Consider the following 56,763-nt stretch of genomic DNA (forward strand, 5'->3'; position numbering starts at 1 on the left):
CGACCGGCTCGACGCGGCCGGCATCGAGGCCGACGAACTGACCGTCCACACCCCCGACCTGGACGACGTCTTCTTCGCCCTGACCGCCACCACCGTGCCGAACCAGGCCGGCCAGCCCAAGGAGGATGCCCGATGAGCTCCCTCACCCTCACCGTGCGCGACTCCTCGACGATGCTGCGGCGCAACCTCCTGCACGCACGCCGCTACCCGTCCCTCACCCTGAACCTGCTGCTGACGCCGATCATGATGCTCCTGCTCTTCGTCTACATCTTCGGCGACACGATGAGCGCCGGCATCGGCGGCGGCGGGGCGGACCGGTCCGCATACATCGCCTACCTCGTCCCGGGCATCCTGCTGCTGACCATCGGCGGCACCACGATCGGCAGCGCGGTGTCCGTCTCCAACGACATGACCGAAGGCATCATCGCCCGCTTCCGCACGATGGCGATCCACCGCGGCTCGGTCCTCATCGGCCACGTCATCGGCAGTGTCCTGCAGTGCGTGATGAGCGTGGTCCTCGTCGGGGCCGTCGCCGTGGCCATCGGCTTCCGCTCCACGAACGCAACCGCCCTGGAATGGATCCTCGCGGTCGGGCTGTTGACGCTGGTCGCCCTGGCGCTGACCTGGATCGCGGTCGGCATGGGCCTGTCCAGCCCGAACGCCGAGGCGGCCAGCAACAACGCGATGCCGCTGGTGGTCCTGCCGCTCCTGTCCAGCGCGTTCGTCCCGGTCGACGCGATGCCGGGCTGGTTCCAGCCCGTCGCCGAGTACCAGCCCTTCACCCCGGCCATCGAGACCCTGCGCGGCCTCCTCCTCGGCACCGAGATCGGCCACAACGGATGGCTGGCCGTGGCCTGGTGCCTGGGGCTGGCCGTGCTGGGGTACTTCTGGTCCAAGTCGCTGTTCGACCGCGACCCGAAGTAGCCGCGTCAACCTGACGAGCGGCGGCCCCGAGCGCTTACGCCTCCCGTCTCCGTGTGTGCGCACGGGGCACCCCGTATCGTCGATCACGTGCGATCCGCCCGACCCACGGCCCTGCCGGTCAGGCAGCCGCGGGGTCGGGACTCCCCCTGTCCGCAGCGCCGGTGGTGCCCGATTGGGTGGTGGACAGGGCCGAGGTGAGGGAGCTCGTCGCCGCGGTGCGCCGTCGGCGGGCGGCGGAGCGGTAGGCACAACCACGGGCCTCCAAGGCGCGGGCGGTTTCGGGATGACCATGCCGGCCGACGTGGTGTCTGCGGATCCCAAGGTCCGCCGCCGTCTCCGCGGTCATGTCTACGTCTTCACGATCGGGTGCGACGTGCGCGGCCGATCGGCGATCGCGGCGAAGGCGGCCGAGGTGACCCGGTACCCCACCGGCGACACACGGAACCTCGGTCAGGACCCAAACCTGGCAGCTCAGCCCCGACGGCGCGTGGCGTGTTCCACCGCATCACCGGGCAGCAGCCTCGAGCCAGCGAGGCAGTGCCCGAGCTCTGGCCGTCGCACCGGACAACGCCGCCGTCATCGCAGTCAACCGGGACGGCGCAGCAGGCGTCCGATGGCCCTCGTCGGTCGATGAGATCCCCCGCCTGGGTGAGGACGGCGGCGGCGGGTTCCGTCCCGGGGTTTGCAGGAGGCTCAGTGCTCGTGGGGTTCCGCCGCGTATCGCACCGGCAGCTCCCTCAGCCCGCGGGCGCGCAGGGACGTGCGCCATTGGGGCGCGGGGCCGGCCGGTTCGAGGAGGGGGTAGCGCTCCAGGAGGGCTGCCAGGGCGATTTCGGTCTCGGCGCGGGCCAGGGGGGCGCCGAGGCAGTAGTGGATGCCGTGGCCGAGGGCGAGGTGGCCGGCGGTTTCGCGGTCGAAGTCGAGCGCGTCGGGGCGGGCGAAGCGTGCCGGGTCGCGGTTGGCCGCGGACAGGGAGAGCAGGACCGTCTCCCCCGCCGGGACGGTGACCCCTGCGATGGTCAACTCCTCGACCGCGAAACGGCGAATGGCCAGAAGAGCAGGTCCTTCGTACCGTGCGAGTTCCTCGACGGCGGCCGGGATCCGTGAGGGGTTCGCACGCAGCTTTGCCAGCTGCTCCGGGTGCTGGAGCAGCGCATGGATCGCGTTGGCGATGGCGTGCACGGTGTTCTCGTACCCGGCGAACAGGATGAGGAAGGCGAGGGACATCAACTCGTCCTCGCTGAGGCGGTCCCCGTCGCCGTCCCGTACGGCGATCAGGTCGGACAGCAGGTCGTCCGCGGGCTTGCTGCGCTTGTGTGCCAGCAGCTCGGTCAGGAAGCCCAGCATCGCCATCACGGCTTCCTTCGCGGCCCTGGGGCGGCTCGGGTCCGGGGCGACGAGCGCGTCGGTCCAGGCGCGGAAGTCGAGGCGGCGGTCTTCCGGGATGCCCAGCAGGTCACAGATGACGATGATCGGCAGCGGGCCGGCGTAGGCCGCCAGCAAGTCCGTGCTCCCGGCCGGGCCCAGGCCGTCGAGGAGGCGGTCCGCGGTTGCCCGGACGGGCGCCCGCAGCTGCTCGATCCGGCGCGCGGTGAAAGCCCGGCCCACGAGCTTGCGTATGCGGGTGTGGTCCGGGGCGTCCATGTTCAGGAGGTTGGCGTCGAGGGCGGGCGGCAACGACAGACCTCGGTAAGAGCCCTCGGTCGCGTTGGCCTTGTCGAGGGACAGCCTCGGGTCGGCCAGGGCCTCCCGTACATCGTCGTATCGCGTGACCAGCCACGCCGGCATGCCGTCCGTACCGGTGATCCGGCACACCGGCGCGGACTTGCGCAGCCGCTCGTAGGCGGCATACGGATGCTCGATCAATTCGCCCTGAAGATCCATGAGATCACCCTAAGACGTGCAGGGAAACGCCCGTGCGGCCGGGCTCCACGCGGAGGAGCCCGGGGGCGCGACGCGTCCCGCAGCCGAGGTGGGCCAGGCGTGCGAAGCACCAGGGAGGGCCCGGTTGCCGGGCAACCGGGCCCGCACCGACCCTCAGCGCTGACACGTCCCGCTCCTGGCCTCGGCCCACTGCGAGGCATCGCCCTAGACTTCAGGTCAACGTTTCGCAAAGCCATGTACGGCGCAAGGAAGTTCCGTACACGACGATGGGGTATCCAGTGCTTCTGAAAACGTTCGGCTGGTCGTTCGCGGTCACCGCGCTCGGCCTGATCGCGGCGGTGTTATACGGGGGGTGGGCCGGCTTCGGGATCGTCGCGATCCTGTCCATCCTCGAAATCTCGGTGTCCTTCGACAACGCCGTGGTCAACGCCGGGGTCCGGCGAGAAGGCCGAGGCCGCCGCCGGCGTCTGAGCCGGCGTACTCGATGCCGCGGCGGGCGGTGCGGTGGAGCCGGGCCCGGACGCGGCCCGGCTCCACCGAGAACACGGACGGCTGCTGCTGCAGGCAGGCAGGCAGGCAGCGGCCAGACAGACAGGTCCGTCATGCGCGGATCGACGAAGGGTCACGCAGTGAGCAGCGACGTCTTAGAGTGGCCGCCATGAGCGAGCATCCCGGACACCAGTCCGTCCCGCCGGTGTTGTCGGGAGCCAAGAGCGACTGGCTGCCCGTCACCGCGGGCGAGTCGGGTGCCGCCGTCTTCCGCAGCGCGGACGGCACCCGGTACGCCAAGTGCGTAGCGGCAGCGGACGCAGCCGACCTCAAGGCCGAGCGCGACCGGGCCGCATGGCTGAGCGACCAAGGTGTCCCGGGGCCGCAGGTGCTGGAGTGGCACTCCGGCGATGCAGGGGCCTGCCTGGTGACCGGGACCGTCCACGGCATACCCGCCGACCAGGTGTCCGCCGGGGACCTGCGTGCCTCCTGGGGACGCATCACGGACGCGGTCCGGGCGCTGCACGAGGTGCCCGTGCAGCAGTGCCCGTTCAGCCGGGACTTGAGCAGGATGGTCGCCGCAGCGCGCGCGGTCGTGCGCCGTGGCGCCGTGAACCCGGAGTTCCTCCCCGTCGAGCAGCAGCACACGCCGGCCTCGGAGCTGCTGTCCCGCCTCGTCCCGCAGTTCACGCTGCGACGGGACCAGGAGGCCGCCGACACGGTGGTCTGCCACGGAGACCTGTGCCTGCCCAACATCATCCTCGACCCGGACACCCTGGACGTGTCCGGTTTCATCGACCTGGGCCGCCTCGGACTGGCCGACCGCTACGCCGACCTGGCGCTGCTGCTCACCAGCGCGCGGGAGACATGGACGGACGAGGAACAGGCGCAGGCCGCGGACTCGGCATTCGCCGACGGGTACGGCATCTCCCTCGACCACGACCGCCTGCGTTTCTACCTCCATCTCGACCCGCTCACCTGGGGCCAAGACGCCGATCCCCAGGGCGTGATCCTTCACTGAGACCTGGTGTCCGGGCTCCTGCTCCTACGTGCAGTCGGGGCCTTCGGCGTACAGGCCGTTCACGCGGACGTGCTCGATGGCCGTTTCGGTGCCCCGCCGTACGGTGACGGTGATGGAGCCCCGTCGGCGCTCCGTGAACGCCACGCCGTAGAGAGTGCGCTCGCCGCCGCCGGTGGTCTGGAGGTCCCGCACCGGAAGCGGAGCCCCGTTGCAGGTGGCTGAGACGACCTTCTGACGGTCGGCCGCGAAGATCTCAAGCCAGCCCAGCCAGGGGCCCGCCTCGAAGGGAACGAGCTGCGGGACCTCGCCCGCCGCCGGTGCGACGGGCTCCGAGTGGCACGCCGTCTCAGAGGCACCGCCGAACGAGGCGCGGCAGAACCGTCCGTCCGCCGTCAGCCAGGTCAGGGCGACCGCGTCGCCGCGCACCGCAGCAACGGCCAGGCCCTGGCCGTCGGGCGCGTCCTTGCCGTTCGCATGCGCCTGCGCGAGCACGCGGGAGCGCGCTTCCTTGATCGCTGCGGCTTCTCGGTCGGTTCCGGCCGTGTGGGCGACCGGTGGCGGCGTTGGCGAGGTACCCGTTGCGGCCGACGCCGTCGGCCCGCTGCTCTGCGTACTCGCGCCGGATGTACAAGCGGCCAGTGCAGCCACTGCAAGCCCTGCGAGCCCTGCGACTGCGGCTTTCCAAGCGTGTCTTCCGACTCTTCCCCGCACGATCGCCCCTCCCCGTTTCCCCCGTCACATCGAGATGATCCTGCCTTGTGGACCCCCCGGACCATCAGCACTTTCCTGAACCGCCGCGACTCGCCGCGGGGTCACCTCTTGGTGGCCTCGGAGATCCTCCCGGCGATCCGGGGTGTGGTCGACCAGGGCGGCTACTTCGCCCGTCCGTGCGTCGCGGGGGACCATGGCACCGGTTCGGGCGGCCGCCGACCAGAATGTCACCAGGCGCCCCCTCGGGCTTCGGCGCGGGTGGCGCCGGCGGTTTCGCCTCTGCGCTCCCGGCCCCGCCGGATGCGAACGGGCCCGCCCTGTTCGCGTCGGGGTGCTCCCCTGGCGCTCGCCACACGAGGACGCCCGGCGCAGCAGGGCTGCGCTCTCAGCCGCCGTTGGGCGCGTTGAACTCTTCGACCGGGCCGAAGTCGCTGAACGTGCCGGTGTTGACGGCGGGGATACCGCGCATCTCCATGCGCTGCTCGAAGCGCACGGTGCGGCCCTGGCTGTCGACCCACTGGTCGATGTCGAAGCCGGTCACGCCCTTGGCCTTCATCGAGCGGTACGTCCGCGGGTCGACGGAGGCCACCTGGTCGACGTCGAGGCGTCCGGCGAGGTGGTAGGTGGGGATGCCGCCCTGCTCCTCCATGCCCTTGAGTGCCGAGGGGCCGAGGGTGAGCAGCAGCTTGGCGTACCCCGCGTAGTTCGCCACGTTGTCCTCGGCGCGCGGCGTCTTCCTCCAGCCGCTTCCCTCCTGGAGGCGGTTGCGGACGTAGTTGGCGTCGGGCGTGGTCACCGTCTCCATCCACATGGCCTGGGAGGCCGGGACGTCGTCCGGCGTACGGATCTCGCTCCGCCCGGTGAACGGGACGTTGTGGTTGATCCTTCCGGTCATGGTCGATATGTGCCGGCCGGCGGCCGAACTGTTGAACGTGATCGTCGACGCATAGGGGGTCTTCTCCGCCTCGGCGACGGCCTGCTCGGGAGAAAATGCCCCTGCTGTGGTGGGGACGGCGGACGGCGGTGCGGATTCCGGGGCCGGGGACGCAGACGTGGCTGCGGGGGCGGCCGTACCGCCCGGGGCGTCTTCGCAGCCCGACAGCGTGGCGAGGGCGACCGCGATCGCGGCAGCAGTGAGAACCGTCTTGCGGCCTGTGGTGAAGGTGATCATCGTCCGGGGATTTTCCCACACAGGCAGCCTCACCCTCGAACGGTTTCGCCCACACCGGAAAGCGGGGCCAGCCGCTCGAACCGCCGGGGCAGGGGTTCAGGAGCCGATGAAGCGGGTGGCGCCCACGAACGGGCGGTTCGACAGGGGCTCCTCCCTCACCCTCTCCCCCGTCCTCGGCGAGTTGATCATCATCGGCTCGCCCTGGTCGTTCCTGCCGACGTAGATGCCCACGTGCGTGACGTTCGAGGTGCTGCTGCCGAAGCCCACGACGTCACCGGGCCGGAGGTCGGCGGGCGACGTGATCCGCTCGCCCTCGGCCGAACCGGCGGGCGCCGCACCGCCACCCGCGTCGAACTGCGGCTGGCTGTCGCGCGGGATGGTGATGCCGAGAGCGGAGTACACCTGGCCCGTCAGGCCGGAGCAGTCGTAGCCGAACCCGGCCGTGCCGGACCACAGGTACTCCAGACCCAGGAACTTGCGGGCTTCGGCGACCACGTCCTCGCCGGTCGCCCCGGACGTCGGGACCTTCGCGAGGTCGTCGCGCTCGAAGTAGATCCGGGTGCCGTCGTTGGCCCGGGCCTCCACGACGGACGGGGCGCCGGCTACGGGCTTCACGGCGAATTCCGTGTTGAACGAGTACTCGGTGCCTCCCTTGGCGGGCGCGCCCGCCGCCAGTGCCTGACGCGAGCCGTAGCCCCAGGCCGTCGGGCTCGTGACGCGTTCCGCGGTCGTGCCGGACGGGGCCTTCTTCCGGAGCTTCGTCAGCTGCCGGTCGGGCACCCAGCCGGGGTAGCCGCCCGCGTCCCTGGGCGTGGGCTGGCCGTGGACCACCACCTTGTCCCAGAGCACGCCGTCCTTGGTCATCGTGTCCACCACGGTGACCTTGCCCCCGTACAGGGCCTGCGTCTCACCCGGAACGTCTCGGCGCAGGTCGATGTCGTGGGCCATCGCGGCGAACCAGCCCCTGATGTCGACCGGGTTGGCGAGCGCCTTCGCGTCCACCGTCCGCACTTTGTCGGGGCTCTCCCAGATCTGGGCGACGGACACGTCCACGTAGCAGGTCCTGGCACCCTTGCAGGCGGCCGAGGCCGCCGATGCGGAGGCGTCTGCGGCGGAGACGCCCTGCGTCAGGGGAACCAGGGCCATGACGGCACTGACGGCAACGGGAAGCGCGATGTGCGAGAGGGGCATACGACGATTGTCCTGCGCGGGTCGCGACGGACCAGGGACCGATCGGCCGACCATACGGCTGATATCGGACACCCCGCTCGACCTGCCACGCCCACAACGGCCGCCGACGAAACCACGCTTCACCTTCACCACTGGAGTCACAGGGTGTCGCAGGTGACAATCGGCCAGTCCGCCGCACCCGTCCCCGGAAGCCGCTGTGGGCACTCAGCTTCTTCGGTGCAGCCGCGCTGAGTGACCCCGGACCAGCTCGCGGGGAGACCGACCCAAGTGGCGGGAGCGAACAGCTGGGGTTCAGGCCCCCGCCTCGGCTGTCGGCCCCTGGCCGAGGAACCGCTTTGCCGCCTCAACCGCTTCCCGGTTGAGTTCCTCGATGGAGACTCCCAGCTCTCCTCCCAGCCGTCCAAGTCGTATGCGCAGTGGACGAGGGGTTGCAGTTCTACGGGGTCGCCGAGGTCATGGGCGATGTCGGCCCGGATGAGGTGGGTGCCGACCGCGGGATCGAGGGATCCGTCGGCGATCTGACCGGCGACCCAGGAGGCCATGTCCCACTTCGCGGCCCGAGGGTCAGCGGGCGGGTGGAAGAGCAGTCCCAACTCCTCCAGCACCTGGTCGAAGAGAGGCGGAGCCTCGGGCTCTTCGCTCCGGAGGAGACCGGCCAGCATCTGGGAGAAGGAGACTCGCACATTTTCAGACGATGCTGGCCATGGAGTTCCTCCTGCGTGTTCGGTGATCAGGACAGCTCGCGTCCTTCCCGGCACGGGGCTGACCGGCCGTGCTCTGTCGGCCCGAGTCCGGCTCCGGCAGGGTGGAGTGTCCGTGAAGTGGTCAACGGGAGGGACGAGGCAGTCATGGGGGAACTGGACGGCAGGACCGCACTGGTGACGGGTGGCTCGCGTGGCATCGGGCGGGCGGTAGCCCTGCGGCTCGCCGCCGAGGGAGCGCTGGTCGCGGTCCACTACGGCGGCAACGAAGCGGCCGCCGCGGAGACCGTGGCGCAGATCGCCGAGGCCGGCGGCCGGGCGTTCGCGGTGCAGGCCCGGTTCGGTGAGCGCGGAGCGGTGGACCGGCTGTTCAAGGCGCTCATCGCCGGGCTGGCCGACCACGGCGCGGACGGCCTGGACATCCTGGTCAACAACGCGGGCATCCACTCGGTCAGTTCGCTCGGGCAGCTCACCGAGGAGGAGTTCGAGCGGCTGCTGGCGGTCAACGTGAGCACGCCGGTCTTCGTGGTCCAGCGGGCGCTGCCGCTGCTGCGGGACGGCGGACGGATCGTCAACATGGGCTCGGCGGCCACCCGGATCGCAGACCCGGGCCAGATCGGCTACACCGTCACCAAGGCGGCGCTGGCGGCTCTCGGCCCGTCGCTCGCCAACCAGCTGGGCCGGCGAAGGATCACCGTGAACACGGTCGAACCCGGGGTGGTGCTGACCGACATGATCGCCGCCTACGCTGCGGTTCCCGAGGCGGTGGCCGGACTCGAGTCGATCACCGCGCTCGGACGGATCGGCGAGCCGGAGGACGTCGCCGACGTGGTGGGCTTCCTGGCGGGCCCGCAGGGGCGCTGGGTGACCGGCCAGACCATCGATGTCTCCGGCGGCACCTTTCTCGGACCGATCCCGGCCGGGTGACCAGCCTGGGACGGAAGACTTCGGTGAAGCGAAGAGATCACGTCGCGCCGGTGCCGCTGTGAGGCAGCGGTGAGGACCCCGGGCCCGCTCGGCCGGGGTCCTCACCGCCCGACTACTTCGCCACCCGGTACGCGGGAGTCGGCGGGAGCCCAGTGGGCGTGGGCGACGGGACCGGCGCACGGGTCGGGGCCTGCGTGGACGGGGGGCCCAACGTCGGGACCGGCGTGGATGACGGAACCGGCGTGCATGTGGGGCCCGGCGTCGGGTCAGGCGCGGACGTCGGAACCACGGCCGGAACCGGCGTGGACGTGGGACCCACCGTCGGAACCGGCGTAGACGTGGGACCCACAGTCGGAACCGGCGTAGACGTGGGACCCACCGTCGGGGCCGGCGTAGGCGTCGGAACGACCGTCGGGGCCGGCGTAGGCGTCGGAACGACCGTCGGGGCCGGCGTAGGCGTCGGAACGACCGTCGGGGCCGGCGTAGACGTGGGACCCACGGTCGGAACCGGCGTGGGCGTCGGAGCCACCGTCGGAACCGGCCCAGACGTCGGACCCACAGTCGGAACCGGCGTGGGCGACGCAACCGGCCCAGACGACGGAGCCACCGTCGGAACCGGCGTGGGCGACGGAACCGGCGTGGGCGACGCAACCGGCCCAGACGTCGGACCCAGCGTCGGAACCGACGTGGACGACGGAACCGGCGTGGGCGACGCAACCGGCCCCGACGACGGAGCCACCGTCGGAACCGGCGCGCGGGTCGGGGCCGGCGTGCATGTGGGGCTGGGTGTCGGAGTCGGCTTCGGCGTCGTGGAGTTGTCGGCCTGGGCTATGCCGGTCGCGAGAGCGATGCCGGCAACTAAGCCTGATATTGCAACCGCAGCCGCGAGTCCACGAACTCTGTGAGTACGCATGTGGTCCCCCCTGGTCAGTCTGCCCAACCTGCCGCCGGGCATGATCCAAAGAGAGCCAACACCCTCCGTCGCCGACCCGCAACAGGCATACGAATGTGCGGCACTCCCTGTGCGGGCGGGCCAGTAGCTCGACTCCGTCCACCGGAAACACATCGGCGCCGGAAGCCAACGGGGCAGCGGAATCTGCTGCGGCTCGTCCGCCCGGCATCCGGTCAGCCGTGACGTCGTCTTCGGCCTCGAACACCTCGCCCCGCCCCGCGGACCGGCTGACCACCGGCGGGCTGTACGCGGGCCCAGGTCCGCGCCTGCGGCCTGTCAGGGCCGGCAGAGGCGTTCCACGAGGTCCTGCCAGGCGTGTGCCATGCGGTCGATGTGATCGGTGGGTTCCTCCTGGGGCGAGGCCGTCAGGTAGAGGAGGAAGGGCCCTTCCAGCGCGGCGGTGAGCTGTACGGCCATCATGTCGAGGTCGGCGCCGCGGAGTTCCGCCTGGCCGAGCAGCATCCGGATGTGGATCCGCGAGATGGTGCCCTCCCCCGCCGGTACCGGCTGGGAGCCGTCCAGGGCGGCCCGGGCGATGGCCCACGGAAGGAGGGGCCGGGCCGCACCATCGGCTGCCGCCGCCCCGGCTGACCCCGCGGTGCCAAAGGCGGCCCGGTTCCGTGGCGCCCGGCACCGCCCACCGCACCCGTGGCACACGGCAACGGCAACGGCACACGGCACACGGCAACCCCTCGCCGCACGCCTGCGGTGTCCGCAGACGCAGCCTCCCCCTTCCCCGTTCCGAGGACCCCCCATGCCGTTCTCCCTGCCCGCGGGCGGGCGCCTTGCCGTGCTCGCCTGCTCCCTCGCCGTGGCCCTCAGCGCCGCCGGCCTCACCGGAGCCCCTGCCTCCGCCGCCGACCCGGCATCCCCGTACGGCCCGCAGCCGCCGCAGAACCCGGTCACCGCGGCCAACGGCGCCGCGACCATGCACGGCGACAGCGCCTCCAGTGGCACCACGCCCTACCCCGGGCCCGGAACGGCCGCCGTCAACTACTCCCGCACGGCGCTGGCTTCGGCCTGCCCCACCGTGGTCGTGGGGAGCGACGGCTACGTGGTCAGCCTCTGCACGACGATCTTCGGCCAGACTCCGACCGTCCACCTGCTCGACCCCGCCACCGGAGCCGATCTCGCCTCGCTCGCCCTGCCCAAGGGCAGCCTCTTCGGCGGCGTCTACGCCTACCTCGACAACGCCGACCGCCTGGTGGTCGTCGACGGCAACAACACCCTCGTCCGCATCGGCCACCACCGCACCGGCTCCGGATCCGGCGCCGGCTGGGCCCTGCGGATCGACCAGTCCACCCCCCCTCGGCAACGCCGTGCCGGCCGGGGACAACATCGTCGGCCTGACCCCGGCCTGGGACGGCAAGGTCTGGTTCGCCACCAGCGGCGGCGTGATCGGGACCGCCGACACCGGCACCGGTGCGGTACGCAGCATCAGTACCGGCGAAGGCGTCCAGAACAGCATCTCCACGGTCCCCGGCCGCACCGCGGTCGCCACCGACCGCGCCCTCTACCTGCTGTCCGCCGCCCCCGACGGCACTCCCGTCGTGGACTGGCGGGCGCCCTACGACCGCGGCCCGGCCCGCAAGCCCGGACAGCTCAGCTGGGGCACCGGCACCACCCCGAGCTTCTTCGGACCGGGCAACGGCACGGAGTACGTCACCATCGTCGACAACGCCGCCCCCCACGGGAACCTGCTCGTCTACCGGGCGGCCGGCGGACCCGACCCGATCTGCCGGATCCCCGTCCTCACCCAGCACGCGCGCAGCGGCACCGAGGACGCCGTCATCGCCTCCGGCCGCAGCGTCTTCGTCACCAATACCTACGGCTACCCCTACCCGGCGCTGCCCGAGGGCGCTCCGGCCAGCCAGCCCGCCTCCGCGAGCTTCGACGGCGGCCTCAGCAGGATCGACGTCAATGCCCAGGGAACGGGCTGCGACGTGGTGTGGAACAGCCCGGTGAAGTCCGCGGCGCTGCCCCGCCTCTCCCTGGCCGACGGGAAGATCTACACCGTCTCCGTGACCGGGCCGACCGGCAGCGCCGGCCTGAACACCTTCGCCCAGTACCACCATGCCGTCATCGATCCGGCCACCGGCGCCCAGCTCAGCAGCTCCTACCTCGGCATCGGACTGGTCTACAACCCGCTCCAGATGCGGGGGACGGCCGCCCCGGACGGCACGCTCTACCAGGGCACCGAAACCGGAGTGGTCCGCATCTCCAAGCGCTGACCGGCCGGCCCCCGGCCCTCGCGGCGGCCGCCTTCCGTGGGCCGCCGCCGGGCCGGGTCAGACCCGGTCGAGGCTTGGAGCGCCGTCGAGGACGGCCAGTTCGGCGGCGCCGGCCTGGAGCTTCCACTCCGGTGCGACGGCCGCGTACGTGATGACGTCGTGCCAGAAGCCCTGGGTACGGAAGAGCTGGCGGAGGGTGGCTTCGGGGCGCAGGCCGGCGGCGCGCATCACCTTGGGCATGTGGTGGTGGTCGCTGCGGTGGCCGGCCCAGATGCGGTGCAGGCCCAGGTGCCCGTAGCCGTACGCCATGAGCAGGCGGCCCGCCTCGTGCCCGTGCCCGCGTACGGGGGCGCCGGGCAGCAGCACGAGGCTGGTGAGCATGGCGTTGCTGCCGTAGTCCTCGACGAGGAGTCCCATGGTGCCGACGAGGGTGTCGTCGTCCGGGGCGCAGACGGCGAGGGTGTACTTGCGGCGCGGGTGCGTGTGGGGCTGGGCCAGGCACTGGGTGAAGGTGTCGTGGGCCTGGTCCGGGTCCATGCGGTCGATGCCGAGGTAGCGGGTGAGGACCCGGTGGGTGAGGATGCGCGCGAAGGCCTCGTGGTCGCCCGCGTGCAATTCCCGCAGCCGCAGGTGGTCGCCGCGGAGTTCAGGAACTCGGGTCACAGGACGGCTCCGTGCGGTGCGGCCGGGGTTGCCCGGGCGGGGACGAGGGCGTCGAGGTCGACGGAGTGGCGGCCCGACGGCAGCGGTTCGCCGAGCAGGATGCGACGGGCGGTGTCGGTGACGAGCGCCGCGCCGAGCATGACGCCGCTGGCGAGCTGAGGCCAGCTGGAGAGCGTACGTCCGACGCGGGTGAGGGCGTCGCTCATGGCGGGGCTCAGGCGCTGCTCGTCGACGACGGCGAGGAGGAAGCGGATCGTCGCCTCACGGTCCAGGTCCAGTACGTCGGCGGCGGTCGTCGTTCCGGTGCGGCCGTGGAAGAGCGGACGGTCCGGTTCGATGTCGAAGCGCTCGATGTCGAGCAGGCCCCGGTCGTTGGTGTCCATGAGGACCGGGACCCGCCGGCTGCGCGCGTACTCGCGGGCCGCGACCTTCACCCAGGGGGTGTCGCACTCCTCGATGAGCAGGTCCAGGCCGTGGGCCGGGTCGCCGAAGAACTCCTCGATGTTCTCCTCGTTCACGCCGCTGCGGTGGACCTCGACATCGAGGTAGGGGTCGAGCTCGTACATGCGCCGGGCGCACAGCACGCTCTTCTCCAGGCCGAGTTCGTGGACTCCGGAGCGCAGCCGGTTGAGGTTCGACAGCCCGAGCCGGTCGAAGTCCGCCAGTCTGAAGGCCCCTCCGACGCCTTCCATGGCGCAGGTCAGCGCGGCACTGCTGCCGACCGAGAGCCCGATGACGCCGATGCGGCGCCTCAGCAGGCTCTGCTGCTCCTCGCGGGTGATCTTGTCCCTGTTCCGGTCGGTCCGGACCAGGCGGAATTCGGCCTCGGGCAGGACGTGGACCAGGCGACCGGACCACGGGTACCAGACCCACCTGCCGTACGCGTCGGGGTGTGGGCCCAGGGTGTCGGCGACGGCGCGGGACGGGGAGCGGGTGCCGAAGGCGTCCTGGGGTGCCAGGCAGCGCAGGAGTTCTTCGACCTGGTCCTCGATGCGGTCGTGGACCTCGCGCAGGAGGGGCGAAGCGCGCAGAGCGGCCAGGGCGGCTGCGTCGGCCGGCTGCGACGGGTCCAGCAGCACAGGACGAAACGATTCGCTCGCCTGGCGGGGTGAGGGCAGCACGAAGTGGTCCGGCTCCGGGCCGGAAGGCAGGGGGTGCGTCACGGGAGGGACGCTAGCAATCCGCGATCTTGGAATACGGCCCGTCAACCCACTGGGGCGCATTCGAATTGATCTTCTAACCGAATGCGCCCCCACTGCTTTCGCGCGCCCCCATGGCCGGGCCGGACGCCCCGCCCCGGGGCCCCCGGAATGGGCCGTGCGGGTGGACCCTGCCAAGCCCCCCGACCGGTCGGTCCTCGCCCGTCGGACCCGGCCGTGACCCGCATTCGGGCGTGCGGACCGCGGCGGGCGGCACGGCAGGGGGGTTCAGGGGAACTTGCCGGGGCAATCGCTCCTTCTGCAGGCTGTCCCCAGCCGACCCCACCCGCCTGCAGCTGTCCCCAGCCGTTCCGCGCTGACGCCAGCGGGCACAGGGGCAGCAACAGCAAGGCCGAGGAAAGGAAATCGCTCCGTGACCGCCGCGCTCTCCGACAGCTTGAAGACGCTCATCGACGACAGCCCGGTCTTCGCGACCGTGGCCACCATCCAGCCGGACGGCAGCCCGCAGCTGTCGGTCACGTGGATCGCCCGGGACGGGGACGACCTGCTGATCTCCACGACGGTCGGGCGCCGCAAGGAGAAGAACCTGCGCCGGGACCCGCGCATCACCGTCATGATCAACCCGGACACTGCGCCGTACACCTACGCGGAGGTGCGGGGCACGGCCACCGTGACGACCGAGGGCGGGCAGCAGCTGATCGACGACCTGTCCGTCAAGTACACCGGCAGGGACTACGCGGAATTCAACCCGGCCTCGAAGGACGACGCCGAGCGTGTCGTCGTCCGCGTCGTCCCGCGCAAGGTCGTCGGCTCACTCTGAGGCCCACCGCAGGAGAGAGGCCAAAACGGTTGCGGTACGGGTCCATTGACGATTCCCTGATGATTTCAGGCCACACTCCAGCCGGTCCGCGCCACAGGGGTACCCGTCATGCGCATCCGCTTACGCCGCCCTGCTCGTCCCGCCTCGTCTCCGGACACCCGGATCCGGTCACGCTCCGCGCACCCGCGGACCCGCCGGCTCCCGGTCCGTGCCCTCCTCGTCACGCTCGCCCTCCTCGGCGGCACCGCGCTGACCGGCTGCGACTCGCAGCCCGACAGCCGCGCTCCCGGCCCCCGGATCCCGGCCGCGCCCGGCGATCCGGCGCCCGTCAAGGTCGTGGCCGCCACGACCACCACCGTGGACCTCGGCGGGGGCGCGCACCTGATCGTCCCGCCCGGCGCCATGACGGACGGCGCGACGATCCGGGCCACGTACCGCCACCGGCCGGACGGCGACTGGAACGGACTGACGCCGACCTCCGCGCCGGTGGAACTGACCGCCGAACCTGCCGACGCCATCCACGGGCTGCTGACCCTGGAATTCCCGGTGCCCGAACCGCCCGCCGGCGCCGGCCCGGAGGGGCCGCCGTCGTACGGGGTGTCCACCTTCGAGGAGGAGAGCGGCGCATGGACGCCGTACGCCTCCACCTACGACGCCGCCCGGCACATGATCGTCGCCCAGATCCCGCACTTCTCCTGGTGGAACCCCTTCTCCTGGAACTGGGTCGACATCGGGGCCCGGGTCAACCAGAACGTGGGTCAGACCCTGGGGCGCCGAGCCGGGCAACCGGCCTGTTCCGGGGGCGCGCCCGACTGGGTGGCCTCGCTCAACGGGGTCACGTCGGAAGCTGCGGTCGCCGTACGGGGCTGCGCGCAGGCGGAGGGCGATGTCCTGGACGTGCAACTGGTCAACAACAGGCCGTACGGCATGGTGCTGGAGTACGGGGCTCCGGTGACATGGGGGTGGCACGAGAAGGGCGGGAGCGCCCAGCAGATCGGGGCCAACGAGCTCGGCGACGCGCTGGCCGGACCCGGACGGCTCTACCTTCCGCCGCTCGGGCGGGCCTCGCTCGGCATCCCGCGGACCTCGGCCACGCAGGTGTCCCGCTTCAGGATCGGTCCGACCGCGGGCAGCCTCTTCGTGGACTTCGCCACCCAGGGCGCCGACTTCCTGGTGGGGAAGAAGCTGCCTGAGGTGGGCAACTGTGCTGTTCTGATGGCCACTTACACGCCCGACCTGTCGGCGGCATCGCTGCGCGACACCATCGTCTCGGCCGGCAGCTGCCTCAAGGACTCCTACCTGCGGGAGGTCGCGGCCGGAAAGCTGGACCGCTCGACGGTGGACCAGCTGTCGGCCCGTCTGGACGGCCTCAAGAAGGCCTCCGTGGTGGGGAGGTGGTGGACCGTCTACGGCATCGAGTGGCAGTTCGCCGATCTCTTCGTGGACCAGGTGATCGTGTCGGACGCGGGCGGACTGGGCGCGGGATTCTCCCTGCTGGCCCGCCGCCCGGCCGAAACGCCCAGGCCCACCACACCCGTCGGCCCCGCCACCCCCACCGCCGGCGCGCCGCCCCCGCGGCCGTCGCCCGGCGCGGACGGCCCGAACCCGCCGCCCGCCTCGCCTAACCCTCCGCCCCCCGCTCCCGCGGGCCGGATGGAAACCGTCGGGGGGCTCACCCACACGTGGACGGAATATCGCAATGCGGGTGGGCCGGAGGGACCGCGGATCCAGCCGGGGGCTTCGGTCCTCATCACCTGCAAGGTCCGCGGTTTCGCCGTCGAGAACGGCAACACCTGGTGGTACCGCATCGGTTCGCCCCCGTGGAACAACGCCTACTACGCCTCGGCCGACCCCTTCTACAACAACGGCCAGACCTCCGGGCCGGTCAAGGGCACTCCGTACGTGGACGAGGCGGTGCCGGACTGCACCTGAGCAGCGGTCGCAGCCGCACGTGTTTCGGCATGTGCCCCGGGGTGATAACCGTCCCGATGTCTCACACCCAGCAGGAGGGGGCCCCATGAAGTACGACCTGTCCGGTCGCCTGGTGATCGGGATCGCTTCCAGTGCCCTGTTCGACCTCGCCGACTGCGACGCGGTGTTCCGGGAGCAGGGGCAGGCTGCCTACCGGGCCTTCCAGGAGGCTCATGTGGACGATGTCCTGGCCCAGGGGGTGGCCTTCCCGTTCGTCCGCCGTCTGCTGTCGTTGAACGACCTCGCGGAGCCTTCCGATCCGTTGGTCGAGGTGATCATCCTGTCGCGCAACGACCCGGACACCGGCCTGCGGGTCATGCGTTCGATCGGCACCCACGGCCTGGCCATCAGCCGGGCCGTCTTCCGTCAGGGCCGTTCGTCCCACCGGTTCATGCCGGCCCTGAACATGTCGTTGTTCCTGTCGGCCAACGCGGACGACGTCCGCGCGGCGGTGGCGGACGGGCTGCCGGCGGGGCACGTGCTGGAGACGGCGCGGGTCGACGACGAGGCCGACCCCGAACTCCGCATCGCCTTCGACTTCGACGGAGTGGTGGCGGGTGACGCCTCCGAGCGGGTCTTCCAGGACGGCGGCCTCCACGAGTTCCGTGCGCACGAGGTCCGCAACGCAGCCACGCCGCACGACCCCGGCCCCCTGAGCCCGTTCCTCGCCGGCATCAACCGCATCCAGCGCCGCGAGGAGGACGAGCGAATCGAGGATCCCGCCTATCGGCCCCGCCTGCGGGTGTCCCTCGTCACCGCTCGCGACGCTCCCGCGCACGAACGTGCCGTGCTGAGCCTCAAGCGGTGGGGGCTGCGGGTCGACGAAGCCTTCTTCCTCGGCGGCATCGACAAGGCCGCCGTCATGAACGCCCTGGATCCGCACATCTTCTTCGACGACCAGGTCTCCCACGTGAACGGCACCGCGGCGGCCACCCCGAGCGTCCACGTACCGTTCGGCGTGGTCAACGCTCCCCCGCCCGGGCCTTGACGGGAGGCGTTGACACGCCACGGCCACTCGCCCTGTCAGTGGATTCTGTGCTCCGCCCAGAAGGGGCCGAGGTCCTGCGTGGTCGCCGCCTGCGCAGCGCGCAGGAAGTCCGCGGTGGTGGCGACGCCCAGCCAGTGGTCCCGCACGTAGCCGCGCAACAGGGCCGCCATCGCCGGGCTCCCCAGGGTGCGTTCCAGGTCGTGCAGGGCGCAGGCCCCGCGCCCGTAGACCACGCGGACGTACTCCGATCGGCGCCCGTCCGCGTAGTAGGCCAGGGAGCGGGTGAGGGCGGCCGTATCGCTGGGCCAGGCGCCCTGGTCCGCCCAGCAGGTGGTGGTGTCCTCCCGGCCGTACAGCTGGTTCGCGTACTGGGAGAAGGATTCGTCCAGCCAGGGTGACGCGAACTGGTCGTTGCCGACGATGCCGTAGAACCACTGGTGGGCGACCTCGTGGACGACCGCCGAGCCCTCGGGTTCGGTCCAGAGCAGGACGAGGCCGGGGAACTCCATGTTGCCGAACTCGTCGAGGGCGTCGCTCATGACGAGGTCGAGCTCACCGTACGGGTAGCGCCCGAACCGCTGCCCGAACTCGTCGACCGAGCCGACGGCGTCCTTCAGGTCGGTGGCGACGCCCTCGGGGGACGTGGACGCGGTCCAGAACGCATTGAGCTGGACCCCGCCGGGCGTGGTCACCGTCTTCGAGAGGAAGGGGCCCGCCGCCCACGCGAAGTCCCGCACCCCGCGCGCGACACTGGTGCTGACCGTGCGTCCGGGTGCGCTCGGCCGCCGGGTGGTGGTGCCCGTGGCGGGAACGACGAGCGTGTCGGGGTGGTCGAGGGCGACCCTGAAGTCACCGGCCAGGGTGTGGAAGCTCTCGCCGAAGCCGACGTCCGGGTCGAGGTGGCGGCCCTGCTCGTCGCGTACGGACAGCAGGGGCAGCGCGTTGCCGAGGTAGCGGTGCGCACCGTCCCTGCCGAAGCGGTGGACGCGCTCCGGAACGGTGATCGCGACGTCGAAGGAGACGCTCGTGCGCGCCCCGTACGGCAGCGGCGCGGGCAGGTCGATCCGCAGGGCGGTACAGCCCACGGTGAGCGGCCGCGCCGCGCCTCCGGTGACCCGGCCCACCCGGACCGGGGACGGCTTGTCCGGTGCTCCGCAGCCGTCCGTGCCGTTGCCCCAGAGCCGTACGTCGACCGAACGCAGCGGGGTGCGGGCGGCGTTGCGGAAGGACACCGTCTGGCGGCCGGTCCAATGCGAGCCGTCGGCGTCGGCGCGCAAGGACGCCTCGTACGAAGGGCGGTCCGGTGTCGCCGTCGCGGGGGTGGTGGAGTCCGCCGCGGGCCGAGCGGCCGCCGTCTGCGGGACGAGCAGCAGGACGGCCGCGAGTGCGAGCAGCGGTGCACGCCAGAACCTGAACGAGGTCATGACAGGCACGCTAGAACGCCCGGGCTCCCGGACGCGCGAGTTCCGGGGCTTCGCCCCCGCGACGCTGGCCCTGAGGCGTGTGCGTGAGGTGATCAGGGCATGAAGCCTTCCACCGGTCCAGGCCCTACGGGCGTGTACGTCACTCCGGATACCGGTCGCTCCATGCGGCGCGGCCGGTGGGTGTGCGCCTTCGCCGGCTTGGCTTTGGCCGTTCCGTTGGCTGCCGTCGCCCAGCCTGCCATGGCCGTACCGGCCGCAGACAGCGCCCCGTACACCTGTCACGCCGAGCCCGGGTGAGACGGTGACCGTCAACGTCAGGGAGTCGGGGTCGGTCACTCAGGGCGACTTCCAAGCCGTCAACCGCTTTACCCGCGGCGTACTCGGCACTGTTCGCGACGTGACCCCTGCGTCCGGCGGCGTCGTCCTCTGGCGGAACGACACCGACGCCTTGGTCGTCGTGGAACTGGACGTCTCCTCGGCCCGCAGCGGCCAGATCAACGGCGACGTGGTGGCCCTGCCTTGACGTTGACGGCCCGCGGACCGGCGACGCACCCGGGCGGGTGCGGTCAGTCGCCGAAGTAGGCCCTGGCCACGGCATAGCTGTCCTCGTAGAGGTGGTATCGGGTGATCCGCCCGTCCCGGACCGTGGTGTGGAGGGCGAACGCGGTGTCGATGTCCCGGCCCGTCTTTTTTACCCGGGAGACCATCCGCCCGATGAGCACCACGTCGTCGCCCTCGGCGATGACCTGGCGGAGGTCGAACTCCTTGGCCTGCACATGGGTCTGCAGCAGCTCGAAGAACGTCCGCATGCCCTCCGCCGAATCGACTTCCGGTACCCAGGGAATGCCCGGCGGGTGCGGGACGGAGAACGACACCGAATCGGCGAACAGTGCCGCCGCCTCTGCGCTCTTCCCCTCTGCGAGCAGCGGGAACAAACGCTGGACGGTCTGAGCCGGTGACTCTGCTGTCATGCGTGCGGACCTTACTCCGGAGTGCTGTGCCCCGCCCGCGTACGCGGACCCGCGTCACCCTCCGCGCCGCTCCCCTGTCCCGGCTTGCGGTCCCTGTCTTTCCTGCGGGCCCGGTCCACCCGGTCAGGGTCCGCCTTCGGACCGCCTCCCGGGCCGGTACGGGACGGCACTCCCGGTGGACGGCCGTGCTCGTCCACGGCCGCTCCCTGATCGGGGAGCAGGGCCGGGCGCGGGTCCTTCTTGCCGGCCATGTGCACCTCCTGTGTTCTCACCGAATCGGCATACGTCAAGAATCACACGAAAAGCAGGACAATACACAGATTCAGGGCATTCTTGATTCATGGGTGACGAAGAGCTCCCCACCGCCCCGTGGACGTTCCTGACCAGCCACGCACGTGTCCTCCTCGACCTCTTCGCCGAAGATCCGCGGAACGCGAGCGGCTGTGTGCTGCAACCCGGCGATGGCCGGGTCCTCTATGCGTCCGGGTTGGTGGGGCCGGCCAGTGCTCGGGCCGCCAGGGGGTTGGGCAGGGCGCCTACCCGCGCGTCGAGACGCTGACGCGTGCTCAATTGAGCTCGCGTACGCCGCCCTAACTGATCATGCCCGCGTCACCCGCTCGCTCCACGGGGTGCGGTCCCGGCTCCCACTCCGGCAGCCAGTCGGTGGCGAGCGCACCGGCGAGGGCCCCGCGGAACCACTCGCCGAAGCCGAGCCCGGTGTCGTGCCAGTCGCCCCGGCCCCGACGGAACGCCGACACGCTCCAGGCACCGTCCGCACCCGGGACGAGAAAGAGCCGGTCGCCTTCGACCGTGTGCCCCCAATGCAGCGCCCCTTACCGTACGGAGGACTGGTGTACGGGGGCAGGTACATGGCCATCAGGGAAGACGTCCGCGGAAGGCGCGGATCCGGCAGGTCGCAAGCGGATCCGCCGTGCGGCGCTCGGGGGTGCGGTCGGTGGCGCGGTATGTGTGGCCGCCCTCGGCTTCTCGTTCGTCGTTCGAGGGTGGGAGCTCGGTATCGCAGCGTGGATCACGGTTCCGCTGCCCGCCGCGGCAGCCGTTGCAGCGGCGTGGGGCGGGGCTCGGGAAGGCCGGAAGGACGGCATCCGTCAGGAAGCCGTGGCCGACGCCCTCGCACCGGGAGAGACCCCTCTGAGCGCCTACCTCGTGCGATCGGTACCCCTCCACCTGGAGGTGCCGGACGTCTGGGACCAGTGCGTTCCGCAACTCACCACCCGGGAGCTCCAGTTGTGGCAGGACACGTCACTGCTGCTCGGCCGCCCGTGGAGCGAACTGGGCGTGATCGCCCACGGAGACGACCGAGCGATCGTCCGCGGCCCCCGGAAGGGCCGCTCGCCGAACTGCAGTTGGAAGAATCGGGCTCGTCGGAAGAACTCGTCCTCGCCGGCGCCCGCCTCAAGGCGCGCGCACGCCGCTGACCGCCCCGGTCCGTGCCCGGACCGGGGCGGTCTGCCGTGCCTCGGCCCGGGCGCGCGCCCCGGTGTGCGCCCGCGCGCCTCCGCGCGCCCCCGCGGGAGGGATGGCCGACGGAGCGGGGCCCGCCGACCATGAGCTTTCGCTGCTCGGCGAACACGCCGCATCACAGACGCATCGGGGGCACGATGACACGACGCTGGCTGGTCACGGGATGTTCTTCCGGCCTTGGACAGGCCCTGGCCGCCGCCGCGGCCCGGGCGGGGGACGAACTGGCCGTCACCGCGCGCAAGACCGCCGATCTGGAGGAGCTCGCCGCCGCCTGGCCCGGCCGGATCATCCCGATCCCCCTCGAACTGCGCGACGCCGCCTCCTGCGCCGAAGCCGTCCGCACCGCCGCCGACCGTCTCGGCGGCATCGACGTACTCGTCAACAACGCCGCCGGCGGGCTGTTCGGTGCGGTCGAGGAGGTCTCCGACGCCGAACTGCGCGACCAGCTGGAGACCCTGGTCGTGGGCCCGTGGCGGCTGACCCGCCTGGTCCTGCCGCTCATGCGGGCCCAGGGGCACGGCCACATCGTCAACGTCTCCTCCGTCGTCGGCCGCATGGCCTTCCCCGGGCTCGCCGCGTACGGCGCCGGGAAGCACGCCCTGGAAGGCATGAGCCAGGCCCTGGCCATCGAGGCCGCACCCCACAACATCCGCGTCACCGTCCTCGAACCCGGTATGTTCGCCACCCGCTACGGCACCTCCATGGCCGAGGCCCGTGAGCGGATCCCCGCCTACGACGTCACCAACCGGGAGATGCTCGAAGGAGCCCGCGGGCTCGCGGAGAACCCCGAGACCGGCCGCCCCGAGGACTTCGCCGCGCGGGTCCTGGACATCGTCGCCTCCGGCACGGCCACTCCCCTGCGGATCCCCATCGGCGACGACGCCTACGGCTACCTCGACGAAGCCGAACGGGCCTACCTCGCGGAGTTCGCCGCCGCCCGGACCATCACCCGCACACCGCCCGCGACCTGACGGGTCCTCGGACGGCCGCCCGCGCCCCCGGCCGACGGCGCCGCGGGCACGGGCGTTGTCAGTGGTCCCGCCTAGCGTTCCGGACATGACGCGAACCGCACACACCTTCGCCTACGCGGGCTCATCCGCCCTGACCACAGCAGCCGGCACGGGGCGGATCCTGGGCCTGGAGACGGCGGGTGGCATGACGCCGGCCGGGGCCGAGGCCCACCCCCAGTTCTTCTCCGGATTCCTGAACAGCCCCCAGGCCGCCGCCCGCGGCCTGCTCGCCGTCGCCGACGTCGCCGCCGCCCGCTATTACCGGCGAACCCTGCGGGCCTCCCTCGACCCGGTCGTCACCGGCAACGGCGACCGGCTGCGCTTCGAGTCCTTCTCCGGGTGCTGCGGGGTGTACGCCCGGCTCGACGTGCTCCCCGAGGGACTGGGCGGCTCCGACACCGGCCACGGCACCACCAACGTCGACGTCAACAACCCGCTGCGCGAAGCCCTGTCCCGGCTGACCGGCGACGACCCGCTCCACCTGCGCGTCGGCCCCGACGAGCTGACCGTCACCACCCTCGACGGTCCGGTCGTCGAGAAGAAGGTGCCGCTGCCCGACCGCTGGCTCCGCGGTTTCGCCGAATCCCAGGCCGTCACCACCGGCTTCGACCTGCGCGCCGAACTCGGCGCCGCCGAAGCCGTACGCTTCCTGCGCTCGCTCCCGCGCACCCCCTCGGGCCGCGGCGCCGCGAGCGCCGCACTGTGGGTGGTGCCCGCGGGCCGTACGCTGCGCCCCACCACCCGCCCCGTGCCCGGGGCGGTCTGCCTGCCCGGACCCGACCGGCTGGCCGCACTCCAGCGGGTCCTGCGCAACGCGACCGGCCTGCGCGTGTACGGTCCCCCGGCCGACGGCGCCGCGCCCACCGCGTCCGCCTGGGAGATCGGCCTCCCCGGCATGCGGCTCACGCTCACCCTCTCCCCCGAGCCCGACCGCGGGTTCTCCGGCGAGGGCGGCGTCCTGGAGGCCCTCGCCACCGACACGGCGGCCGAGGACGCAGACCTCATCTCCGTACTGCTGGCCTGGGAGCCGCGCATCGACCCGGCCGACCTCGCCGCGCAGTCCGGGCTCCCCGTGGAGCGCGTACGGGCCGCCCTCACGCATCTCGGCACGGCCGGCCGCGTCGGCTACGACCTCGCCGAAGCCTCCTACTTCCACCGTGAACTGCCCTACGACGCCCTCCGCGCCGAACGCCACAACCCGCGCCTGGTCGCCGCCCGCGCCCTGCTCGCGGAGGGCGCGGTCACCCTGGACCACGACGGCGGGACCGCCGTCGTCGCCTCCGGGGACCGGCGCTACCAGGTGCGGGCATCCGGCGGCGCCCTCAGCTGCACCTGCCAGTGGTGGGCCGACTACCGGGGCCGCCGCGGCCCCTGCAAGCACGCCCTCGCCACCCGCATGGCCCGCCGGGCCGCCACATCCGCCGACGCCCCGCACACCGCCACCCCCGCCGGAGCCGCACGATGAACGCCACCGCCCAGCAGACGACCTCGGCCGCGCCGCAGCCGGATGCTCCCGTGCAGGAGGTCCTCGCCGCCGTCCGCACCGGACGCACCGCCCGCCTGCCCGGACTGCTGAGGCCCCTGGACCGGGCGCAGCGCACGGTCCTGCTCGCCGAGCTGAAGGTGCTGCGGGCCGGCCTGCGTTCCCGGGGCTGGGCGAACTGGCAGGAGCGGGACCTCGTGAACCCGGCCCTGGTCGTCGCGGGCGCCGGGTGCACCACCGGCGCGGCCGCCGCGGCCTCCTGGATCGCCGCGCGTGACCTGCGCCGTTGGCGGCCGCTCCCGGCCGCCGTCCTGCTCGACGTCCTGTCCGACCGGGAGCCGCGGTGGCTCGGCGACCTCGCCCACCGGCTCGCCGCCCGGGCCGCGACGGCCGAGCAGGACTACCCGCTGATCCGCATGCTCGTCGGCATCGCCGGGTGCGCGATGCCGGCCGGCGACGGCTGCCTGGAGGGCTGGGCCGCGTCCCTGTCCGTCCAGCACACCTCGCTCGTCGACGCCCTGCGCCAAGACCCGTACACCGCTGAACTGGTCCCGCGCCTCTTCGAGACCGCCGAGCCGGTCGCCTCGTTCAGCTGGTCGGGCGACGCCTCCGGCCGGTACCACTGGCCGACCGCGCTCGCCGCCGTCGCCGCGGAGGGGCTGGTCGACCGCGCCGCCCTCCTGGACGGGTGCACGGCCCGCCTGCTGCGCGGCGGAACGGCCCCCCACCTCAAGCCGTACCTCGCGATCCTGCAGGCCATGGACCTGACCGCCGAGGAGGAGCGGGAGCGTGCCGCGGACTGGATCGCGCTGGCCGCCGATGCCCCGGCCGCCGTCGCAGGGCACGCCCAGCAGGTCCTGGCCCGGCTCGCCGCGGCCGGCGGCCTCGCCGCCCGTCTGCTCGCCGAGATGTCCCTGACCGTCCTCTTCCGCCCGGAGAAGAAGCTGGTCCGCGCCCAACTGGTGCTGCTCGGGCGGGAGCTGGTGCGCGATCCGGACGCCGCCCCCGACCTGCTGCCTGTGCTCGGCGAGGCCTTCGGGCACACCGACACCGACATCCAGGAACGGGCCCTGAAGCTCGCCGCCGTCCATCTGGTCGCCGCCCCGGACGTGCGCGCCGAACTCGCCGAACGCGCACACCTGCTGAGCCCCCTGCACCGGGCGCGGGCCGTGGAGGTCCTCGGCCCGGACGCCGCCCCCGTCGACGACGACCTCCCCTACCGGGAGATCCTTCCGCCGCCCCCGGCCCAGGTCCCGCTCGCGCCCGCCCCGGAGAGCGTCGAGGAGACCGTGGAGCTCGTCGCCGCCGTGCTCAACTCCCGCACCGCGAGCGTCGAGGAGTTCGAACGCGCCCTGGACGGCCTCGTCCGGCACACCCGCCGGGACCGGGCGGCCCTCGCGGCCGCGCTGCGTCCCGCCCTGGCCGGCCGCTGGTGGCTCGACCCCGAACAGTCCCGCTACTACACCACCGAACTGGCCGGTATCGAAGGGGTGGCCGCCGCCGTCCTGGACGCACGCCCGGGCGAGCCGCCCCACCCGCCGCAGCCCGCGCTCGCGTCCTGGCGCAGCGAGTGCCACCACCCCGCGTTCCACGTGGCCGCCCATGCCCGGCTGGCCGAGGCAGCCCGGCACGTCACGGACCGGCCGCTGCCCTTCCTGCTCGCCTTCCCCACCCACACGAACGGTTCCCTGGACCCGCACACCCTGGTCGAGCGCCTCGCCACGTACGCACGGCTCGGAGAGAACCCGGGGCCGGCGGACTTCGCTCAGGCCCTGCTGCGGACCCGCCGCGAGCCCGCGGCCGTCGCCGCGGCGGCCGCGCTGGGCACGCCCGAAGGGGACCGGCTGGCGGCCTGGCTCGGCGAGGCGGGCCTGCCCGCCACCGTCACCCGCCGCACTGCGCCGGCCGTGACCCGCCACTACGACACGTGGCCGGAGCACCTCGTCCTGGACACCGGGGAGCGTCCCGCCGTCCTACGGGGGTTCCCCGAGCCGTTCCGTGAGCTGGGGAAGGCCCGTACGGCTGCCGGGCGCTGCTGGGACGGCGAGGGCGACGGCGAATCCGCCCTGGTCTGCGCCCTTCCCCAGGACCGGGAGACCCTGGCCGCGTGGTCGCTGCCCGTCGTCACCGCCTGCGCCCTCCGCGAAGGCCGGGGCGGGACCGCCGTGCTGCCCCTGCTCGCGGCCGCCGGGGGCCCGGCCGGCCCGGCGCTCCACCTCGCTCTCGCCACCGGACTCGGCGCCCGGCACGCCGAGGACCGGCTGAGGGCGGTCGATGCGCTCCTGACCCTCGCCGCACGCGGCGAACTGGACTCCGTACGCCTCGGCTCCGACATCGGGGAGCAGCTGGCCCTGGGCACGGTCAAGTCCAACCGGCTCGCCGACTCGCTGCGCACCGCCGCCGCGACCGGTGCCTGCACGACGACCTGGTCCGTCCTGGCGGCCACCCTGCCGACCCTGCTCACCGGACCGGCCGATCCCCGGGGCGCCGGCGAGCTGCTCGAGATGGCGGCCGACTGCGTGGAACGGTCCGGGGCAGCCGCTCCGTACCCGGACGGCCTGGCCGCCGTGGCGGCCCGCGGCGGGCGCTCGCGTCTGGTCACCCAGGCCGTCCGCCTGGGCAAGGCCCTCGACCGCAACCGGGAGTCGACGGGCGCATGAACCGGGAGGTCTGCGGCCTGCTCACGGCCACGCGGGTCGGCGGCGGAGGCTGCCGTCCGGCCCACACTCAGGCCGGCCACCACGGCAACCGTCGGGTGGTCATCCGTAGGCAACACCCGGGGAGGGCGCCGGTGCGGCGGCGGGGGACAGCGCCGCCCGGACGATGCGCAGGGCCTCGTCGGGGCCGATGCCGGCGCGGGCGATGACGGCGGCGTACTCGGTGGCGGCGCGGTGTGCCTGTTCGCGTCCGTTCTCGCCGGCCGCGGACACGAAGGAGCCTGCTGCCCGGCGGGTTTCGATCAGTCCTGCCTCTTCCAGCTCCCGGTAGGCCCGGCCGACGGTGTTGGCGGCCAGGCCGAGGTCCGCTGCCAGGCGGCGGATCGTCGGCAGCCGGGTGCCCACCGCGAGCGTGTGGTCCTGGATCTGCCGGGCGAGCTGGGCACGGAGCTGTTCGAACGGTGGGACGGGTGAGTCCGAGTCGATGACGATCACGGCTCACCCACCCGCCGCGGCGGTCCGGGCCGCCGTGCCGCTCGTCGCGGTCCACAGCGTGATCAGGGCGAGCGTGACGGCGCCGAGGGCGATGAAGACGAACCAGGCGATGTTCCACCAGCCGGGGTGGGCCTCGATCACCGAAGCGGTCGGCAGGCACCACACCACGGTGGGCGCGGCGATCTCCCGGGCGTCCTCGATCCGCATGAGGGCATCGGCGGTCAGTGAGGCCTCGTCGTCGGCCACGGCCGGGTGTGTCAGCACGTGGCGCAGCTGGACCAGCATGACGGCCGCCGCCCCGCACAGTCCGATGAGCAGGACGGCCCCCGCGTAGCGGGCGCCGGGTTCCCCGACGGTCAGGGCGCCGAGGGCGAGCGCCGTCGCGGCCGCGAAGGTGGCGACCGCGAGGGCGGCCCGGGGCAGGCCGATCACGGTGCGCCAGCCGAGGCGGACGGGGCGGGCCGCCCTCCGCGGCAAAGCCGCGCCGGCCTGACGGTCGATGCGCCGTACGCGTCGGTCCAGCAGCGCCTGGGCGAGCACGAGGGCCGTCACGACCGCCGCCAGGAGCAGCAGTGACCCGTACCGGTCGGGGTCGGAGGCGCCGGCCGTGTCTCCGGCAGGGCGGTTGAGGGCGTAGATGAGGGCGGCCACCACGATGAACGCGGCCAGCAGGACGTGACCGGCCAGGCGGGAGCTCTGCCGGGCGGCCAGGCGCCGCCCCAGCAGGGCCGTCGGCGGGACGTCCGACAGGCGGTGCCCGGCCAGCCAGAGGCGGGCCCGCTCGAAATCGGCCGGACGCGCGGGCAGGTCGTCCTTCGGAGGTTCGGTCGGCATGACGCCCCTTGTCTCAAGTCTTGTCTCAACAGACTGCGTCAAGGCTTGGGACAAGTCAATGAGTGCGCGGGCCGGCCGCGGCCCGTTCCTGCTCGGCGGGTGCCGCCCCGCTCAGGCGTCGCCGGTCGGCAACCAGCAGCCGTGCAGGCCGAGCGGGACCCGGACCGGGATGCGGGCGCGGGCCACGGGGCCCGAGGCCGGGTCCTCGGCCGGGACGACCAGGAACCAGGCGGATCCGTCGGTGCGGTCGGTGGCGAAGGTCAGCCAGTAGCCGCGCTCCTCGGATTCCCGTCCCGGCACCGGCGCGAAGACCGGCTCCCCGACGGACAGGTCCCCGGCGTCCCAGACGCGGGCGGTCCCGGTCTCGGTGTCGTGGAAGCGCACGGCGTCGTACTCGCCGGGCAGCAGGTCCGTCCGGCCTGTCTCGGTGGCCAGCGCGGCGTAGCGGTGGCGCCGGCCGATGCGCCGGTCGTCGATGCGGGGGAACTCCACCCGGGCGTCGTCGAGCAGGGTCCGGGCCATGCTGCCCGCGACCGGGTCGATGCGCGCCCGTACGAGCCCGCCGCTCGCGGGGGCCGCTCCGGGCTCCGGATCTGAGCCGACGGTCAGCCGGCTCCACTGCACGTAGTCCAGGACCACCGGGGCGTCCGGGCCGGGTCCGTCGTCGTACGCGTTCACCGTGTGCCAGAGCCAGAACGCCTCGTCGGCGGCCCAGCGCGGCGGTGCGCCGTCGCGCGGGACGAGGACCACCCTGGTGCCGCGCTCGGGCCGCCAGGCGAGGAACGAGCCGCCCGCCATGGCCGCGGCGAGGTCGAAGAAGGCGGGCGCGAGGACGATGACCGCGTAGCGCTCGGTCAGGGCCATGTCGTGGATCATCATCGGCTCGTCCACACCGTCGACGGGCGCGGGACCGCGCGTGACCACGCCGTCACGGCCGATGACCGACCAGGTCAGGTACGGCGGCTCCAGGCCGTAGCAGAAGACGACCATCTCGCCGGTGACCGGATCGATCTTGGGGTGGGCGGTGATGCCGGCCGGCAGGGTGCCGTCGAAGTCCTCACGGCCGAGCGTCTCCAGACCCGCGCCGATCCGGTAGGGGCACGCGGATTCGGCGAGCGCCAGGAGCCGGCCCCCGTGCCGCACGACGTTGATGTCGGGCATCTCCCGGAAGGTGCCCGCGAGCTCGGGTCCGACTTCCTCGGCATCCGGCATGATCATCGACTCCAAGCCGCCCCACAGGGCCCGGCCGGCCCGTTCCTCGGCCCGTAGCGCGGGGGTGCGCACGAAGCGGTTGCGGTAGCGGGCGCGGCCCTGCGAGAGCCAGACCCCGTGCAGCATGCCGTCGCCGTCGATGGGGTACAGGTACGAGCCGACCGGGGTGAAGCGGGGATTGGGTCCGTTGCGCAGGTACAGCCCGTCCAGGTCCGTCGGGATCTCGCCGGTCACTTCCAGGTCGGCGACGTCGACCTCCTCGCTCACCGGCGCGAACGAGCCCAGCAGGTGGGGTACCCGGGTGGGGTCGAAGCGGGGCGGCGTGTGCGTGTTCACGGGACCTCCCGGGGCGTGCTGGTCGCGGTCTCCCGAGTCCTTCCAGTGAAACGCGGCGCCCGGGACGGTGCCACGCGTACGGCACCGCCATGCCGCCGCGGCGGCCGGGTCGAGGGCTCGTGCGCGCAGGACGGGGGCGGGGCGGGTGCCGTCCCGGGCCGAGTGCCGTCCCGGGCGGGGCCGGGACGGCACTCGGCCGGCGCGGTCCCGGCGGACCGCACGGCAGGACAGACGTCGGAGCGGGACTACGGGGCTTCCAGCTGAGCCTTGCTGTGGGCGTAGAGGACGCGCTCGCACACGAGGCCCAGGCACTTCGCCGACCCGCCGTCCTCGACGGCCTCGGCGTTCACCGCCGGACCGTAGTGCTCGGAGACCGACCACAGACGCTGCGCGCCGCGTTCGTAGTAGAGGTCCTCGGCGCCCGTGGCGGTCTTGATCGCGCTGCCGTTGGACACCAGCTCGCCGTTGCTCCACTTGTATCGCCAGAGGTTGCCCGGGGCGTTGTGACCGGCGCTCTGGTTGACGTACAGGTTGTCACCGATCGCCAGCGCACCCTGAGCTCCGCCGTTCGTCATCGGCAGGTAGTTGGCCCAGCCTTCGGCCGCCACTTCGCCGGAACGGTTCTCCAGGGCCTTGACGGGGAACGAGGCGATCCGGCCCGGCGACGGGTAGCCGCTCTCCGGACGGCAGTACTCGCCCATGATCAGCCGGTCGGGGTTCTTGCTGCGGTCGAGCGACAGGTAGGACGCCTTCGGGGCGCCGGTGCTGACGCACTTGAACGAGCCCGAGGGGTTGGACTGCGTGGCCTTGAACTTCCAGGCCGCCACCTGAGGCATCACGTAGCGGTAGCCGAAGCTGTACCAGACGTTGTTGTGGCGCCCGACCTTGGTCTTGTCCTCGACGTCGGACGTGGTCTTCACCCCGTCGGTGTCCGCGCCCATCTCGTCACCGGCCTTGGAGTCCCCGTTGGGATCCAGGTCCATGATCTTCTCCATGTCGAAGATCCGGATGCCGTTCCGGGTGTCGGCGACATAGAGGTAGTGGCCGTACCAGACCATGCCGCCTGCGTGCAGGCCGTTCTGCATGTCCTCGTCCGGGTCGGGAACCGTCGAGCCCTCGGCGGAGTGCACTCCGTCGAAGGACACGTGGCCGGAGTTGTTCGTGTACGCCCAGCCCAGCAGCACGTGCCGGTACTTCACCGTGCCGTCGGCGCGGCGCTGCACGAAGGAGATCCGCACGCCCTTCTGGTTGCAGGCGTCGTTGGCCTTCAACTCGTCGGGGTTGCAGTCGCCGACGTCGTTGCCGTTGCTGTCGCGGCCCGGGTCCCAGTTGTCGTAGGACGCGTAGAGCTGGATGTTCGTGTCGTTGCCGACGCCGTACTGCTCGTCTTCCGCGGCGTCCGAGACGCCGGTCATGGCCTGCGGGATCCACTCGCGCGAGGTCGAGTCGGCGTTGTCCAGGCACCACTTGAGGGCCGGAGCGGGCGCCGTGCCGAACGGGTCGCGGGTGCACGAGGCGGTATTGACGGTGCGGTTGGCATCGGCGAGGAGCTTCGACACGCCCGACTTGGGCAGTACGCCGTCGAGGCGGGCGACGCGTTCGGCAGTCGTCCCGTTCATCGAGCCGGCCTGCAGGGTGAAGTCCGCGGGATTCGCCTTGCCGCCGGGGCTGGTCCACGCCCTGGTGCCGAGGGGCGCCGCACCGCTCACCGTCACCTGCGGATCCTGGTGCCACGATTCGGGCAGCGGCGCAGGGGTCTCCTCGGAGTGGGCCGGGGCCGACAGGCCGGTCAGTGCCAGCGTGACTGCGGTGGTGACCGTCAGCCACCCCCGCCGTATTCGGATCCGGGACGGGCGCCGGGACATGCGTGGGGACATGCGTATTGCCTCCGTTGTTGCTGCTGCGCCAGCTGATGCTGCGACAGCTGAATCGAACGAAGGTTTTCAGGACGCCTCCGCCGAAGGCAAGATGACGGCGAGTCAGTCACGCGCGGCACGAACGGGATGGGGGCCGTTGGCCCGGAATTTCCCATTCCGGGCCAATGGCGCGGCCGGCCCGGCCACGGGACATCGCACTGCGGGCCGTGGCGGGGACCCCGTCAGCCGGCGCTGATCGCCGTCAAATGCGCGGAACCGTCGGGGAGCGCGCTGATGCGGACCTGCCCTGCGGGGAAGGCGTCCCTGCCGTTGGGGCCGGGGACCTGGGCGAACGGTGTCCAGGAGCCGTCGGGCCGCCTGACGTTGTGCCAGATCCTTCCGTCGAGGCCGACCGCCACGACCTGCGCGGAGCCGTCGGGGGTTCCCGCGATGCCGATGGCGCTTGCGCCCATGGTGGCGGTGCTCACGCCCCTCGGCGGCTGGAATCCGGTCCAGGAGCCGTCGGGGCGACGCTGCTGGTGATAGACCATCCCGTCCAGCCCGATCGCGAGCACCTGGCAGGAGCCGTCGGGCAGGCCGGTGATCGCGAGGGCGGGCCCGGAGAACGTCGCCGCGCCGTTGTGGCCGGCCATGCGCACCCAGCCGGTCCACGTCCCGTCGCGGCGGCGCAGGCCGTGGTACATGGCGCCGTCCGTGCCGTAACTGAGCAGTGCTGCCGCCCCGTCGGCCATGGCGGCGATCGACACCTTGGTCGCGCCCCAGCGGCTGTTCGGGGTGAGGCCCTGCAGGGCGCGGAATCCGGCCAGCGCGCCGTCGGCGCGCCGCTGCTGGTGGTAGGCGGTACCGTCCATCGCCGTCACCACGAGCTGGCAGGTTCCGTCGGGGAAGGCGGCGATGTCCGCCTCCCGTACGGTGAACCCGGCCGCGCCGTCGGGTCCGGGGACCCGCGTCCAGGGCTGGAGCACGGCCGCGCCCCGTACGAGGGTCGTCCACAGGCCGTTGTCGGGCGCGATGCCCAGAATGACGACGGAGCCGTCCGGCAGACCTGCCGAGGCGCTCTGGATGCCCGTGAACGAGCCGGTGGCGGCGGTGGCCCCGGGGAGCGGGCGCATGCTGCTCCACGAGCCGTCGCGGCGGCGCTCGGTGTGGAAGAGCGCGCGCCGTTCGACGTCGTACGGGGGCAGTTGCGCCGAGTGGAACCACACCGGGTTGGTGAGGGCGACGAGTTGGTCGAGCGTGGTGGAGGCGGGCTTGAGGCGTCGCACCTCGGCACGGGCGAAGAGGGAGGCCTTGCCCCAGCCGCGCCAGCGCAGTCGGCCGTTGCCGCCGGGGCCTATGCAGGTGGCGGCCATGATGCCCCATTCGGTGTACAGCGTGGCGACGCTGTCGGGCGCGCCCGTGACATCGAGGGTCACGTCGACGGTGTCGAAGAACGACAGCGGCAGCTCCTCGCCGGGTCCCGCGACGGCTGCTCCGGCGCGGGCCGTGAAGTCCACGGTGACGGCGGCGGACTCGACCGCGTAGGAGCGGCCCGTGCGCAGCGCGTCCAGCACGGCGGGGGTGGAGAGGCTTTCGGCACGCACCACGTTGTGGGGGCGGCCGACGGCGTCCGCGGGGCTGTGGGCGTCGCTGTTGCCGACGGCGGCGATCCGCTTGCCGAGGCAGAGCAGGACGTGCCAGGCGGCGATGTTGGCCGCGTCGTCCAGGGTCCACGGCCCGTTCCACACCTCCAGCGCGTCCACGCGGTCGAGACCGAACTCCCAGAAGGAGCCCGGCGCGGGGGTGAGCGGGTGGGCGGCGATGGTCAGGCCGCCGAGACTGTGCACGCGCCGGGTGTGGCTCTCGAAGACCCCCTGGTCGGCGGGGCCGTAGCGCCAGTCCACCCATTCGCCCTGGGGCAGGCCGACGGCGAGCCAGTGACCGTGGCGGGTGGTGACCTCCTCGGCGTTGATGACGAGGAGGTCGGTCGGCACGTTCTTGTTCCATGTCACGCCGGTGGCACTGGTGTTGTGGTCGGAGGTGGCGATGAAGTGCATGCCCTCCTGGCGGGCCGCCGCCACGATCTCGTCCACCGTGCGCTGCCCGTCGGAGTGGACGCTGTGCAGGTGCAGGTCGCCGCGGTACCAGCCGGGCCCGCGGCCGGCCACCGCGGCCGGGAGGATGTCGTACGGCGTCGTGGGCAGGGGGCTGCCGTGATGCAGCGTGACGTCGACCTGCCAGGCCATGCCCGCGGCGCTCTGGACCATCGGGCCCAGGATGACGGACCAGCGGCCGGGCCCGACCGGACCGGGCACGTACCCGGGGGTGGCGTCGGCCGCGGAGAGCGTGAATCCGGTGCGCGCGCCGCCCGACCAGCCGCGGAAGCGGGCGGCGTCGAAGATGCCGAGGTCGAGGATGCCGGCGGCTGCGTCGTGGGAGGCGGATACGGAGATCCGCTGCACCCCGGCGGGGACGTCGAAGGGCACGTACGCCCACTGGTCCATGCCGTACGGGGCGTGGCCGCGGTAGGTGGTGGTCACCGTGCCGGCGGCGCGGCTGGTCGTCGCGGCGTGCGTGAGCGGTGCGGGCACCAGGGCGGCGGCTCCGCCCGCGGCGAGCAGGGCCCCTAAGCGGAGCAGGGACCGGCGCTCGACTCCTGGGCCGGGGCCAGGGTCGGGATCGGGATCGGGGTCGGGGTCTGCGTTCGGTATGGGTTCGTTCGGCACAACCGTGTTCTCCGTTCAGGTCGGGTGCAGGAGCGTGTGCACGTACGGGGGCTGAGCGGCGCATGTCGACGACTGTTCGTTCGAACGAACAGTAGGTAGCCGTCCGTTGCGTGTCCACACCCCCGACGCTGCCGACGGGTACGGTCGCCCGCCCCTCGGGCCGCGACCCCCGGCGGGACAGGTACACCGTCGGCTGGGGCAGAATGCCGTCATGCCCCATGCTTCCGACACCCGCCAGAGCATCATCGACGCCGTACTGCGGATCATCGGGCAGGACGGCATCGCCGCCGTCACCAATCGTCGGATCGCCAAGGAGGCCGGGGTCTCGCTGGGTTCCGTCACCTACCACTTCGCCACCCAGCACGAGCTGCTGCGCGAAAGCCTCCTGCACTTCGTGGCCGAGGAGACGCTGCACTTCACGACTCTGGCCGAGGACTGTGCGGACGACCGCTTCGACCTCGGCGAGGCCGCTGCCGTGGTCGCCCAAGTCGCGGGCGGCACCGCCTTCGACAGCCGCCACATCGCGCCCTTCGAGCTGTACGTGCAGGCGGGGCGCGACGAGCGGCTGCGCACCGCCGCCACCGAGTGTTTCGCCGCGTACGACCTGCTGGCCACCCGTGTCCTGACGCGGCTCGGAGTACCGGACCCGGAGCGGCTGGCCGGGGTCGCCGTCGCGCTGGTCTTCGGCCAGCAGCTGCGCCGCCTGGCCACCGGTGCTCCCGCGGAGGACCTCGTCGACACCCTGCTGGTGCTCACGGCCCTCGCCCCGCCGCAGGCACCGTAGGCAACCCGCCACCGGAGTGCCCGGTCTGCCCGCAGGACACGCGCCTGCCTGGACTTGTTCCGGGACACGCGCCGCGGGCCATGGTGACTGCCTGGCCTAGCGTCGGCCAGGTTCGGCGGCATCCCGTTCGCGCCGGAAGCGGACGATGTCCGCCACCAGTTCCCCGATGAAGTCGCGGGTCGCGGCGGGATCAGAGAAGGGGGCCTCCCGTCGGTCGTCGGACGGTACCGGCGGGAGCAATGCGCGGGCGGGACTCGACGGATGCGTCGACGGCTCTGGGTCGGCGCCGTGGAGGACGAGCATGTCGGCGATGAAGCAGGTGACGGCTCCGACGGCGTTGCGGCCGATCCACACCGGGTAGCTTCCGTCCCCGAAGCCGCTCAGGAACGCGATCAGGTTGGTGCGGCTCGCCGGATCGGTGACCACGACGGAATCGGCCCCCTCGTCGAACCCGGCCGGTTCCTGTTCGTAGAGCTTACGGAGCGGGTCCCGGCCCGAGGCGTCCATGAAGCAGGCCGTGCCCGTGTCGACACCGAAGCCGTAGAACTCCCCGGTGCCCAGCAGCCGGCCGTCCTGCCCCGGCCTCAGCGCCAGTTCCCAGCCGACGGTCGGCTCGTCGAGGATCCGGACCATCGCGGCCGGGGTCTCGCCCTGCCAGTCCTCGCCCTCCCAGCACATCGTGGAGACGAGGACGGGGTAGTCACCGGGCGGCACCCCGACGGTGAAGGCCAGGTCCCGGCTGCTGACGGTGCTGGGGTCCGCTGCGAGCAGCGAACCGCTGGGAAGGCTGAGCAGGCCCGCCGACACGGGTTCGCCGATCACCGCGCTGCGGTCCTCGCCGCACCGCATGCGGGTGCCCGCGGCGAAGAGCAGTTCCACGGGCCCGGGCTGCAACGGCCTCGGAGCCGACCAGGAAGCTGCCGCGCCGGCGTCCACGGGTCCCGGCCCGTCCCCGCTCGGCCGTACCGGCACCGAAGCGACCGGGCTCCCGGCCGCGTCGAACATCCGCGCGTCCACGTAGGTCGTCCACGCACCGAACTCCGCCTTGGCCACCGTGCGGTGCTCGACCGGGACGTCCGCTCCGATCTGCAACGAACCGCCTGCGTGCAGGGTTCGGCGGCCGCTCCCGTCCGGGCGCACCTTCAGCTCGAACCGCACCGAGCGCCGCGGGAACTCGGGATCACTGTCGGAGGTGTACCCCCACTGCTGGTAGCGGGCCATGTGCAGTCGTCCCGGCTCCAGCTGACGGTACTCGTACTCCACCGAGCGCCGTCCGTGGGCGTCGAAGAGGAACAGCCCGAGGTACGCGCGGCGCCAGTCCACCTGGAAAAGGGCCTTCGGCCGGCCCCGGTGGGAGAGGAGCACCGCGTAGGGTTCGCCCTGCTCGTCCCGGCGGCGGGCCTCGCTCTCGGCCAGCGGAGCGGCGGCCGCCCGCACGACCGGGTACCAGCCCTCGCAGTACAGCACCTCCACGACCTCGACGGTCCCCGCGCCCTCGGCTGCCATGCCCATCCCTGCCCCGCCCCATCCGGTCTCTCCCGATCTCCGCGTGAGGGTAGCCACCGCCACCGACAACGGACTGGCCGGGCTGGCCGGGCTGGCCGGGCTGGCCGGGCTGGCCGGGCGAAGATGAGGGCTCATCGATCACGAGCGCCGGGAAGACCCCGTCGCCGGCGGCAGGAGGACACCGTGCCCACAGCACAGGACTGGATCGACGCCCTCGGCCTGGAAGCCCATGTCGAGGGCGGGTACTTCCGGCGGACCTTCCAAGCGGACCACCGCCCCCTGACCCGGACCCCCTACGGCGACCGCTACACCCTTACCTCCATCCACTACCTGCTCACCCACTGGTCCCCGGTCGGGCACTGGCACCTGAACCGCTCCGACATCCTGCACTTCCACCACCACGGCGAACCGGTGACCTACCACCTGCTCCACCCCGACGGCCATCACTCCACCGCCGTCCTCGGGCAGGATCCAGGCCAGGGACAACTCCTCACCCTCGCCGTGCCGGGAGGCGTCTGGAAGGCCTCCCACCTCACCACCGGAGACCACGCCCTCATCAGCGAAGCGGTCGCGCCCGGATTCGACTACACCGACATGACCCTCGGCCGACCCGACGAACTCATGACGCTCTTCCCCGCCCACGCAGAGCTCGTCCGACGCTATTGCCGCCCCACCTGATCCCACCGGCGCGGGCGCCCACATCCTCCCGATCGCAGGGCGCCGCACGCGCCCGTCCGGGCCTACTCGGTCACGTGTCCGCGGCCGTCGCGCGGGCCGCCGCTGCCGCTGCCCGCCTTGCGGGCCGCCAAGGCGGAGTCCGCCGGCCGGGCGAGCGGGCCGAGGTCGTAGGCGTAGCGGCCGACCGCGTCGGCGATGACGTCGATGTTGACGTCGAGCGCCCGCACGTCGATGTTGGTGAAGTCATCGCCGGCCGTGTGGTGGTTCACGTCGTACGCGACACCCGCCTGACCGCCGAACGTGGCGGCCTGGGCCTCGGTCTTGATGCCCTCGGCGCCGGTGAAGGTGCCGCCGGACGGGATGCCGGCCGCGATGAACGGCGCGTAGTCCGAGAGGCCGGTGAAGTCGGTGCCCTCGTGCGGGATGCCCTTCGAGTCGAGGAAGTCCGTGATGCCCTTCTCCAGCTGGGCCGATCCCTCGGGTCCGGGGCCGGCGCCGACGCCGTCCGAGTCGTCGCCGTCGTGGACGAAGTAGGCGGCGTTCGGGGAGCCGATCGTGTCGAAGTTCAGGTAGAGCCTGATCTGCTTCCTCTGCTCTTCCGTCAGCGAGGCGAGGTACGCCTGCGAGCCCAGCACACCGAACTCCTCGGCCGACCACCAGGCGAACGCGACCTTGTTCCTGACCTTGTCCTGGGACTTGGCCAGCTTGACCGCGACCTGGAGGATGCCGGCCGAGCCGGAGCCGTTGTCGTTGATGCCCGGGCCGTTGTGCAGCGAGTCCAGGTGGGCGCCGAGGAACACGGTGTCGGCCGCGTCGCCGCCGCGGGTCTGCGCCACCACGTTGAAGGTCCTGCGCATCTCGCGCAGCTCGTGGATGTCGAGAGTGACCGTCACCGGGCCCGCGGCGGCCTCGGCGGCCAGCGCCTCGCCGTCCTCCTGGCTGATGCCGCCGGTGGGGATCCTCGCGAGGGCCGCGTCGCCGATCGTGCCGTTGATCTTGCCCGTGGTGTTGTTGTACACGACGGCGCCGAGCGCGCCCGCCGCGTGGGCATGGGCCTGCTTGGCCGCGAAGCTGCAGCCCCCGCGCTTGATGAGGGCGATCTTGCCGGTGAAGGCTCCCGCGGCGAAGTCGGCGGGCTCGCAGCCGTGGGTGTTGTCGGCGTCGACGGGGACGACGGCCACGTCCGCCGTGACACCGCCCTCGGGGCCCTTGGCGGTGTACGCCATCAGCTGGAGCGTGATGTCGCGCGGCGCGGGCGAGAGCACGGTGAGGGTCTCGGCGAGATCCTCGGTGTAGACGAAGTCGAACGCCTGGCGGGAGACCTCGTAGCCGGCTGCCTTGAGCACCCCTTCCACATAGGCGGCCGACTGTTCGTGGCCCTTGGAACTGGCCACCCGGGTACCGCCGTTGTAGTCGGCGATCGCCTGGAAGGTCCTCAGGTGGCGTAAGGCGTCCTTGGCCGTGGACTCCTTGACGAGCGTCCGGGCCAGTGCTTCGCCCCGGCCGGCCCTGCCCGTCCCGTCGGCTTCCGCGGTGGCCGGTCCGGCGAGGAGCAGGGGGGAAACGAGTGCGGCGGCGGCCAGGACGGCGGTCGCCGCCGCGGTACGACGTGCGGACATGGAGGCCCTCTCACGGGAGGTCGATGATCGGTCGACGGTCAGGGAGAACATGCTCGGCGGGGGGGAGGTCGAGGCACGCTAACCCTGGGGCGGCCCCCTGCCAAGGAGAAGACTCGAGCCGGCTCCGGCACCCGGATATTTGGCCGAGTTTGATCGGGAGCGTGAGGAGAAACCCACTATCGGTGCATAATTCACCTATTTGACTTCTAAGTTGGCCTGTTCAGGCCCCATGACACTCCCCTTTGATCCCGTATCCATGACATGAGCGCCGGTGAGTCCTACCGCGTGCCGACCGACAGGACAGCGCGCCCGAGGGCGCCGGTAGCGCGGGGGTGGCAGATCAGTGCTGGCCAGAACGGCAAGATCCTCGGAAGACCCTGCTTTACCCGGCGGTCCGGGGCCCGCTCCCGGCCTGCCGGCCGCGGCCTGGGACCCGGAGAGCGGACCAAGGGCGACGGACAGACCGACGGAAAGACCGACGGACAGACCGACGTACCGGATCCTGGGGACCCTGGAGGTCCGCCGGGCGGGGGTGATCTGCACGCCCACCTCTCTCAAGCGGCGCGCCCTGCTCACCCTGCTGCTGCTCCACGCCAACCGGCGCTTCCCGATCTGCACGCTGATCGGCGAGCTCTGGGACGGCCGACCGCCCCCTTCGGCCGTGGCCACCGTGCAGATGTACGTATCGGGACTGCGCCGGGTCCTGGACCCCGGGCACAGCCGCGCAGGCGGCGACGCGCGCCGGCATCCGCTGCTGCTCACCGACGGCAACGGCTACCTGCTGCGCGTCCGGCCGGGCGAGCTGGACCTCGACCGGTTCCGCACGACGGCCGGGCTCGGCCGGGAGCTGAGGGCCGCGGGAGACTGCGCCGCCGCGGCCAGATCGTTTCATCAGGCCCTGGCCCTCTGGCGGGGCACCCCTCCCGGAGACCTCGGGCAGTCGTGCCTTCCCGCGCACTACACGGTGCGGCTGGAAGAGGAACGGCTGGCCCTGGTGCACGACCGGATCGGCGCGGACATCTGCAGCGGCAGAGCGCGCGAGGTCGTCGGCGAACTCGAGGAACTCTGCGCACGCCACGCGCTGCGCGAGGACTTCCACGAACAGCTGATGCTCGCCCTGGCCGCGGCAGGGCGCAGCGCCGAAGCCCTGAACGCCTATGCCCGCGCCCGGCGCACCCTGGTGGAGAACACGGGCGTCGAACCGGGACCGGGCCTGCGCTCCGCTCAGCAGGCCCTGTTGAGCGGAGCCCGGCCGGACAACGCCAGGCACGACAGGTGTCGCCCCGCGCGCGTGCTCCGGGAAGCCGCGCTCGACGGCTGACGGGCCTGCACGCTGCGAAGTCCGTGCCCGGGCTGCGGACCCCGGGCACGGCTGGTCAACGGGCCGGGGGGACACCGCGCGCGCGTTCGGCCGCGTGCAGGCAGCTCTCCCGGCGGCTCCGCGCCTCGGGGTCGTCGGTGACGGCCAGGACCGCGTCGAAGTCGGTCACGGCCTGCGCGAAGTTGCCCGCCGCCTCGTGCACCACGCCCCGGTTGAACCGGAACTCGGGCCTGCCGTCGAGGTCCACCGCACGGTCGAAATCGGCCAGCGCCGCGGCCAGGTCGCCCTCCAGGTAGGTGAGTTCGGCCTTGATCGCCCATGCCTCCGCCAGCTGGGGGTCCAGGCGCAGTGCCTCGGCCAGGGACTCGTGCGCCTCCGCCGTACGGCCTTCCTCGCCCCAGAGCCGTCCCTGCAGGCAGAGCAGGTGCGGGTGTTGCGGGTCGAGCTTCAGGCCGGCCGTCACGTCGTCCAGTGCGGCCTTGTCGTCCCCCTGGTCGGCGAGCAGCCCCGCACGCGCGAGCAGCGCCTCCAGATTGCCGGGCTCCAGCTCCAGGGTCCGGTCGAAGTCCGCCCGCGCTCCTTCGGTGTCGCCGAGTTCCAGCCGGGCCTCGCCGCGGTTGTAGTGCGCCTCGGGGAAGGGCGGCTCCAGGGCCAGCGCCCTCTCGTAGTCCGCGATGGCCTCTTCGATGCGGCCCAGTCGGCGCAGCATGCTGCCCCGGTTGAAGTAGTGGTCCGCGAAGTCGCTGTCCGCGTCGATGATCGAGGCGTAGTCGGCGAGCGCGTCCTCCAGCCGGCCGCTCATGCCGTTCACCTGCGCCCGGTTGTAGCGCAGGCCCACGCGGTGCCAGGTCCGTTCGCCGATGCCCAGTTCGCGGTCCAGCCTCTCGATTCCCTCGTCGAGCAGCCGCAAGGCCTCGTCGGGCCGTCCGGCCCTGACCTCCACCAGGGCGAGTCCGTTGCGGTTGAACACCGAGTAGAAGGCCCGCTCCTTGGGGTCGGGCAGCAGGTCCGAGATCGCGATGGCCTGGTTGACGTACGCCCTGGCCCGCCGGTCGTCGCGCAGCTCGGGCGGGAAGTGGCGGGCGTAGAGCATGCCCGTCTCGTAGGCCAGGCTCATGTGGTGCTTGGGCGCGGTGGTCGCCGTCCGCGCCTCCTCCTGCACCGCGGCCGATTCCTCGGGCCGCCCCGCGGCGGCCAGGCACACGCCCGTCTCGCGGATGAAGGGCCACCACAGTTCGGGGCGCGCGACGGGATCCACCCGGTGACGGCCCTCCTCGCCCATCTCGGCCGCGGCGTGGTAGAAGCCGAAGTATTTGCAGCGGCTCTGCGCCCACCTCAGGGCGTCGAGGCCGGCGCCGTCGCAGTCGCTGCCGCGCAGCAGGTGGTACGGCAGCGCGCCCAGCTTCAGCGACGGTTCCTCCTGCGCCGTGGAGGCCAGCGCCTCGGCCCTGCGGTCGTGCAGGGCGGTGCGCTCCTCGTCGGTGATCGCCCCGTACGCGGCGGTCAGCGCGGGGTCGTCGTCGACGCAGTCCCCCTCCACGTACCGGGTGGCGGCCTGGAGCAGGGTCTCCGCCCGGCCTTCCGCGCCGTCCGGACCGGGGCCGGCCGCGGTGTCCGGGCGGTGGATACGGGTGGTCCGCGTCGCGAGTTCCACGGGGAGGGAGACAGAGACCATGCCGGGCGGGTCGGCGAGGGCGTCCGTGTCGGTGCAGACCACGAGGGTGAGCACCTGTGCGGGGATGCGCCGGAGCGCTGCGGCGAGGAATTCACGGTCGGTGACGTCCGCGTGGTGGACGTTCTCCACGACGAGGGTGCGCGGACCGTCCGCGCCGCTCCCGGCCCCGGTCAGCGCGGCCAGCAGGAAGTCCACGAGGCCGTGCGCGACCCGTAGCGAGTGCAGCCGGGCCGGGTACCTGGTCGCCTCCCCCGGTGCCTTTGCGTTCAGCTCCAGGGCCCTGACCTTGGGCGGCACCAGGGGCAACAGCTCCGGTGTGCTCTCCTGGAGTTCGATGTAGTGGCGGGCGGCCAGCTCCGGCTGCCGGCCCAGCGCCCCGGGGGCCACCTGCCGCAGCAGCGTGCCGGCCGCGGTGTAGGGGCCCCGTAGGCGCCGGTGTGCGTCCACCACGGTGAGCGGGGAAGGCAGTCCGAGGCCGGCGCGCAGCCGGTCGCGCTCGCGGCGCCGGGGCGCCGATATCCAGTAGTGGCCGGTCATGAACCTGCCTTTCGCAAGGGGCAGACGGGGTGATCCGTCAGTCGATGACGTGGTGGGTCCGGGACCGTCGGGCGCGCAGGCGTTCCCTGGCGGCGATCCAGACGGTGAGGGCGATCTGGGCGAAGGTCAGGAAGAGGAAGGCCGAGGAGTCCAGGAGCTCGGTCCAGCTCGATTGCTGCCCGGCGCCGAAGCGGTCGATGGCGCCGGAGACCATCTGGACGAGGACCGGGGCGAGCGCGAGCACGAACGTGCCGAGGCTGACGGTGTATCCGGCCACGATCAGCCAGGAGTACCAGCCTGCCGCCCGGCGGTCCACCGGGTGCCACTGGGACTCGTCCGCCAGCTTGTCGGTCCGCCCGCGCAGCCGCAGGAACCGGTTGCGCAGCAGGCGGACGGAGGTGGTGTGCAGGTCGACGCATCCGAGCATGGTGGTGATCAGCACGTAGACGTCGGTGCGCAGGTAGAGGAAGAACTGCCACAGCAGGCGCAACAGGGCCGCGAAGGCCAGCCCGAGGCAGACCCGGCTGGTGACGGTTTCGGCCCCGCCGGGACCGCGGGAGGCGTCCGCGACCGTGATGAGCAGACCGAGGAGAACGCAGTCGGCGACCATTCCGGCCACGATCGGCAGGTAGCGCTTCCTGCGCTCGACGGCGACGAGGCCGTCCAGCGCCGTCTCGACCACCAGGAAGTAGAAGCGGTACGACAGCCGGGTCCGTGAGCGGACGCCGAGGCGTCGTGCGGCGAGGGCGTGGAAGGCCTCGTGGACCGCGATGAGGGGGACGGCGGCCACCAGCAGCACGAGGCTGACCACCGCGTAGTAGTCACTGAACAGCAGGTCTTCGGCCGTCGGTACGAGGTCCGGCGAGAGGATCATGCGCAGCAGTGCCCATGCCACGACGAGGGCGTAGCAGACCCAGGCGAGCGGAGAGAACAGCGCCCGGCCGAGCCTCTGCCAGCGCACCGGCTCCGCCGCCGCCGGCTCCTCGTCGGCCTCGCGGACGAAGCCCAGCTCGCGCAGGGCTCCGATGATGTCCTCGACGTCGACCTGCTCGCCGTACTCGGCGGCGTACCAGTGCGAGGCCTGCGCCGGTGTGGCTCCCTCCGCCAGGCGGCGCACCAGGTGGGCCCCGTCGGGCGGGAAGATCCCGTAGGAGTCCGTGTCGGGCCGCCCGATGGTGACTTCGTCGCCGTCCTCCAGATAGACCAGTGGATGGAACGGCAGGGGCGTGTCGGCAGTGCTGCGGATGCCGTGCTCCGGCATGGGCTCTCCCTCGGCTTCCGGTCCGGACCCGGCACGGGCGGGTCACCACCCGCTTCCCGGGAGGCGCCGTCGTGCCGGGAGGGCAGCCTGAGTCGCCTCGGGCTGCCGCCGGCACGACGGCGCCGTGGCTCCGGCGCGCTAGTGGCCGGAGCTCATCTGATCCGGGATCAGTTGGGGTTCGTGTACACGCTGCAAGCCGAGGACGTCAGGCGGACCGGACCGGCCTTGCGTACCTGGATCTTCTTCATCAGGACACCTCCTTCACCAGTGGGTGATGCGGACGCGCTCATCCTGGCGAGGGCCGCCATCGTTTCCCCAGAAGGCCGCCAAACCCTCTCCACTTGACCTCAACCAGGCTTTGGGATGTTGAGTGGCCGGTGTCGGCGAAGGCGTCGCCCCGGAGGGGATCCGGTGAGGAACATCCGGTCTGTCGGACCGGGAACGGAAAGAGGTGCGGCCATGACGAACGAGATCCTGGTGGTGGGGGCCATCTCGGCGGAGGTACAGGCAGCGGTGACGGGGGTGGTGAAGGACCTGGAGAGGGCGTTCAACGCCCATGACGCCCTGGCCCTGGGCGAGCAGTTCGCCCTGGAGGCGTCCTGGACCAATGCCATGGGTACGCGTCTGGACGGGCGCGAGGCGATCACCGAGTTCAGCGGGCCCGCACTGAAGGGCTTCCTGCGCGACTCGTACGCGCGCTACGACGTCGTCAAGCTCCTTGAGATCGTGCCGGGAGTCATCGCGGCGAACGTCCATCAGACACCCACGGACAGCTCGGGCAACCCTGTCGAAGGCGCTCGGGGCGTGACGAGCTACGTGATCGCGGAGCAGCCGGACGGCTGGAAGATCGTGGTCGGTCAGAACTCCGCCGTCAACGCTCCGCCCGCGGGCTGACCCCCGCACGACAACCCGCGTGCGCGGCCGGCGATTTCGCCGGCCGCGCAGTCGTGCCGCAGCTCCACGTCGGTGACGGGTGGACGTACCCGCCTGCCGGACCCCGGTGAACTCGGGGGCAGAGGGCCCTCTCATCTCGCTCCGAGTCGGCGGAATCGGTCGCCGCGCGCCTCGTTCACCATGACGGTCCATCCGTCCGGCTCGGCGCCCGGCCGGACCAGCGACCTCGCCCCACGTCCCTGTGGCGGGCGTCGTCGGGCGCGGGGACCGATGCGAGCAGACGCATCAGGGCGTTGGTCGTTTCGGCCGCCGCGCCGCCCCTCCATGGCCTGTACTCGCCTCGCTCCCGGGCCACTTGGTCGTGGTTCACGTCGAGTCCCCCAGTGCCGGTCGCGTCGCCGGCCGTGATCCGTGCAGCAGCCGAACGGCCTCGATCCCGGCCAGGCAGGACGGCTCGAAGCCCGAGATCCCCATGCGCATGGGACGCGAGTCTTCCGCACGTCGGCCCGGCCGGCCAACCGGCCAACCCGCTGCCGACGGTTCCGCCCACGTGGCGCAATACCACCGAAGCGGTCTGCAAACACCTCGGCGGGCAAGATCACCGCATCGGGGGAATGGCGACGGATTGCGGGTGTTGATCGCATCCGGCGGCGGCTAACGTGCTCCTGGATCTGGACGGATTGCCCGGATTTCTGCCCTCACCCCCATACCCCTGGTGACGGGACACGTGCGCCTGGTCACCGCCCTTGCGAAGGAGATTCCCCCCGATGAGCGTTGAGACCAGCCCGGAAACCCAGCTGGAGCCGCCCAAGCAGTCCAGCCTGGGTACGGCGGCCGCGCGCAACCTTGCCACCACGACCAAGTCCGCCCCGCAGATGCAGGAGATCACCTCCCGCTGGCTGCTGCGGATGCTCCCCTGGGTGGAGACCAAGGGCGGCACCTACCGGGTGAACCGTCGGCTGAGCTACACCGTCGGCGACGGCCGCATCGAGTTCGTCCAGGACGGCGGCAACGTCCGGGTGATCCCCCGCGAACTCGGCGAACTGGCCCTGCTGAAAGGCTTCGACGACGTCGACGTACTGACCGCGGTCGCCGACCGGTGCGTCCAGCGCGACTTCCGTGCCGGCGAGGTGCTGGCCGAGCGGGGTACCTCCGCGGAGCAGGTCCACCTGATCGCCCACGGCCGGGTGCGTCAGACCTCCGTCGGCAAGTACGGGGACGAGGTGGCCGTCGCGGTACTGGCCGACGGCGACCAGTTCGGTGAGAACGCCCTGCTGGACGCCGACGCCACGTGGGACTGGACGGTCACGGCCGAGACCCCGGGCACCCTGCTCACCCTCTCCCGCTCCGACTTCGCCGCCGTGCAGTCCGTCGCGCCGGGCCTTCAGGACCACATCCGGCGGTTCAGCACGCTTCCCCTGCAGCGGCAGAACAAGCACGGCGAGGCCGAGATCGCGATGTCGGCCGGCCACACCGGCGAGGCCGATCTGCCCGGCGCCTTCGTCGACTACGAACTCAACCCGCGCGAGTACGAACTCTCCATCGCGCAGACCGTGCTGCGGGTCCACACGCGGGTCGCCGACCTCTACAACGAGCCGATGAACCAGACCGAGGAACAGCTCCGGCTCACCATCGAGGCCCTGCGCGAGCGCCAGGAGCACGAGCTGATCAACAACCGGGAGTTCGGTCTGCTCCACAACGCAGACTTCAAGCAGCGGATCCAGACCCACTCCGGACCCGCCACTCCGGACGACCTCGACGAGCTGCTCTGCCGCCGCCGCGGTTCCAAGTTCTTCCTCGCCCACCCGAGGACGATCGCGGCGCTCGGACGGGAGTTCAACGCCCGGGGGCTCTACCCGGACCACGTCGATCTCGGCGGACAGCAGGTTCCGGCCTGGCGCGGGGTCCCGATCCTGCCCTGCAGCAAGATCCCCATCACCAAGGAGAACACCAGCTCGATCCTCTGCATGCGAACCGGCGAGGACAACCAGGGTGTCATCGGCCTGCGCCAGACCGGGCTGCCGGAGGAGTACGAGCCGGGCCTGTCGGTGCGCTTCATGGGCATCGACGAACGGTCGATCATCTCCTACCTGGTCACCACCTACTACTCGGCCGCCATCCTCGTGCCCGACGCCCTCGGCGTGCTGGAGAACGTGCAGATCGCGCGCACGCGCGGCTAGCAGCCGCGGCTGAAGGACCGGCCAGAGGTCCCCGTGGGCCTCGCCGCCCGGGCCTCCCGGACCCGGCCGGACGTGCCCGGTTCCCCGGCAGCCCACCCACCTCACCAAGGAGTTACGGATGCCCGACCCCGGGCTTTCCCCTCTGCAGTCGAGCCTGCCCGCCGCTTCGGCGCACTTCGGCGCCCACGTCCTCGCAGGTGCCCACTCCCATGCCCGCACCACTGACGGCGTCGGCTCGCCGCCCGCTCTTCCCGCTCTTCCCGCTGTTCCAGGTCGGCCTTCCGTCCCCGGTCCCGCCGTGGGGCACGTACCCGCCGAAGTACCGGTGCCCGCAGACCCCGGCGTGGACGTCCACGCAGATGCAGATGCAGAAGTACCGGCGGCGGACACCCGTGCATCCGCCCTGAAACGGATCCTGCGCGGCCCGAGCGGGATCGGCACCGCAGGCCTGTACCTGACCCGGCACCCGGAACCCGTCGCGCCTGCGGTCCCTGCGCCCGAACCCGAACCGGTGGCGGGAAATCCCATCCCGGGCCTCTACTACCACCCGGTCGCGGAGCCCGATCCGGCGCGGGTGGAGGAGGTCAGCCGCAGGATCAAGGCCTGGGCCTTGGACGAGGTCGAGCTCTACCCCGAGGACTGGGAGGACCAGTTCGACGGCTTCTCCGTCGGGCGCTACATGGTCGCCTGCCACCCGGACGCCCCCACCATCGAACACCTGATGCTCGCCACGCGCCTTATGGTCGCCGAGAACGCGGTCGACGACTGCTACTGCGAGGACCACGGCGGCTCTCCGATCGGCCTCGGCGGTCGGCTCCTGCTCGCCCACACCGCTCTCGACCCCCTCCACACGACGAAGGAGTACCAGCCGCAGTGGGCGGAGTCCCTCCGCGCGGACGCACCGCGGCGCGCCTACAGCTCCGCCATGCAGTACTTCCTCCGGCAGGTCACGCCCTCCCAAGCCGACCGTTTCCGGCACGACATGGCCCGGCTGCACCTGGGCTACCTCGCCGAGGCCGCCTGGGCTCAGACGGACCACGTGCCCGAGGTGTGGGAGTACCTGGCGATGCGGCAGTTCAACAACTTCCGCCCCTGCCCCACCATCACCGACAGCGTCGGCGGCTACGAACTCCCGGCGGACCTCCACGCGCAGCCCGAAATGCAGCGGGTCATCGCGCTCGCCGGGAACGCCACCACCATCGTCAACGACCTCTACTCCTACACCAAGGAACTCGCCGGCCCCGGCCGGCACCTGAACCTGCCCGTGGTCATCGCCGACCGTGAAGACCTCCCGGTCCGTGATGCCTACCTCAAGGCGGTCGAGGTCCACAACGACCTCATGCACGGCTTCGAGGCGGCAGCAGCCGAACTGGCCGCCACCCTCCCCGCCCCGAGCGTGCTGCGCTTCCTGCGGGGCGTGGCCGCGTGGGTCGACGGCAACCACTACTGGCACCAGACCAACACCTATCGATACAGCCTGCCCGACTTCTGGTAAGGACGGAACTCTCCATGACCGGCACCGATCTCACCGCCGCTGTTACCACCACCGCTGTTACCACCACCGCTGACACGTCCGTGTTCATCCCCTCCCCCGCGACCGCCTACCAGGGGGACATCGCCCGTTACTGGGACCACGAGGCCAGGCCCGTGAACCTGCGCCTCGGTGACGTCGACGGCCTTTACCACCACCACTACGGCATCGGCGACGTCGACCACGCCGCCCTCGGCGACGCGGACGACAGCGCGTACGAGAAGAGGCTGATCGCCGAACTCCACCGCCTGGAATCGGCCCAGGCCGAACTCCTCCTGGACCACCTCGGCGCCATCGGGCGCGATGACACCCTCGTGGACGCGGGCTGCGGCCGCGGTGGTTCCATGGTCATGGCCCACCAGCGCTTCGGGTGCAAGGTCGAGGGCGTCACCCTGTCGGCGAAGCAGGCCGACTTCGCCAACCACCGGGCCGGTGAACTCGGCATCCAGGACCACGTGCGCGCCCGCGTCTGCAACATGCTCGGCACGCCCTTCGAGACGGGGCAGGCCGCCGCCTCCTGGAACAACGAGTCGAGCATGTACGTCGACCTGCACGACCTCTTCGCCGAGCACTCCCGCATCCTCGAGGTCGGCGGCCGCTACGTGACCATCACCGGCTGCTGGAACCCGCGCTACGGCCAGCCCTCGAAGTGGGTCTCGCAGATCAACGCCCACTTCGAGTGCAACATCCACTCGCGCCGGGAGTACCTGCGCGCGATGGCCGACAATCGTCTCGTACCGCAGGCCGTCATCGACCTCACGCCCGAGACCCTGCCGTACTGGGAGCTGCGGGCCACGTCCTCGCTGGTCACCGGTATCGAGGAGGCGTTCATCAACTCCTACAAGGACGGCTCGTTCCAGTACGTCCTGATCGCAGCCGACCGCGTCTGAGCCCTTCGCCGTGCGGCTCCGCCGGCCGTTTCCGCGGCCGACGGAGCCGCACTGCCCGTCAGATGCCGCTGTCCGTGCGGAGCGACGGTGACGCGCCGCGCTGGTGCGGGACCGGCACGTGCGGGGACGGGGCCGGGAGCTCGTCCCGCTGGAGGGCGACCGTATGGGTCGGCGCGGGGATCGAGATGCCCTCCGCACGGAACCGCTTGTGCAGCCGCTTGATGAACTCGTGCTTGATCCGGTACTGGTCGCTGAACTCGCCGACACCCAGGATCACGGTGAAGTTGATGCGGGAGTCCGCGAACGTGTGGAAGCGGACCAGCCCTTCGTGGTCGGGGACCGCCCCGTTGATCTCGGTCATCACGCCGTCGACGACGTCGAGGGTCACCCGCTCGACGTGCTCCAGGTCGCTCTCGTAGCCCACGCCCGCCTGGACCAGGATCGAGAACTGGTGCTCGGGCTGGGTGAAGTTGGTCATGTTCGTCCGCGCGAGACGCCCGTTCGGGATGATGACCAGGTTGTTCGACAGGTTGCGCACCACCGTGTTGCGCCAGTTGATGTCGACGACGTACCCCTCCTCACCGCTGGTGAGCCGGATGTAGTCACCGGGCTGCACGGTCTTCGAGGCGAGGATGTGCACTCCGGCGAAGAGGTTCGCGAGGGTGTCCTGGAGTGCCAGGGCCACCGCCAGGCCACCCACTCCGAGCGCGGTGACCAGGGGCGCGATGGACACGCCGAGGGTCTCCAGGGCAACGAGGACGCCCATCACGAGGACCACGATCCGCGTGATGTTGACGAAGATGGAGGCCGACGCGGCCACCCCGGTGCGTGCCCCCGCCACGGACTGGACGAGGCCCGCGACGACCCGCGCCGCGCTGAGCGTGGCGATGAGGATGAGCAGGGCGGTCAGGGACTGGTTCACGAAGCCCGAGACCCGCGCGGTGAGCGGCAGGGTCGTGGCGGCCACCGCGGCGCCCGCGATGAGCGCGGCACCCGGGGCGATGGTGCGCAGCGCGTCGACGATGACGTCGTCCCCTCGCCACCGGGTCCGCTCGGCGTGCCGGCCCAGCCACCGCAGGAGGGCGCGCAGGAGCAGCCCGGCCGCGGCGCCCGCCGCCAGCGCGATGCCCGCGACCAGCCAGTCGTGCAGGACGAGATCGCGGTTCAACGGACCCCCTCCGCAGCGCGGCTCCGGCCGGGGCCCGGGGGCGTGGCGGCGGCGGGCGCTGCCGACCGTCGTATGAGGTGTGTCGTCACCTTGTCACCTGTCAGTTCGTCGTGCTGTCAACCGCGTTCGGGCGTGTGTACGCATCCGGAACGGGCTGCCATCCTGCCCCATGGCGAGGTGACGTACTGCAGGCGGGGCGGCGGCTACCGTCGTACGGCGGCGTGTTCGAGGACGGCGCGGACCTCTGCGGTGATCGCGCTCTCGTTGCGTTCGAACTCGGGGCCCGTCAGCAGCTGGGGATCGGACGGCAGTCCGGTGAGCACCGGGGTGTGGAGGTGGCCGCCGGGCAGGTGCGGGGCGAGTTCGGCGCGCAGCCGGTTGGAGCGGTAGGCGACCTCGTTGGACAGGTAGCCGCCCCCGCCGCCCGCCACGGCACGCGAACCCGGTGTCGGGCCGTCGGTCCGGTCGACGGGAGCCGTGCCGCCCGCCGGGATCTCGGTCACCTCGGTATTGAGGAGGACCGGGTACGGGGTCTGCACGGCGGAGGTCACCGCGTCGGCGGGCAGTGTGGTGCGGATGAACTCCGGGCCCGGGCCGAGGCCGGGGGCCGTCACCGGACGCTCGCGGGTGCCACCGGAGAGGGCGCGCGCGTTGTCGGGGTACGGGTCGGCGGACCGCGCCCGCCCCGCCCAGTCCTCCAGGGTGAAGATGCCGGGGTAGCCCTGGCTGACGCTGGTGATGATGTCGGCCGACGCGGGACCGGCGGCCAGGCGCGGGGCGAACGCCCGCTCCACCATGCCGGCGTCGAAGTCGGCGTACCGCACGGGCAGGACGACGGCGCGGATCTCCGCCGGGCTGCCGTCGGCGAGTGTCACGCGGCGCCCGTTGAGCTGTAGGGCGGCCGATCCGGACGGGTTGGCGCGGCGGATCTCCGCGTCGAGCCCGAAGGGGTCGAATCCGCTGATGAAGATCCTTCGTACGCCGGGTGCCGTCCGGAAGGCGTTGTCGGTGAGGCCGCGGGAGTCGTCCTCGAAGCGGGCGCGGAGAACCGCCCGGTCGACGGTGAACCGCGGCTGCCAGCGGGCGAGTTCGGCGGTCATGCCGAGCCGCGCCCAGTACAGCGGGCGATCGTCACCGGGGGCGAGGTCGCCGCCGGGCCGCTGCCCCTGGGCCCGCCGTACGGAGGCCTGCCAGAGGGCCTGGCCCCAGGAGCCGAGGATCCGTTCGGCCTCGGCGGGGGTGCGCGCCGCGCACAGGGCGGCGGGGAACCGCCGTACGAAGTCTCCGAACCCGGCACGTTCGACCAGGGCGGTGGTACGGGCGTCCGCGAGCCGTGCCTGTTCGGCATCGAGCGGCACGGAGGCCGGGGGGCGGCAGGCGGACGCGCCGTCGGCCGCGTGCGCGGGCGAGGCGACCGCCATGGGGAGGACGGTGACGAGAAGGGCAGCGGCCGATGCCGCACGCCGTAAGAGCATCATGCGATGTGACACTACTTAGCGGCCGTCACCCCTACCAGGCACACCGGCCGAACCGGCCAGGAGAGCACGCTCGCTGGCTCGACTCCGCTGTCGACGCGTCCGGTTCGATGCACGAAACTGCCCGCGCGGCAGCGCAACCTGCCCGGTGTCACGCATTGCCTGCGCTGCCTTTGGCCTGCACCGGGCGAGTGGCCCGACGCGTACGCGGGTGAGCGGGGCCTGTGGCCCCGGCCTTCCCCGGACCGTGTACCGAGGCGGATCGCGTCACCCGCGGGGGCCCAGCCGTTCGGTCTGCTTGAACGCCTTGGTCTGGTCCGTGGTGCAGTGCAGCGTGACGGTCAACTCGTGGGCGGTGATGGGATCCCAGTTGGTGGCGGCGCCCTGGCGGGTCCCGGTCGCATAGACCCCGGTGGACGTGTTCTCCCAGTTCGCCTCCGGAATGGTGACGCCGACCCCGCCAGGCTCGTTGACCTGCACTCCGCGCGGCACGATCCGCCCGCCGCCGAGGGCGAGGCCCGGGAGGACGAGACACAGGGCGGCGCACGCCAGGCGCGCCCTGCAGGTGGTTCTGCTCATGGCCTTCTCCTTCTGCTCGGGACGCTCGCTGCCCCAAGTCGCGAAGGTGCTGGGCGTCGAGGCTTTCGCCTTCGCCGGTACCTCCAACCCGCGCAGTACGGGAATCCCCGGATATCGACCGGTACGGCGACCGGGCAGCGTGAGGCGGCAAAGCCGCAGGTGAGGGGCTTGCTGGAAGTGGGCACAGCCAGGTACCGGCGTGACGTGACCGCTCCCCATTCCAGCTTGACGGCCGACGAGGGGGGGGTAGGCGCCAGCCGTGTCCGGCGGATGGTGCGGGCGCGGATCCAAGGAGCACATCATGATTCTCATCCTCGGACTCATCATTCTGATCGCTGCCGTCGTCGTCAGCCTGGCCGGAATCTTCGGAAATACCGGCGCTGGGCATGGCCTCGGTCTCGGCGGCGACTTCTCGATCTTCGGCTACCACGCCACGGGTTCCACCGGATCTCTCTTTCTGATCGGGATCATCGTCGGAGCCGCAGCCTTCCTGGGCCTCGCACTGGTCGTGATCGGCGCCCGCCGTTCGGCCCGGCGGGCCGCGCGAACCCGGCGGGAAGCCGGCGCATCACGGCGTGAGGCCGCAGTCGTCGACCGCGAGAGCGAGGAACTGACCCGGCCGGGCGATGACGCCCGCACCGGAACCAATGCTCCGGTGGCCGACGCTCCCCACCGTCGAAGCCGCTGGTTCGGACACCGAGCCGCGCCCCGCTGACGACTGACGCTTGAACAGTAAACGCAAGGTACAAACTGATAGAAGACTGCATGTGCAGCCTGGAATCCGCATTTGCATATGCATTAGCCCCCGTGCGCGAGAGACAGCCGCCACACCCTGCCCGCCTCTCCGCCGGCCCCCCGACGGGAACACCCCCGGAGGAGCGGGACCGGCACGTCAGCGAACGGCTCTCCTCCTGTGCGGCGCTGCTCGAACCGGCTCTTCGCGACGGAAGCAGCACGGCCGCGTACTGGACCGCCGCCATCCACGCCGGAGGGTCACCTTCCCCGAACACCAACACCGACGTCTGGGCGCTGCGCCTGAACACGCACCGCGGGCACGGAAAGCGCTGATCCTGCGCCGCCTCCGCACGGCGTCCGAGGCGCCCCGTGCATGCTGCGCCCCGGACCAGCAGTGTCACCTGAGGTCCCGTAGGGGGTCTTCGGGTCCCCCCTCAGCGGGATCCGGGTCCTCCCGCAGGGGGACTCAGTCTGCCGTGGCGGACGATGTGCAGCCGCCGTGTCCGAAGCCAGCATGTGCGTCATGACGACAGCCGACGTTCCCCTCCCCGCAGTCGCACCCGCGCCTGTCTGGGCTCGCCGCGCCGCCCACGCCATAGCCCTGTGCGCGCTCCCGTCCGGTCTGTGGCGCATCGCCATGGCCGCCGGAATCCACGTGGGCTACAGCGACCAGGTACTGCGCGACGTCTTCGACATCCCGGGCTGGGGCATCGCGTACGTCGTCGGCCTCTCCGTCCTTACCGAGGTGGCCGCTCTGTTTCCGCTGCTGCTCGTCAGCGACCGGTGGCAGCCGCTGCGCCCCCGGGCCCTCGCCACGCTGGCCTGGACCGCCTCGGGCCTCCTGGTCCTGGTGGCGCTGTGGCAACTCGTGGTCGCCTTCACCGTCGAAAGCCAGACGTACATGTCGAGCGATGCGGCACTCGCCGTCTGGTGGTTCGCCTTCGCCCCGCTGTTCGCCACCCCCGTCCTGATGACGGCAGTGACCTGGTCGTATGCGAAACGCCGCCGGATGGCGGAGCGCACGGGGCCGAGGGAGGCTTGAGGCATGCGATGGCGTAGGCCCGGTGCGGCAGCGGCCGTGGTGGCCGCCGTCCTGCTGGGGGCCGCCGCGCCGCCGCCGGGGGGCGGTGACACCGGGCGGCAGGTGGACATCGGCGGCGGACGGAAGCTGTACCTGCAGTGCTCCGGCTCCGGAAGTCCGACAGTGGTGCTGTTGGCCGGGCTGCACGAGTCCTCCGACCCGTGGTCCCTGACCGACACCACGGCGCCCGTGCCCAAGAGCCCGGCCGTGCTGCCGGGCGTGGCCGCGTTCACCCGGGTGTGCACCTACGACCGGCCGGGCACCATCCGCTACACGCAGCCGCCGGAGCTCACCGACCGCAGCACGCCCGTACGGGGCACCCGGGCGCTGCCCGCGATGGTCCAGGACCTGGACCGGGTGCTGACGGCCGGGCACGTGCCCGGCCCGTACCTGCTGGTGGGGCACTCCTTCGGCGGGATGCTCGCGCTGGGGTACGCGCAGGAGCACCCGGAGCGGACGCACGGGCTGGTCCTGGTCGATGCGCTGGGGCCGGCGCTGAAGCCCGCGATGGGGGCGGCCTGGCCGGCGTACGTCGAAGCGCTGCGGCATCCGGGTACGCCCTTCGACGCCGATCCCGACTTCGAGCAGGTCGACGTCGAGGGCGGGGTCACCGCCCTCGACGACGGCGGCCCGCTCCCCCCGGTCCCGGTGGCGGTGCTCAGCAAGACGGAACCCTTCGCCGCGCCGGCCATGATGTCCAAGGACCTGCTGGCGAAGCTGGAGGCGGCGTGGCCCAAGGCCCAGCAGGCCCTGGTGGGCCTGCGGCCACAGACCCCGCACCTGCTGGCGACCGGTAGCGACCACTACGTGCAGCTCCACGACCCTGACCTCACCATCGCGGCGGTCCGCCTCGTCGCGGACCGGGCTTCAGCGCAGCCCTAGACGGTCCCCGTACGAGTCGGACCCGTCGCGACGACGAGCCTGCCGGCGCGCATGGCAGGCGTGGGGAGTCAGGTGCCGAACAGGCGCAGTACCCGTGTGGCGTGGGGTAGGTCTTCGGGGCTGACGGCCGTTCCCGACAGGGGCATCAGGTCCCCGTTGACGCACTGGGTGCGCTCTTGGTGGTCGATCTCCCAGTCGCGCGTCCCGGTGGTCGCGGCCGAGCTGGCGGCGTAGAGCGGACGACGGCAGCCTTGGCACCAGTAGAAGACGCGTGTGCTCATCGCGGGCTCCGGGACGATGTCGGATCGACGGCCGGGATCACAGACAAACGGAATCTCTCATTCACACCGGCTGAAACGATCCGGCACGCCCCACGTCACCCTCTCGCTCCCGTTCGGCCGCCCCCTACCGGCCCGCCGTCCGCCCGCCGTCCGCCCGGCGGGGACGGCGGGGACGGCGGGAGCGGGTTCGCCGAAGCCGGTGGGCCACACGCTTCAGAGCGCGGTCGGCCCCGCGGACGCCTCGTCGCGGCGACGGTACTCGGCGTTGATGCGCTGGGCTTCCTCCAGCTGGTCCTCAAGGACCACGATGCGGCAGGCCGCCTCGATCGGGGTGCCCTGGTCGACGAGTTCCCGCGCCCTGGCGGCGATGCGCAGCTGGTAGCGGGAGTAGCGGCGGTGGCCGCCCTCGGAGCGCAGCGGGGTGATGAGGCGGGCTTCGCCGATGGCACGGAGGAAGCCCTGGGTGGTGCCGAGCATCTCGGCGGCCCGGCCCATCGTGTAGGCGGGGTAGTCGTCGTCATCGAGACGGCCGAACGAGTCGTCTGCTGTCATTTGCACCTCTCTGCGAAACACGTTGAGGGGCCCTGGCGCCGTACCGGCACCAGGGCCCCGAAGGAACTGCTACACCATCTGCCGACCCTCGTACAGCGTCGGCCCTCTGTTTCCGCTGATCCGACCGATATTCTGCCGGAGATGCGGGGATCGCGATTGCTTGACCGGAGACCACCTCGCTATCGATGTCCTGCGGTACCCGGGCTCATCACTTGCGCCCGGGCGATCCTGATGGCGCCTCGTTCCTCCGTTCCTCCCTCGGCGATCAACTGCTTTCCAAGCGGGTCCTGCGAACTGCACTTACTTCCACCGCGTCAACTGCGGTACCTCTCATGGCGGCCCCTGATGACTGCGGGCCACCCGGTCCGGTCGTCAGTCCCGTCGCCGTCCTGCAACAACCGTGGCTTCGACACTCCACCACCGCACCGTCCTGCGGGTACTGCTGCCCGGCAGTTCGTCTCTGCCGGGCCTTGCTTGATCTCGGCTACGTGAGAAACCATAGCCACACCGTTGGCGAATGTCTACTGCGGCGAGGATAGATTTTCACGCGCTCGCCAGTGAGGTAATCGGCTGTTCCCGGGTTGCGCAGTGGGCGTCGCCCATTCGGCGGCAGTGCAGCGGGCGGTGAGCCGGAGCACCGGCGGGTAGGACACCACCATGAACGTGCCCACGACCGGCGGCCGGAACCTGCGGGAGCAGCTCGGCTCGGCGCTGTTCAGCCGGGTGGCCGGACCGTCGGGCCCCGCAAACCGCGCGCGGATCCACGACACGCCAGGACCCCGCTGGTTCGGCGCCGACCGGCCCATCCGTACGGTGCACGGCGACGCCTCGATGTTCGTCG

The 56,763-nt window shown here is 71.9% G+C and carries 47 protein-coding genes and 3 pseudogenes (1 of these 50 only partly in view); 26 read left to right on the top strand and 24 right to left on the bottom strand.

The genetic code is table 11. The annotated features are described in order from the left end of the window. Window positions 1–136, top strand: a pseudogene (locus IO30_RS47065) (ABC transporter); the annotation flags it as partial. Beyond that, window positions 133–924, top strand: a complete 792-nt coding sequence (locus IO30_RS0120640; protein ID WP_031145016.1) for an ABC transporter permease — start codon at window positions 133–135, stop codon at window positions 922–924. The pseudogene IO30_RS47065 and the gene IO30_RS0120640, both read left to right, overlap by 4 nt. 693 nt (window positions 925–1,617) lie before the next feature. Here the strand turns inward: IO30_RS0120640 and IO30_RS0120650 are convergent. Beyond that, window positions 1,618–2,808, bottom strand: a complete 1,191-nt coding sequence (locus IO30_RS0120650; protein WP_031145017.1) for a cytochrome P450 family protein — start codon at window positions 2,806–2,808, stop codon at window positions 1,618–1,620. A gap of 278 nt (window positions 2,809–3,086) precedes the next feature. Here IO30_RS0120650 and IO30_RS48145 point away from each other — a divergent pair. Both IO30_RS48145 and IO30_RS0120665 read left to right on the top strand, forming a co-directional pair. After that, window positions 3,087–3,254: pseudogene (locus IO30_RS48145) on the top strand (DUF475 domain-containing protein); the annotation flags it as partial. Between the two features lie 212 nt (window positions 3,255–3,466). Continuing rightward, window positions 3,467–4,318: an APH(3'') family aminoglycoside O-phosphotransferase gene (locus tag IO30_RS0120665; protein WP_051902445.1), complete on the top strand. Its 852-nt coding sequence runs from the start codon at window positions 3,467–3,469 to the stop codon at window positions 4,316–4,318. Window positions 4,319–4,342: 24 nt separating this feature from the next. Here IO30_RS0120665 and IO30_RS0120670 read toward each other — a convergent pair whose 3' ends face one another. The 3 genes from IO30_RS0120670 to IO30_RS0120680 form a co-directional block, all read right to left on the bottom strand. Continuing rightward, window positions 4,343–4,810 (bottom strand): hypothetical protein, encoded by a 468-nt coding sequence (locus IO30_RS0120670; protein WP_031145020.1) that lies wholly within the window; start codon window positions 4,808–4,810, stop codon window positions 4,343–4,345. Between the two features lie 604 nt (window positions 4,811–5,414). Next, window positions 5,415–6,200, bottom strand: coding sequence for a hypothetical protein (locus IO30_RS0120675; protein ID WP_031145021.1), 786 nt, complete (start codon window positions 6,198–6,200; stop codon window positions 5,415–5,417). Window positions 6,201–6,296: 96 nt separating this feature from the next. Beyond that, window positions 6,297–7,391: a C40 family peptidase gene (locus tag IO30_RS0120680; protein WP_051902447.1), complete on the bottom strand. Its 1,095-nt coding sequence runs from the start codon at window positions 7,389–7,391 to the stop codon at window positions 6,297–6,299. Window positions 7,392–8,239: 848 nt separating this feature from the next. Between IO30_RS0120680 and IO30_RS0120690 the strand changes: the two genes are divergently transcribed. Both IO30_RS0120690 and IO30_RS43680 read left to right on the top strand, forming a co-directional pair. Continuing rightward, window positions 8,240–9,019 (top strand): SDR family NAD(P)-dependent oxidoreductase, encoded by a 780-nt coding sequence (locus IO30_RS0120690; RefSeq protein ID WP_031145023.1) that lies wholly within the window; start codon window positions 8,240–8,242, stop codon window positions 9,017–9,019. A 224-nt stretch (window positions 9,020–9,243) separates the two neighbouring features. Then, the gene (locus IO30_RS43680) at window positions 9,244–9,924 is read left to right on the top strand and encodes a hypothetical protein (RefSeq protein ID WP_167347273.1); all 681 of its coding nucleotides are present in this window, start codon (window positions 9,244–9,246) and stop codon (window positions 9,922–9,924) included. Between the two features lie 323 nt (window positions 9,925–10,247). Here IO30_RS43680 and IO30_RS0120700 read toward each other — a convergent pair whose 3' ends face one another. Continuing rightward, the gene (locus IO30_RS0120700; protein WP_051902451.1) at window positions 10,248–10,433 is read right to left on the bottom strand and encodes a hypothetical protein; all 186 of its coding nucleotides are present in this window, start codon (window positions 10,431–10,433) and stop codon (window positions 10,248–10,250) included. A gap of 292 nt (window positions 10,434–10,725) precedes the next feature. On the opposite strand from IO30_RS0120700, the pseudogene IO30_RS40700 reads away from it, so the two are divergent. After that, window positions 10,726–12,202 (top strand): annotated as a pseudogene (locus tag IO30_RS40700) (hypothetical protein). Window positions 12,203–12,259: 57 nt separating this feature from the next. On the opposite strand, the gene IO30_RS0120710 reads toward IO30_RS40700, so the two are convergent. Together IO30_RS0120710 and IO30_RS40705 are read right to left on the bottom strand one after the other, a co-directional pair. After that, on the bottom strand, window positions 12,260–12,865 hold the full coding sequence (locus IO30_RS0120710) for a GNAT family N-acetyltransferase (RefSeq protein WP_031145026.1): 606 nt from the start codon (window positions 12,863–12,865) through the stop codon (window positions 12,260–12,262). Then, window positions 12,862–14,028, bottom strand: coding sequence for a ThiF family adenylyltransferase (locus IO30_RS40705; RefSeq protein ID WP_234321792.1), 1,167 nt, complete (start codon window positions 14,026–14,028; stop codon window positions 12,862–12,864). Before IO30_RS40705 ends, IO30_RS0120710 begins: the two co-directional genes overlap by 4 nt. Before the next feature lie 409 nt (window positions 14,029–14,437). Between IO30_RS40705 and IO30_RS0120720 the strand changes: the two genes are divergently transcribed. The 3 genes from IO30_RS0120720 (at window position 14,438) to IO30_RS0120730 (ending at window position 17,804) form a co-directional block, all read left to right on the top strand. Then, window positions 14,438–14,845, top strand: coding sequence for a PPOX class F420-dependent oxidoreductase (locus IO30_RS0120720; RefSeq protein WP_031145028.1), 408 nt, complete (start codon window positions 14,438–14,440; stop codon window positions 14,843–14,845). Between the two features lie 108 nt (window positions 14,846–14,953). Further along, the gene (locus IO30_RS0120725) at window positions 14,954–16,777 is read left to right on the top strand and encodes a hypothetical protein (protein ID WP_031145029.1); all 1,824 of its coding nucleotides are present in this window, start codon (window positions 14,954–14,956) and stop codon (window positions 16,775–16,777) included. An 85-nt stretch (window positions 16,778–16,862) separates the two neighbouring features. Continuing rightward, window positions 16,863–17,804: a 5'-nucleotidase gene (locus IO30_RS0120730; RefSeq protein WP_031145030.1), complete on the top strand. Its 942-nt coding sequence runs from the start codon at window positions 16,863–16,865 to the stop codon at window positions 17,802–17,804. Between the two features lie 35 nt (window positions 17,805–17,839). Here IO30_RS0120730 and IO30_RS0120735 read toward each other — a convergent pair whose 3' ends face one another. Continuing rightward, on the bottom strand, window positions 17,840–19,228 hold the full coding sequence (locus IO30_RS0120735; RefSeq protein ID WP_031145031.1) for a M1 family metallopeptidase: 1,389 nt from the start codon (window positions 19,226–19,228) through the stop codon (window positions 17,840–17,842). Window positions 19,229–19,625: 397 nt separating this feature from the next. On the opposite strand from IO30_RS0120735, the gene IO30_RS47650 reads away from it, so the two are divergent. Next, on the top strand, window positions 19,626–19,751 hold the full coding sequence (locus IO30_RS47650) for a hypothetical protein (protein WP_267886476.1): 126 nt from the start codon (window positions 19,626–19,628) through the stop codon (window positions 19,749–19,751). A 43-nt stretch (window positions 19,752–19,794) separates the two neighbouring features. Here the strand turns inward: IO30_RS47650 and IO30_RS0120745 are convergent, their stop codons facing one another. Then, window positions 19,795–20,199, bottom strand: a complete 405-nt coding sequence (locus tag IO30_RS0120745) for a nuclear transport factor 2 family protein (RefSeq protein ID WP_031145032.1) — start codon at window positions 20,197–20,199, stop codon at window positions 19,795–19,797. A gap of 590 nt (window positions 20,200–20,789) precedes the next feature. After that, the gene (locus tag IO30_RS45515) at window positions 20,790–20,957 is read right to left on the bottom strand and encodes a hypothetical protein (protein WP_157853346.1); all 168 of its coding nucleotides are present in this window, start codon (window positions 20,955–20,957) and stop codon (window positions 20,790–20,792) included. 864 nt (window positions 20,958–21,821) lie between these two features. Here IO30_RS45515 and IO30_RS0120755 point away from each other — a divergent pair. The 3 genes from IO30_RS0120755 (at window position 21,822) to IO30_RS0120765 (ending at window position 26,837) form a co-directional block, all read left to right on the top strand. Next, window positions 21,822–22,655: an SDR family oxidoreductase gene (locus IO30_RS0120755; RefSeq protein WP_031145033.1), complete on the top strand. Its 834-nt coding sequence runs from the start codon at window positions 21,822–21,824 to the stop codon at window positions 22,653–22,655. A gap of 85 nt (window positions 22,656–22,740) precedes the next feature. Further along, window positions 22,741–24,159: an SWIM zinc finger family protein gene (locus IO30_RS0120760; protein WP_051902453.1), complete on the top strand. Its 1,419-nt coding sequence runs from the start codon at window positions 22,741–22,743 to the stop codon at window positions 24,157–24,159. Beyond that, window positions 24,156–26,837 carry a DUF7824 domain-containing protein gene (locus tag IO30_RS0120765; RefSeq protein ID WP_051902455.1) on the top strand — a complete coding sequence of 894 codons (2,682 nt, stop codon included), beginning with the start codon at window positions 24,156–24,158 and terminating at the stop codon, window positions 26,835–26,837. The genes IO30_RS0120760 and IO30_RS0120765 overlap by 4 nt, the downstream gene beginning before the upstream one ends. Window positions 26,838–26,936: 99 nt before the next feature. Here the strand turns inward: IO30_RS0120765 and IO30_RS0120770 are convergent, their stop codons facing one another. The 5 genes from IO30_RS0120770 to IO30_RS42080 all read right to left on the bottom strand — a co-directional run bounded on the left by IO30_RS0120770 (window position 26,937) and on the right by IO30_RS42080 (window position 34,293). Further along, complete coding sequence (locus IO30_RS0120770; protein ID WP_031145036.1) at window positions 26,937–27,329, bottom strand: GntR family transcriptional regulator; 393 nt, start codon at window positions 27,327–27,329, stop codon at window positions 26,937–26,939. A 3-nt stretch (window positions 27,330–27,332) separates the two neighbouring features. Then, window positions 27,333–28,163 carry a hypothetical protein gene (locus tag IO30_RS0120775; RefSeq protein ID WP_051902457.1) on the bottom strand — a complete coding sequence of 277 codons (831 nt, stop codon included), beginning with the start codon at window positions 28,161–28,163 and terminating at the stop codon, window positions 27,333–27,335. A gap of 111 nt (window positions 28,164–28,274) precedes the next feature. After that, the gene (locus IO30_RS0120780) at window positions 28,275–29,711 is read right to left on the bottom strand and encodes a carotenoid oxygenase family protein (protein ID WP_031145038.1); all 1,437 of its coding nucleotides are present in this window, start codon (window positions 29,709–29,711) and stop codon (window positions 28,275–28,277) included. Window positions 29,712–29,956: 245 nt separating this feature from the next. Then, entirely contained in the window at window positions 29,957–31,588 is a 1,632-nt protein-coding gene (locus IO30_RS0120785) for a hypothetical protein (protein ID WP_237403257.1), read from the bottom strand. Window positions 31,589–31,809: 221 nt separating this feature from the next. Further along, complete coding sequence (locus tag IO30_RS42080) at window positions 31,810–34,293, bottom strand: CehA/McbA family metallohydrolase (RefSeq protein WP_157853347.1); 2,484 nt, start codon at window positions 34,291–34,293, stop codon at window positions 31,810–31,812. A gap of 211 nt (window positions 34,294–34,504) precedes the next feature. Between IO30_RS42080 and IO30_RS0120795 the strand changes: the two genes are divergently transcribed. Continuing rightward, complete coding sequence (locus IO30_RS0120795) at window positions 34,505–35,077, top strand: TetR/AcrR family transcriptional regulator (protein WP_031145041.1); 573 nt, start codon at window positions 34,505–34,507, stop codon at window positions 35,075–35,077. Window positions 35,078–35,173: 96 nt separating this feature from the next. Here the strand turns inward: IO30_RS0120795 and IO30_RS0120800 are convergent, their stop codons facing one another. Next, window positions 35,174–36,583 (bottom strand): DUF4241 domain-containing protein, encoded by a 1,410-nt coding sequence (locus IO30_RS0120800; protein ID WP_157853348.1) that lies wholly within the window; start codon window positions 36,581–36,583, stop codon window positions 35,174–35,176. A gap of 183 nt (window positions 36,584–36,766) precedes the next feature. Here IO30_RS0120800 and IO30_RS0120805 point away from each other — a divergent pair, with 183 nt between their 5' ends. Continuing rightward, window positions 36,767–37,261 (top strand): cupin domain-containing protein, encoded by a 495-nt coding sequence (locus IO30_RS0120805; RefSeq protein ID WP_031145043.1) that lies wholly within the window; start codon window positions 36,767–36,769, stop codon window positions 37,259–37,261. A 62-nt stretch (window positions 37,262–37,323) separates the two neighbouring features. Here IO30_RS0120805 and IO30_RS0120810 read toward each other — a convergent pair whose 3' ends face one another. Then, the gene (locus IO30_RS0120810; RefSeq protein ID WP_031145044.1) at window positions 37,324–38,880 is read right to left on the bottom strand and encodes a M28 family peptidase; all 1,557 of its coding nucleotides are present in this window, start codon (window positions 38,878–38,880) and stop codon (window positions 37,324–37,326) included. A gap of 532 nt (window positions 38,881–39,412) precedes the next feature. Here IO30_RS0120810 and IO30_RS0120820 point away from each other — a divergent pair. Continuing rightward, a complete protein-coding gene (locus IO30_RS0120820) occupies window positions 39,413–40,201 on the top strand; it encodes an AfsR/SARP family transcriptional regulator (protein ID WP_051902461.1) in 789 nt (262 codons plus the stop codon). A 55-nt stretch (window positions 40,202–40,256) separates the two neighbouring features. Here the strand turns inward: IO30_RS0120820 and IO30_RS0120825 are convergent, their stop codons facing one another. After that, complete coding sequence (locus tag IO30_RS0120825; RefSeq protein WP_031145046.1) at window positions 40,257–42,413, bottom strand: tetratricopeptide repeat protein; 2,157 nt, start codon at window positions 42,411–42,413, stop codon at window positions 40,257–40,259. Window positions 42,414–42,450: 37 nt separating this feature from the next. Beyond that, window positions 42,451–43,674, bottom strand: a complete 1,224-nt coding sequence (locus IO30_RS0120830; RefSeq protein ID WP_031145047.1) for a hypothetical protein — start codon at window positions 43,672–43,674, stop codon at window positions 42,451–42,453. Between the two features lie 459 nt (window positions 43,675–44,133). Here IO30_RS0120830 and IO30_RS0120840 point away from each other — a divergent pair, with 459 nt between their 5' ends. The 4 genes from IO30_RS0120840 to IO30_RS0120855 all read left to right on the top strand — a co-directional run bounded on the left by IO30_RS0120840 (window position 44,134) and on the right by IO30_RS0120855 (window position 49,169). Continuing rightward, window positions 44,134–44,568, top strand: coding sequence for an SgcJ/EcaC family oxidoreductase (locus IO30_RS0120840; RefSeq protein WP_031145048.1), 435 nt, complete (start codon window positions 44,134–44,136; stop codon window positions 44,566–44,568). Window positions 44,569–45,335: 767 nt separating this feature from the next. Continuing rightward, a complete protein-coding gene (locus IO30_RS0120845; RefSeq protein WP_031145049.1) occupies window positions 45,336–46,748 on the top strand; it encodes a family 2B encapsulin nanocompartment shell protein in 1,413 nt (470 codons plus the stop codon). Window positions 46,749–46,866: 118 nt separating this feature from the next. Then, a complete protein-coding gene (locus IO30_RS0120850; protein WP_031145050.1) occupies window positions 46,867–48,243 on the top strand; it encodes a family 2 encapsulin nanocompartment cargo protein terpene cyclase in 1,377 nt (458 codons plus the stop codon). A 14-nt stretch (window positions 48,244–48,257) separates the two neighbouring features. Then, window positions 48,258–49,169: a geranyl diphosphate 2-C-methyltransferase gene (locus IO30_RS0120855; protein WP_031145051.1), complete on the top strand. Its 912-nt coding sequence runs from the start codon at window positions 48,258–48,260 to the stop codon at window positions 49,167–49,169. A 58-nt stretch (window positions 49,170–49,227) separates the two neighbouring features. Here IO30_RS0120855 and IO30_RS0120860 read toward each other — a convergent pair whose 3' ends face one another. The 3 genes from IO30_RS0120860 to IO30_RS0120870 form a co-directional block, all read right to left on the bottom strand. Beyond that, window positions 49,228–50,337 carry a mechanosensitive ion channel family protein gene (locus IO30_RS0120860; protein WP_031145052.1) on the bottom strand — a complete coding sequence of 370 codons (1,110 nt, stop codon included), beginning with the start codon at window positions 50,335–50,337 and terminating at the stop codon, window positions 49,228–49,230. Between the two features lie 203 nt (window positions 50,338–50,540). Continuing rightward, window positions 50,541–51,815 carry a C15 family peptidase gene (locus IO30_RS0120865; protein WP_031145053.1) on the bottom strand — a complete coding sequence of 425 codons (1,275 nt, stop codon included), beginning with the start codon at window positions 51,813–51,815 and terminating at the stop codon, window positions 50,541–50,543. 264 nt (window positions 51,816–52,079) lie between these two features. Beyond that, window positions 52,080–52,391 (bottom strand): hypothetical protein, encoded by a 312-nt coding sequence (locus IO30_RS0120870; RefSeq protein ID WP_031145054.1) that lies wholly within the window; start codon window positions 52,389–52,391, stop codon window positions 52,080–52,082. 301 nt (window positions 52,392–52,692) lie between these two features. Here IO30_RS0120870 and IO30_RS0120875 point away from each other — a divergent pair, with 301 nt between their 5' ends. From IO30_RS0120875 to IO30_RS42085, 4 genes are all read left to right on the top strand, one after another. After that, window positions 52,693–53,106, top strand: a complete 414-nt coding sequence (locus IO30_RS0120875; RefSeq protein WP_051902465.1) for a hypothetical protein — start codon at window positions 52,693–52,695, stop codon at window positions 53,104–53,106. Between the two features lie 92 nt (window positions 53,107–53,198). Beyond that, a complete protein-coding gene (locus tag IO30_RS43685; protein WP_078904777.1) occupies window positions 53,199–53,459 on the top strand; it encodes a hypothetical protein in 261 nt (86 codons plus the stop codon). Between the two features lie 181 nt (window positions 53,460–53,640). Then, window positions 53,641–54,168, top strand: a complete 528-nt coding sequence (locus tag IO30_RS0120880; RefSeq protein WP_031145056.1) for a hypothetical protein — start codon at window positions 53,641–53,643, stop codon at window positions 54,166–54,168. Between the two features lie 3 nt (window positions 54,169–54,171). Continuing rightward, window positions 54,172–55,089 carry an alpha/beta fold hydrolase gene (locus tag IO30_RS42085; protein ID WP_078904778.1) on the top strand — a complete coding sequence of 306 codons (918 nt, stop codon included), beginning with the start codon at window positions 54,172–54,174 and terminating at the stop codon, window positions 55,087–55,089. Between the two features lie 68 nt (window positions 55,090–55,157). On the opposite strand, the gene IO30_RS0120890 is transcribed toward IO30_RS42085, so the two are convergent. Beyond that, the gene (locus IO30_RS0120890; protein ID WP_031145058.1) at window positions 55,158–55,370 is read right to left on the bottom strand and encodes a hypothetical protein; all 213 of its coding nucleotides are present in this window, start codon (window positions 55,368–55,370) and stop codon (window positions 55,158–55,160) included. A gap of 213 nt (window positions 55,371–55,583) precedes the next feature. Next, a complete protein-coding gene (locus tag IO30_RS0120895) occupies window positions 55,584–55,922 on the bottom strand; it encodes a MerR family transcriptional regulator (protein WP_031145059.1) in 339 nt (112 codons plus the stop codon). Window positions 55,923–56,579: 657 nt separating this feature from the next. Here IO30_RS0120895 and IO30_RS0120900 point away from each other — a divergent pair. Beyond that, window positions 56,580–56,763: the 5' end (the start) of an oxygenase MpaB family protein gene (locus tag IO30_RS0120900; RefSeq protein ID WP_031145060.1), read on the top strand. Its footprint extends 680 nt past the window's final position; only the first 184 of its 864 coding nucleotides appear in the window; the start codon lies at window positions 56,580–56,582; its stop codon lies off the right edge, out of view.

Source organism: Streptomyces xanthophaeus, from assembly GCF_000725805.1.
Classification (GTDB): domain Bacteria; phylum Actinomycetota; class Actinomycetes; order Streptomycetales; family Streptomycetaceae; genus Streptomyces; species Streptomyces xanthophaeus.

What these genes read in the sequence shown, in the direction of transcription:
- IO30_RS0120640 (WP_031145016.1), top strand. Translation starts at nt 133, where the DNA reads ATGAGCTCCCTCACCCTCACCGTGCGCGACTCCTCGACGATGCTGCGG.
- IO30_RS0120650 (WP_031145017.1), bottom strand. Translation starts at nt 2,808, where the DNA reads ATGGATCTTCAGGGCGAATTGATCGAGCATCCGTATGCCGCCTACGAG.
- IO30_RS0120665 (WP_051902445.1), top strand. Translation starts at nt 3,467, where the DNA reads ATGAGCGAGCATCCCGGACACCAGTCCGTCCCGCCGGTGTTGTCGGGA.
- IO30_RS0120675 (WP_031145021.1), bottom strand. Translation starts at nt 6,200, where the DNA reads ATGATCACCTTCACCACAGGCCGCAAGACGGTTCTCACTGCTGCCGCG.
- IO30_RS0120680 (WP_051902447.1), bottom strand. Translation starts at nt 7,391, where the DNA reads ATGCCCCTCTCGCACATCGCGCTTCCCGTTGCCGTCAGTGCCGTCATG.
- IO30_RS0120690 (WP_031145023.1), top strand. Translation starts at nt 8,240, where the DNA reads ATGGGGGAACTGGACGGCAGGACCGCACTGGTGACGGGTGGCTCGCGT.
- IO30_RS0120700 (WP_051902451.1), bottom strand. Translation starts at nt 10,433, where the DNA reads ATGCTGCTCGGCCAGGCGGAACTCCGCGGCGCCGACCTCGACATGATG.
- IO30_RS0120725 (WP_031145029.1), top strand. Translation starts at nt 14,954, where the DNA reads ATGCGCATCCGCTTACGCCGCCCTGCTCGTCCCGCCTCGTCTCCGGAC.
- IO30_RS0120730 (WP_031145030.1), top strand. Translation starts at nt 16,863, where the DNA reads ATGAAGTACGACCTGTCCGGTCGCCTGGTGATCGGGATCGCTTCCAGT.
- IO30_RS0120735 (WP_031145031.1), bottom strand. Translation starts at nt 19,228, where the DNA reads ATGACCTCGTTCAGGTTCTGGCGTGCACCGCTGCTCGCACTCGCGGCC.
- IO30_RS0120745 (WP_031145032.1), bottom strand. Translation starts at nt 20,199, where the DNA reads ATGACAGCAGAGTCACCGGCTCAGACCGTCCAGCGTTTGTTCCCGCTG.
- IO30_RS0120755 (WP_031145033.1), top strand. Translation starts at nt 21,822, where the DNA reads ATGACACGACGCTGGCTGGTCACGGGATGTTCTTCCGGCCTTGGACAG.
- IO30_RS0120760 (WP_051902453.1), top strand. Translation starts at nt 22,741, where the DNA reads ATGACGCGAACCGCACACACCTTCGCCTACGCGGGCTCATCCGCCCTG.
- IO30_RS0120765 (WP_051902455.1), top strand. Translation starts at nt 24,156, where the DNA reads ATGAACGCCACCGCCCAGCAGACGACCTCGGCCGCGCCGCAGCCGGAT.
- IO30_RS0120775 (WP_051902457.1), bottom strand. Translation starts at nt 28,163, where the DNA reads ATGCCGACCGAACCTCCGAAGGACGACCTGCCCGCGCGTCCGGCCGAT.
- IO30_RS0120785 (WP_237403257.1), bottom strand. Translation starts at nt 31,588, where the DNA reads ATGTCCCCACGCATGTCCCGGCGCCCGTCCCGGATCCGAATACGGCGG.
- IO30_RS0120795 (WP_031145041.1), top strand. Translation starts at nt 34,505, where the DNA reads ATGCCCCATGCTTCCGACACCCGCCAGAGCATCATCGACGCCGTACTG.
- IO30_RS0120800 (WP_157853348.1), bottom strand. Translation starts at nt 36,583, where the DNA reads ATGGCAGCCGAGGGCGCGGGGACCGTCGAGGTCGTGGAGGTGCTGTAC.
- IO30_RS0120810 (WP_031145044.1), bottom strand. Translation starts at nt 38,880, where the DNA reads ATGTCCGCACGTCGTACCGCGGCGGCGACCGCCGTCCTGGCCGCCGCC.
- IO30_RS0120825 (WP_031145046.1), bottom strand. Translation starts at nt 42,413, where the DNA reads ATGACCGGCCACTACTGGATATCGGCGCCCCGGCGCCGCGAGCGCGAC.
- IO30_RS0120830 (WP_031145047.1), bottom strand. Translation starts at nt 43,674, where the DNA reads ATGCCGGAGCACGGCATCCGCAGCACTGCCGACACGCCCCTGCCGTTC.
- IO30_RS0120840 (WP_031145048.1), top strand. Translation starts at nt 44,134, where the DNA reads ATGACGAACGAGATCCTGGTGGTGGGGGCCATCTCGGCGGAGGTACAG.
- IO30_RS0120845 (WP_031145049.1), top strand. Translation starts at nt 45,336, where the DNA reads ATGAGCGTTGAGACCAGCCCGGAAACCCAGCTGGAGCCGCCCAAGCAG.
- IO30_RS0120850 (WP_031145050.1), top strand. Translation starts at nt 46,867, where the DNA reads ATGCCCGACCCCGGGCTTTCCCCTCTGCAGTCGAGCCTGCCCGCCGCT.
- IO30_RS0120855 (WP_031145051.1), top strand. Translation starts at nt 48,258, where the DNA reads ATGACCGGCACCGATCTCACCGCCGCTGTTACCACCACCGCTGTTACC.
- IO30_RS0120865 (WP_031145053.1), bottom strand. Translation starts at nt 51,815, where the DNA reads ATGATGCTCTTACGGCGTGCGGCATCGGCCGCTGCCCTTCTCGTCACC.
- IO30_RS0120870 (WP_031145054.1), bottom strand. Translation starts at nt 52,391, where the DNA reads ATGAGCAGAACCACCTGCAGGGCGCGCCTGGCGTGCGCCGCCCTGTGT.
- IO30_RS0120875 (WP_051902465.1), top strand. Translation starts at nt 52,693, where the DNA reads ATGATTCTCATCCTCGGACTCATCATTCTGATCGCTGCCGTCGTCGTC.
- IO30_RS0120880 (WP_031145056.1), top strand. Translation starts at nt 53,641, where the DNA reads ATGTGCGTCATGACGACAGCCGACGTTCCCCTCCCCGCAGTCGCACCC.
- IO30_RS42085 (WP_078904778.1), top strand. Translation starts at nt 54,172, where the DNA reads ATGCGATGGCGTAGGCCCGGTGCGGCAGCGGCCGTGGTGGCCGCCGTC.
- IO30_RS0120890 (WP_031145058.1), bottom strand. Translation starts at nt 55,370, where the DNA reads ATGAGCACACGCGTCTTCTACTGGTGCCAAGGCTGCCGTCGTCCGCTC.
- IO30_RS0120895 (WP_031145059.1), bottom strand. Translation starts at nt 55,922, where the DNA reads ATGACAGCAGACGACTCGTTCGGCCGTCTCGATGACGACGACTACCCC.